At 67.7% G+C, this 57523-nt stretch carries 50 protein-coding genes and 1 pseudogene (1 of these 51 cut by a window edge); 35 read left to right on the forward strand and 16 right to left on the reverse strand.

The features are described from left to right. The 9 genes and pseudogenes from E7811_RS08875 to E7811_RS08915 form a co-directional block, all read left to right on the forward strand. Positions 1-127, forward strand: a pseudogene (locus E7811_RS08875) (erythrose-4-phosphate dehydrogenase); the annotation flags it as partial. 12 nt (positions 128-139) lie between these two features. Continuing rightward, positions 140-1219, forward strand: a complete 1080-nt coding sequence (fba, locus tag E7811_RS08880) for a class II fructose-bisphosphate aldolase (RefSeq protein WP_136394296.1) — start codon at positions 140-142, stop codon at positions 1217-1219. A 19-nt stretch (positions 1220-1238) separates the two neighbouring features. Beyond that, the gene (locus E7811_RS08885) at positions 1239-2702 is read left to right on the forward strand and encodes a form I ribulose bisphosphate carboxylase large subunit (protein WP_136394297.1); all 1464 of its coding nucleotides are present in this window, start codon (positions 1239-1241) and stop codon (positions 2700-2702) included. Positions 2703-2781: 79 nt separating this feature from the next. Further along, positions 2782-3171 (forward strand): ribulose bisphosphate carboxylase small subunit, encoded by a 390-nt coding sequence (locus E7811_RS08890; protein WP_136394298.1) that lies wholly within the window; start codon positions 2782-2784, stop codon positions 3169-3171. 62 nt (positions 3172-3233) lie between these two features. Continuing rightward, positions 3234-4169 (forward strand): CbbX protein, encoded by a 936-nt coding sequence (gene cbbX / locus E7811_RS08895; protein ID WP_136394299.1) that lies wholly within the window; start codon positions 3234-3236, stop codon positions 4167-4169. 42 nt (positions 4170-4211) lie between these two features. After that, on the forward strand, positions 4212-4898 hold the full coding sequence (gene rpe, locus E7811_RS08900) for a ribulose-phosphate 3-epimerase (protein WP_136394300.1): 687 nt from the start codon (positions 4212-4214) through the stop codon (positions 4896-4898). Then, on the forward strand, positions 4898-5452 hold the full coding sequence (locus E7811_RS08905) for a thioredoxin family protein (RefSeq protein WP_136394301.1): 555 nt from the start codon (positions 4898-4900) through the stop codon (positions 5450-5452). Before rpe ends, E7811_RS08905 begins: the two co-directional genes overlap by 1 nt. Further along, positions 5452-6123 carry a phosphoglycolate phosphatase gene (gph, locus tag E7811_RS08910; protein ID WP_136394710.1) on the forward strand — a complete coding sequence of 224 codons (672 nt, stop codon included), beginning with the start codon at positions 5452-5454 and terminating at the stop codon, positions 6121-6123. Before E7811_RS08905 ends, gph begins: the two co-directional genes overlap by 1 nt. Next, positions 6123-6827 (forward strand): HAD-IA family hydrolase, encoded by a 705-nt coding sequence (locus tag E7811_RS08915; protein WP_136394302.1) that lies wholly within the window; start codon positions 6123-6125, stop codon positions 6825-6827. The genes gph and E7811_RS08915 overlap by 1 nt, the downstream gene beginning before the upstream one ends. A gap of 25 nt (positions 6828-6852) precedes the next feature. Here the strand turns inward: E7811_RS08915 and E7811_RS08920 are convergent, their stop codons facing one another. Further along, positions 6853-7767, reverse strand: a complete 915-nt coding sequence (locus tag E7811_RS08920) for a LysR substrate-binding domain-containing protein (RefSeq protein ID WP_136394303.1) — start codon at positions 7765-7767, stop codon at positions 6853-6855. Positions 7768-7914: 147 nt separating this feature from the next. Here E7811_RS08920 and E7811_RS08925 point away from each other — a divergent pair, with 147 nt between their 5' ends. Beyond that, positions 7915-8988, forward strand: coding sequence for a tartrate dehydrogenase (locus tag E7811_RS08925; protein ID WP_136394304.1), 1074 nt, complete (start codon positions 7915-7917; stop codon positions 8986-8988). 30 nt (positions 8989-9018) lie between these two features. Here the strand turns inward: E7811_RS08925 and E7811_RS08930 are convergent, their stop codons facing one another. After that, a complete protein-coding gene (locus E7811_RS08930; RefSeq protein WP_136394305.1) occupies positions 9019-11292 on the reverse strand; it encodes an adenosylcobalamin-dependent ribonucleoside-diphosphate reductase in 2274 nt (757 codons plus the stop codon). 336 nt (positions 11293-11628) lie between these two features. On the opposite strand from E7811_RS08930, the gene E7811_RS08935 reads away from it, so the two are divergent. Beyond that, positions 11629-12060: a DUF1489 family protein gene (locus tag E7811_RS08935; protein ID WP_136394711.1), complete on the forward strand. Its 432-nt coding sequence runs from the start codon at positions 11629-11631 to the stop codon at positions 12058-12060. Between the two features lie 63 nt (positions 12061-12123). Here the strand turns inward: E7811_RS08935 and E7811_RS08940 are convergent, their stop codons facing one another. Further along, on the reverse strand, positions 12124-13056 hold the full coding sequence (locus tag E7811_RS08940; protein WP_136394306.1) for a DUF429 domain-containing protein: 933 nt from the start codon (positions 13054-13056) through the stop codon (positions 12124-12126). A gap of 78 nt (positions 13057-13134) precedes the next feature. Here E7811_RS08940 and E7811_RS08945 point away from each other — a divergent pair, with 78 nt between their 5' ends. Next, positions 13135-14040, forward strand: coding sequence for a DMT family transporter (locus E7811_RS08945; RefSeq protein ID WP_136394307.1), 906 nt, complete (start codon positions 13135-13137; stop codon positions 14038-14040). On the opposite strand, the gene E7811_RS08950 is transcribed toward E7811_RS08945, so the two are convergent. The 4 genes from E7811_RS08950 to hisS all read right to left on the reverse strand — a co-directional run bounded on the left by E7811_RS08950 (position 13997) and on the right by hisS (position 18352). Beyond that, positions 13997-14959 carry a dimethylarginine dimethylaminohydrolase family protein gene (locus E7811_RS08950; protein ID WP_136394308.1) on the reverse strand — a complete coding sequence of 321 codons (963 nt, stop codon included), beginning with the start codon at positions 14957-14959 and terminating at the stop codon, positions 13997-13999. The two genes, E7811_RS08945 and E7811_RS08950, sit on opposite strands and share 44 nt — an antisense overlap. Before the next feature lie 80 nt (positions 14960-15039). Next, positions 15040-15738, reverse strand: coding sequence for an ATP phosphoribosyltransferase (hisG, locus tag E7811_RS08955; protein ID WP_136394712.1), 699 nt, complete (start codon positions 15736-15738; stop codon positions 15040-15042). An 8-nt stretch (positions 15739-15746) separates the two neighbouring features. After that, positions 15747-16868 carry an ATP phosphoribosyltransferase regulatory subunit gene (locus E7811_RS08960; protein ID WP_136394309.1) on the reverse strand — a complete coding sequence of 374 codons (1122 nt, stop codon included), beginning with the start codon at positions 16866-16868 and terminating at the stop codon, positions 15747-15749. After that, entirely contained in the window at positions 16865-18352 is a 1488-nt protein-coding gene (hisS, locus tag E7811_RS08965) for a histidine--tRNA ligase (RefSeq protein WP_136394310.1), read from the reverse strand. Before hisS ends, E7811_RS08960 begins: the two co-directional genes overlap by 4 nt. 85 nt (positions 18353-18437) lie before the next feature. On the opposite strand from hisS, the gene E7811_RS08970 reads away from it, so the two are divergent. Continuing rightward, positions 18438-18662: a SlyX family protein gene (locus E7811_RS08970; RefSeq protein WP_246020337.1), complete on the forward strand. Its 225-nt coding sequence runs from the start codon at positions 18438-18440 to the stop codon at positions 18660-18662. A 131-nt stretch (positions 18663-18793) separates the two neighbouring features. Next, positions 18794-19855 carry an AbrB family transcriptional regulator gene (locus tag E7811_RS08975; RefSeq protein WP_136394311.1) on the forward strand — a complete coding sequence of 354 codons (1062 nt, stop codon included), beginning with the start codon at positions 18794-18796 and terminating at the stop codon, positions 19853-19855. A 22-nt stretch (positions 19856-19877) separates the two neighbouring features. On the opposite strand, the gene dnaE is transcribed toward E7811_RS08975, so the two are convergent. After that, positions 19878-23363, reverse strand: coding sequence for a DNA polymerase III subunit alpha (dnaE, locus tag E7811_RS08980; RefSeq protein WP_136394312.1), 3486 nt, complete (start codon positions 23361-23363; stop codon positions 19878-19880). A gap of 225 nt (positions 23364-23588) precedes the next feature. Between dnaE and xdhA the strand changes: the two genes are divergently transcribed. The 11 genes from xdhA (at position 23589) to E7811_RS09035 (ending at position 36428) form a co-directional block, all read left to right on the forward strand. After that, a complete protein-coding gene (gene xdhA, locus E7811_RS08985; protein ID WP_136394313.1) occupies positions 23589-25010 on the forward strand; it encodes a xanthine dehydrogenase small subunit in 1422 nt (473 codons plus the stop codon). Continuing rightward, positions 25007-27433 (forward strand): xanthine dehydrogenase molybdopterin binding subunit, encoded by a 2427-nt coding sequence (gene xdhB, locus E7811_RS08990; RefSeq protein WP_136394314.1) that lies wholly within the window; start codon positions 25007-25009, stop codon positions 27431-27433. Before xdhA ends, xdhB begins: the two co-directional genes overlap by 4 nt. After that, positions 27426-28394, forward strand: coding sequence for a xanthine dehydrogenase accessory protein XdhC (gene xdhC / locus E7811_RS08995; RefSeq protein WP_136394315.1), 969 nt, complete (start codon positions 27426-27428; stop codon positions 28392-28394). Before xdhB ends, xdhC begins: the two co-directional genes overlap by 8 nt. Further along, positions 28391-29926 carry an ABC transporter ATP-binding protein gene (locus E7811_RS09000; RefSeq protein ID WP_136394316.1) on the forward strand — a complete coding sequence of 512 codons (1536 nt, stop codon included), beginning with the start codon at positions 28391-28393 and terminating at the stop codon, positions 29924-29926. Before xdhC ends, E7811_RS09000 begins: the two co-directional genes overlap by 4 nt. 95 nt (positions 29927-30021) lie before the next feature. Continuing rightward, the gene (locus tag E7811_RS09005) at positions 30022-31107 is read left to right on the forward strand and encodes an ABC transporter permease (protein WP_136394317.1); all 1086 of its coding nucleotides are present in this window, start codon (positions 30022-30024) and stop codon (positions 31105-31107) included. Beyond that, positions 31107-32039, forward strand: coding sequence for an ABC transporter permease (locus tag E7811_RS09010; RefSeq protein ID WP_136394318.1), 933 nt, complete (start codon positions 31107-31109; stop codon positions 32037-32039). The genes E7811_RS09005 and E7811_RS09010 overlap by 1 nt, the downstream gene beginning before the upstream one ends. A gap of 60 nt (positions 32040-32099) precedes the next feature. Beyond that, positions 32100-33191 (forward strand): BMP family ABC transporter substrate-binding protein, encoded by a 1092-nt coding sequence (locus E7811_RS09015; RefSeq protein WP_136394319.1) that lies wholly within the window; start codon positions 32100-32102, stop codon positions 33189-33191. A gap of 171 nt (positions 33192-33362) precedes the next feature. After that, complete coding sequence (locus tag E7811_RS09020) at positions 33363-34442, forward strand: NAD(P)/FAD-dependent oxidoreductase (protein ID WP_136394320.1); 1080 nt, start codon at positions 33363-33365, stop codon at positions 34440-34442. Further along, positions 34439-35077, forward strand: a complete 639-nt coding sequence (locus tag E7811_RS09025) for a DUF938 domain-containing protein (protein ID WP_136394321.1) — start codon at positions 34439-34441, stop codon at positions 35075-35077. The genes E7811_RS09020 and E7811_RS09025 overlap by 4 nt, the downstream gene beginning before the upstream one ends. Before the next feature lie 67 nt (positions 35078-35144). Then, positions 35145-35489: a carboxymuconolactone decarboxylase family protein gene (locus E7811_RS09030; protein WP_136394322.1), complete on the forward strand. Its 345-nt coding sequence runs from the start codon at positions 35145-35147 to the stop codon at positions 35487-35489. Positions 35490-35606: 117 nt separating this feature from the next. Continuing rightward, entirely contained in the window at positions 35607-36428 is an 822-nt protein-coding gene (locus E7811_RS09035; protein ID WP_136394323.1) for a glycoside hydrolase family 25 protein, read from the forward strand. 19 nt (positions 36429-36447) lie between these two features. Here the strand turns inward: E7811_RS09035 and E7811_RS09040 are convergent, their stop codons facing one another. Beyond that, entirely contained in the window at positions 36448-38826 is a 2379-nt protein-coding gene (locus E7811_RS09040; protein ID WP_136394324.1) for a YbcC family protein, read from the reverse strand. Between the two features lie 45 nt (positions 38827-38871). Continuing rightward, positions 38872-40434, reverse strand: a complete 1563-nt coding sequence (locus tag E7811_RS09045; RefSeq protein WP_136394325.1) for a proton-conducting transporter transmembrane domain-containing protein — start codon at positions 40432-40434, stop codon at positions 38872-38874. Between the two features lie 121 nt (positions 40435-40555). Between E7811_RS09045 and E7811_RS09050 the strand changes: the two genes are divergently transcribed. Next, positions 40556-41449: a LysR family transcriptional regulator gene (locus E7811_RS09050; protein ID WP_136394326.1), complete on the forward strand. Its 894-nt coding sequence runs from the start codon at positions 40556-40558 to the stop codon at positions 41447-41449. Between the two features lie 109 nt (positions 41450-41558). On the opposite strand, the gene E7811_RS09055 is transcribed toward E7811_RS09050, so the two are convergent. The 4 genes from E7811_RS09055 to E7811_RS09070 form a co-directional block, all read right to left on the reverse strand. Continuing rightward, on the reverse strand, positions 41559-44060 hold the full coding sequence (locus E7811_RS09055; protein WP_136394327.1) for a GcvT family protein: 2502 nt from the start codon (positions 44058-44060) through the stop codon (positions 41559-41561). Between the two features lie 255 nt (positions 44061-44315). After that, positions 44316-45101, reverse strand: coding sequence for a metal ABC transporter permease (locus tag E7811_RS09060; protein ID WP_136394714.1), 786 nt, complete (start codon positions 45099-45101; stop codon positions 44316-44318). Beyond that, positions 45094-45885: a metal ABC transporter ATP-binding protein gene (locus E7811_RS09065; protein ID WP_136394328.1), complete on the reverse strand. Its 792-nt coding sequence runs from the start codon at positions 45883-45885 to the stop codon at positions 45094-45096. The genes E7811_RS09060 and E7811_RS09065 overlap by 8 nt, the downstream gene beginning before the upstream one ends. Further along, on the reverse strand, positions 45882-46403 hold the full coding sequence (locus tag E7811_RS09070; protein ID WP_394345610.1) for a Fur family transcriptional regulator: 522 nt from the start codon (positions 46401-46403) through the stop codon (positions 45882-45884). Before E7811_RS09070 ends, E7811_RS09065 begins: the two co-directional genes overlap by 4 nt. A 69-nt stretch (positions 46404-46472) precedes the next feature. Here E7811_RS09070 and E7811_RS09075 point away from each other — a divergent pair, with 69 nt between their 5' ends. Together E7811_RS09075 and E7811_RS09080 are read left to right on the forward strand one after the other, a co-directional pair. Beyond that, the gene (locus E7811_RS09075; RefSeq protein ID WP_136394329.1) at positions 46473-47498 is read left to right on the forward strand and encodes a zinc ABC transporter substrate-binding protein; all 1026 of its coding nucleotides are present in this window, start codon (positions 46473-46475) and stop codon (positions 47496-47498) included. Between the two features lie 63 nt (positions 47499-47561). Further along, complete coding sequence (locus E7811_RS09080) at positions 47562-48536, forward strand: aldose epimerase family protein (RefSeq protein ID WP_136394330.1); 975 nt, start codon at positions 47562-47564, stop codon at positions 48534-48536. A 55-nt stretch (positions 48537-48591) separates the two neighbouring features. Here the strand turns inward: E7811_RS09080 and E7811_RS09085 are convergent, their stop codons facing one another. Beyond that, entirely contained in the window at positions 48592-49830 is a 1239-nt protein-coding gene (locus E7811_RS09085) for a urate hydroxylase PuuD (RefSeq protein ID WP_136394331.1), read from the reverse strand. A gap of 126 nt (positions 49831-49956) precedes the next feature. On the opposite strand from E7811_RS09085, the gene E7811_RS09090 reads away from it, so the two are divergent. Together E7811_RS09090 and E7811_RS09095 are read left to right on the forward strand one after the other, a co-directional pair. Then, positions 49957-50895: a LysR family transcriptional regulator gene (locus E7811_RS09090; RefSeq protein WP_136394332.1), complete on the forward strand. Its 939-nt coding sequence runs from the start codon at positions 49957-49959 to the stop codon at positions 50893-50895. Between the two features lie 17 nt (positions 50896-50912). After that, positions 50913-51671, forward strand: coding sequence for a hypothetical protein (locus E7811_RS09095; RefSeq protein ID WP_136394333.1), 759 nt, complete (start codon positions 50913-50915; stop codon positions 51669-51671). A gap of 41 nt (positions 51672-51712) precedes the next feature. On the opposite strand, the gene uraH is transcribed toward E7811_RS09095, so the two are convergent. Then, the gene (uraH, locus tag E7811_RS09100; RefSeq protein WP_136394334.1) at positions 51713-52084 is read right to left on the reverse strand and encodes a hydroxyisourate hydrolase; all 372 of its coding nucleotides are present in this window, start codon (positions 52082-52084) and stop codon (positions 51713-51715) included. A gap of 158 nt (positions 52085-52242) precedes the next feature. Here uraH and puuE point away from each other — a divergent pair, with 158 nt between their 5' ends. From puuE to E7811_RS09125, 5 genes are all read left to right on the forward strand, one after another. Beyond that, positions 52243-53661 (forward strand): allantoinase PuuE, encoded by a 1419-nt coding sequence (puuE, locus tag E7811_RS09105; protein ID WP_136394335.1) that lies wholly within the window; start codon positions 52243-52245, stop codon positions 53659-53661. Further along, on the forward strand, positions 53658-54494 hold the full coding sequence (locus E7811_RS09110; protein WP_136394336.1) for a bifunctional allantoicase/(S)-ureidoglycine aminohydrolase: 837 nt from the start codon (positions 53658-53660) through the stop codon (positions 54492-54494). Before puuE ends, E7811_RS09110 begins: the two co-directional genes overlap by 4 nt. Further along, positions 54494-54988, forward strand: coding sequence for an ureidoglycolate lyase (locus tag E7811_RS09115; RefSeq protein ID WP_136394337.1), 495 nt, complete (start codon positions 54494-54496; stop codon positions 54986-54988). The genes E7811_RS09110 and E7811_RS09115 overlap by 1 nt, the downstream gene beginning before the upstream one ends. Before the next feature lie 107 nt (positions 54989-55095). Continuing rightward, entirely contained in the window at positions 55096-56511 is a 1416-nt protein-coding gene (locus E7811_RS09120; RefSeq protein ID WP_136394338.1) for a uracil-xanthine permease family protein, read from the forward strand. Positions 56512-56578: 67 nt separating this feature from the next. After that, positions 56579-57523 carry the 5' portion of a phosphotransferase gene (locus E7811_RS09125; protein WP_136394339.1) on the forward strand. Its footprint extends 102 nt past the window's final position, so 945 of the gene's 1047 nt are visible here — the first part of the coding sequence; its start codon is at positions 56579-56581; its stop codon lies beyond the right edge, outside the window.

Consider the following 57523-nt stretch of genomic DNA (forward strand, 5'->3'; position numbering starts at 1 on the left):
CTTCCACATGGACCAGACCCGCGTGATGGAAGGCACCATGTGCCGCATCCTCGCCTGGTACGACAACGAATGGGGCTTCTCGAACCGCATGGCCGACACCGCCGTCGCCATGGGCAGATTGATCTGAGAGGAAACCGCCATGGCACTCATCACACTCCGCCAGTTGCTGGATCATGCCGCCGAACACGGCTACGGCGTGCCCGCCTTCAACATCAACAACATGGAACAGGGCCTGGCGATCATGGAGGCCGCGAAGGCCACCGATGCGCCGGTGATCATCCAGGCCAGCCGCGGCGCGCGCAGCTATGCCAATGACATCATGCTGGCCAAGATGATCGAGGCGCTGGCAGCGATCTATCCCGGTATCCCGCTCTGCATGCATCAGGACCACGGCAATGACGAGGCCACCTGCATGACCGCGATCCGCCACGGGTTCACATCCGTGATGATGGACGGCAGCCTGAAGGCCGATGCCAAGACCCCCGCCGATTACGACTATAACGTCGCCATCACCGAACGGGTCGCGCGCATGGCGCATTGGGTCGGCGCCTCGGTCGAGGGCGAACTGGGCGTTCTGGGCAGCCTTGAAACCGGCGAATCCGAGGCCGAGGACGGCCACGGCGCGGAAGGCAAGCTGGACCACTCCATGCTGCTGACCGATCCCGATCAGGCGGTGGATTTCGTCACCCGCACCGGTGTCGACGCGCTGGCCATCGCCTGCGGAACCTCGCACGGGGCCTACAAGTTCTCCCGCAGGCCCGACGGCGACATCCTGGCGATGAAGGTGATCGAGGAGATCCACCGCAAGCTGCCGAACACGCATCTGGTGATGCACGGTTCGTCCTCTGTGCCGCAGGAATTGCAGGACATCATCAACGCCCATGGCGGGGAGATGCCGCAAACCTTCGGCGTGCCGGTCGAGGAAATCGTGCGCGGCATCCGCCACGGCGTGCGCAAGGTGAACATCGACACCGACTGCCGGATGGCGATGACCGGGCAGTTCCGCAGGATCGCCGCGCAGAACCCGCGCGAGTTCGACCCGCGCAAGTTCCTGAAACCGGCGATGGACGCGATGCGCGACCTCTGCCGCGACCGGTTCGAGGCCTTCGGCACCGCAGGCCATGCCTCGAAGATCAAGGTCATCCCGATGGATGACATGGCGAAACGGTATGCGTCGGGCAAGCTCGACCCCGCCGTCAGCGCTGCACAAGCCGCGTGAATTGGAGGAGGAGAACACCATGGCCGACGGCAACAAGACGGAAATCAGGGGCAAGGACCGCTATCGGGCGGGCGTTCTGAAATATGCGCAGATGGGGTATTGGGATGGCGACTATGTCCCCAAGGACACCGACGTCCTGGCGCTGTTCCGGATCACCCCGCAGGACGGCGTGGACCCGATCGAGGCCGCCGCCGCCGTGGCGGGGGAAAGCTCCACCGCGACATGGACGGTGGTCTGGACCGACCGGCTGACCGCGGCCGACCAGTACCGCGCCAAGGCCTATCGGGTGGAGGAAGTGCCCAACACCCCCGGCCAGTACTTCTGCTATGTGGCCTATGACCTGATCCTGTTCGAGGAAGGTTCGATCGCGAACCTGACCGCCTCGATCATCGGCAACGTGTTCAGCTTCAAGCCGCTGAAGGCTGCGCGCCTTGAAGACATGCGTTTCCCCGTGGCCTATGTGAAGACCTTCAAGGGCCCGCCCACCGGGCTCGTGGTGGAACGCGAACGGCTGGACAAGTTCGGCAAGCCCCTGCTGGGCGCCACCACGAAGCCCAAGCTGGGCCTGTCGGGCAAGAACTATGGCCGCGTCGTCTATGAGGGGCTGAAGGGCGGGCTCGACTTCATGAAGGACGACGAGAACATCAACTCGCAGCCCTTCATGCATTGGCGCGACCGGTTCCTCTATTGCATGGAGGCCGTGAACAAGGCCACGGCGGAAACCGGCGAGGTGAAGGGGCATTACCTGAACATCACCGCCGGCACGATGGAAGAGATGTACGCCCGCGCCGAATTCGCGAAGCAGTTGGGCAGCGTCATCGTCATGGTCGACCTGATTGTCGGCTGGACGGCGATCCAGTCGATTTCCAACTGGTGCCGCGCGAATGACATGATCCTGCACATGCACCGCGCAGGCCACGGCACCTACACGCGGCAGAAGAACCACGGCATCAGCTTCCGCGTCATCGCGAAATGGCTGCGGCTGGCGGGGGTCGATCACCTGCATTGCGGCACCGCGGTGGGCAAGCTCGAAGGCGACCCGCTGACCGTGCAGGGCTATTACAACGTCTGCCGCGAGACGCGGAACGAGGTGGACCTGCCGCGCGGGATCTTCTTCGAACAGGACTGGGGCGACATCCGCAAGGTGATGCCCGTGGCCTCGGGCGGCATCCATGCGGGCCAGATGCACCAGCTGCTGACGCTGTTCGGCGATGACGTGGTGCTGCAGTTCGGCGGCGGCACGATCGGGCATCCGATGGGCATCCAGGCCGGGGCGACCGCCAACCGTGTGGCGCTTGAGGCGATGGTGCTGGCGCGCAACGAAGGCCGCGACATCGCCACCGAGGGCCCCGAGGTTCTGCGGGAGGCCGCCAAGTGGTGCAAGCCGCTGGAAGCCGCGCTGGAGACCTGGGGCAACATCACCTTCAACTACACCTCCACCGACACATCCGATTTCGTGCCGACCGCCTCGGTCGCCATGTAACGCCACACCCGGTGCCGCGCGGGCGAAATTCCTTCGTACGAAGGAATTTCCCCCCGGCGCCACAGCAGGAGACAAGAAGATGCGTATCACCCAAGGATGCTTTTCCTTCCTGCCGGATCTGTCGGACGCACAGATCTCGGCGCAGGTCGAATACATGCTGTCACGCAACTGGGCCGTCAGCATCGAACATACCGATGACCCGCACCCCCGGAACACCTACTGGGAGATGTGGGGCAACCCGATGTTCGACCTGAAGGACGCCAAGGGCGTGATGTTGGAACTGGACGACTGCCGCAAGGCACATGGCCAATCCTACATCCGCCTGCAGGGGTTCGACAGCACGCGGGGGTTTGAAACCGTGATGATGTCCTTCATCGTCAACCGCCCCACGGTGGAACCAAAGGTCCACATGCAGCGTACCGATGTGGATGGACGCAGCCAGCGCTATGCCTGGGACGTACGTCGCTGACAGCCCGCCCGCCGTGCGCCTTCAAAGGGCGCGCGGCCCCTTCCCCGCGAAAAGGAGCCGCCATGACCGATGCCACCGCCGTTGACGAGGCCCCAGCCCGCCCCGCGACCGTCGACCTTGCCCGGGAATACGAATCCTCGGGTGTGGCGCAGGTCCTGCGCGAACTGGACGCGGAACTGATCGGCCTTGCGCCCGTCAAGCAGCGCATCCGCGAAACCGCCGCGCTTCTGCTGGTCGACCGCGCGCGGCGCGACATGGGGCTGGCGCATGAGACGCCCACGCTGCACATGTCCTTTACCGGCAACCCGGGCACGGGGAAGACGACCGTGGCGCTCAAGATGGCGGGGCTGCTGCACCGGCTGGGCTATGTCCGCAAGGGCCACCTTGTCAGCGTTACGCGTGACGATCTGGTGGGCCAGTACATCGGCCACACCGCGCCCAAGACCAAGGAAGTGCTGAAAAAGGCCATGGGGGGCGTGCTGTTCATCGACGAGGCCTATTACCTCTACAAGCCCGACAATGAACGCGACTACGGGCAGGAGGCGATCGAGATCCTGTTGCAGGTGATGGAAAACAACCGCGACGATCTCGTGGTCATCATGGCCGGTTACGCCGACCGGATGGACAGGTTCTTTTCCGCCAATCCCGGCTTCCGGTCGCGCATCGCCCATCACATCGAGTTTCCGGACTATTCCGATGACGAGCTTTTGCGGATTGCCGAGACGATGCTGGCGAACCAGCATTACGCCCTTGACCCCGCCGGGCGGCAGGCGATGGCCGACTATATCGCGCAGCGCCGCACGCAGCCGCATTTCGCCAATGCGCGGTCGATCCGCAACGCGCTGGACCGGGCGCGGCTGAGGCAGGCGAACCGGCTCTTTGAAACCGCGACCGGCCCGCTGGATGCGGCGGCCCTGTCCACCATCACCGAACCCGACATCCGCGCCAGCCGCGTGTTCCGGGGCGGGTTGGATGTGGATCGCGCCGCGCAAGGCTGATAGGGATCGGCCAACCGCCCCTGACCCGAAAGGATGTGACCGATGACCTTCTCCCGCGCGATCAAGATCGCCCCGTCGATCCTCTCTGCCGATTTCGCCGACTTCGGGCGCGAGATCCAGGCGATCGAGGCCGAGGGCGCGGACTGGGTGCATGTCGATGTGATGGATGGCCATTTCGTGCCCAACATCACCTTCGGCCCGCCCGCCGTCGCGGCCTTCCGCAAGCATGTGAAGACGGTGATGGACGTGCACATCATGATCGCCCCGGTCGATCCCTATATCGACGCCTTCGCGAAGGCCGGCGCCGATTTCCTGACCGCCCATGTCGAGGCCGGGCCCCACACCCACCGGACGCTGCAGGCGATCCGCGGCGCGGGGATGAAGGCGGGCGTGGCGCTGAACCCCGGCACCCCGGCCGAAGCGGTGGAACATCTTCTCGACCTCGCCGATCTGGTCTGCGTGATGACGGTCAACCCCGGCTTCGGCGGACAGAAGTTCATCGACATGACCGCCAAGGTGCGGAAACTGCGCGCGATGATCGGCGACCGCCCCGTGCACATCGAAATCGACGGCGGGGTGGACCCGGTGACCGCGCCGCTGGTGGCCGCCGCCGGGGCCGATGTGCTGGTCGCCGGATCGGCGGTGTTCAAGGGCGGGTCGGTCGCGAACCCCTCGGCCTATGGCGCGAACATCCGCGCGATCCGCGCCGCCGCCGAAGGGGCGCTTTGATGGCCGTCTCGCCCCCCGTCTGCGATTTCGGCTGGAAGGCGCCCGGTTTCCGCCTGCCCGCCACCGATGGCCGCATCCTGTCGCTGGCCGATGTGGCCGGGCCGAAGGGCACGCTGGTCATGTTCATCTGCAACCACTGCCCCTATGTGCTGGCCGTGCTGGACCGGATCGAGCGCGACGCGACGGAGTTGCAGGCGATGGGGATCGGCGTGGCGGCGATCTGTTCGAACGATGCCACAACCCACCCCGACGACAGTTTCGAAAACATGGCCCGCATGGCACAAGAGCGGGGGTTCACCTTCCCTTACCTGCATGACGAGGATCAATCCGTCGCCCGTGCCTATGGCGCGGCCTGCACGCCGGATTTCTTCGGCTTCAACGCGGCGGTCGAGTTGCAGTATCGCGGGCGGCTGGACGCCTCGGGGCGCAACCCGGCCCCGCCCGACGCGCGGCGCGATCTTTACGAAGCGATGCGGCAAGTCGCTGAAACCGGCCACGGCCCGCGTGACCAGGTCCCCTCGATGGGCTGTTCGATCAAATGGAAGGCGGCATGATGCGCGGCACGATCGTCTTTGACCTTGACGGAACGCTGATCGACAGCGCGCCCGACATCCATGCGGCATCCAATGCGCTCCTGGTCGAGGATGGACTGCCGGAACTGACCTTCGAACAGGTGAAAAGCTTCATCGGCAAGGGCGTTCCGCATCTGGTGACTCGGGTGCTCGAGGCGTCAGGGCTGGACCCGGCAGGCCCGAAGCACGCGGAATTCGTCCACCGGTTCGAAGCGCGTTATGAAACCGCCGTCGGACTGACCGTGACCTATCCCGGCGTCGTTCCGGCGCTTGAGGCGCTGGCAGGGGCCGGCTTTGCGCTTGGCATCTGCACCAACAAGCCGGTCGGCCCGACGCGTGCGGTCCTGGATCACCTTGACCTGACGCGCTTTTTCGGGGCGATCCTTGGCGGTGACAGCCTGACCGTCCGCAAGCCGGACCCGGCACCGCTTCACGCCACCGTGGCGGCGCTTGGCGGATCGGCGGAGCGCACGCTTTACGTCGGCGACAGCGAGGTGGATGCAGAAACCGCCCGGCGTGCCGCGCTGCCGTTCCTGATCTACACCGAAGGCTACCGCAAGACCCCGGTCGCGGACCTGCCCCACACCGCCGCCTTCAGCGATTTCGCCGACCTGCCCGCGCTGGTCGCACACCACACCCCGCCCCGGCCCTGATGGCCCCCGGCGCGCTGATCTTCGACGTCGACGGCACGCTGGCCGAAACCGAGGACCTGCACCGCGCCGCCTTCAACCAAACCTTCGCAGCCGCCGGTTTGCCCTGGCACTGGTCGGTCGAGGAATATACCCGGCTTCTGCGCACCACCGGCGGGAAGGAACGGTTGCGGGCCTGGGCCGTCGAGATTGGCACCGAGGCCGGCGATGACCTGATCGCCCGGCTTCACGCCGAAAAGACACGCCGCTATGGCGACCTGCTGGCGGGCGGCGGGCTGAACCTGCGCCCCCATGTTGCGGGGCTGGTCGCATCGGCGCGGGCCGCCGGGCTGCGACTTGCCGTGGCCACCACCACGAACCGCTCGAACGTCGATGCGCTGACAGAGGCCGCATGGGGGATACCCGCCGACCAGGTCTTTGATGTGATCGCCGCCGGGGACGAGGTTTCCGCCAAGAAGCCCGCGCCGGATGTCTATCTGCTGGCCCTGTCCCGGCTGGGCCTGCCAGCCAGGGACGCACTCGCCTTCGAGGACAGTCGCAACGGCCTTCTGTCCGCACGCGCGGCGGGGCTCCGGGTGGTGGTCACGCCGTCGATCTTCACGAAGCACGAGGATTTCACCGGGGCTGAGGTGCTGGCGCCCGATCTTGCCCCGCAGAACCTGCCCCGCGACCTGCGGACCAGGCTTTCCGCACCACACGGGGCGTGACCGGGTCAGGCGTGGTCAGGCGCGGTCAGGCGCTGGCCTCGATCTCGGGCAAATGCCGGTCCAGCGTGGACAAAAGCGCATCGCGCTGCGGATCGCGCGCGCCCCGCAGCCAGGCCGCCGCCAGCACAAGCGTCGACCGCGCCCGCCCCGGCGGGATCGCGAGCGGCACGAAGCTGACCCCCGGCACCGCGATCCGCGCGGTCCAGCGCGGAACGATCGCCAGCCCGGTCCCCGTGGCGACAAGGTTGACGATCGTGTGTTTCTCCTCGGCCACCTGTGCAATCCGCGCGGTCAGGCCGGCATCGAGGAACAGCTTGATCGTCAGGTCATGCGAATGGGGGCGCGACCGGCGGTCCGGCACGATCAGGGGCGCCTCGGCCAGATCGGCGATCGCGATTTCGGACCGGCCGGACAGCGGGTGATCCGCGGGCAGCGCGACAACAGCCGTTTCCACGAAAAGCGTGCGGAACACGATCCTTGGATCGCGGTTTTCGGGCGGGCGGCAGAAGACGAGGTCGAGGCTGCCGCTCAGAAGACGCGGCAGCAGGTGGATCGACTTCTGTTCCACCAATCGGACATCCAGATCGGGCCGTTCGACCCGCAGCACCTGCAACAACTGCGGCATCAGACCGGCCGCCGCGCTGTCGATCGCGCCCACCTTCAGGACCGGCGCCTGAGCACGGCGCAGACCGCGCAGCCGGTCTTCAAGCCGGTCCGCCCGGGCAACCAGTGCCCGCGCCTCTTCCAGGATCGCCTCGCCCGCCGCTGTCAGCGAGACGCTGCGCGTCGTCCGCAGGAACAGCCGGGTTTCCAGCCGGTCTTCCAGCAGGCGGATCTGACGGCCAAGTGACGCGGGCAGCATGTCGAGCGACTGCGCCGCGCGGCCGAAATGCAGCCTGTCGGCCACGGCCAGAAAGCAGCGAAGCTGGGCGATGTCCATGTCACACCCCAAGGATATCATTATTGCATATGTTTATATAATCTATTGATCCTTGAACGGTCCAGCCCCGCGGCCCTACCGTCCGCGCATCCCCGCCCGCCACCCGCGCGGACAAGGTGGAACCACGTGGAAAGGACAGGAAACACCATGCGACAGTACAGGATCGCCGCCATTCCTGCCGATGGCATCGGCCCCGAGGTGATCGCCGCCGGCCTTCAGGCGCTTGAAGCGCTGGAGCGGCGCGACGGCAGCTTCCGGCTGGATGTCACGACCTTCGATTGGGGTTCGGATCGCTACCGCCGCACCGGCAGCATGATGCCCGAGGACGGGCCCGAACAGCTGCGCGCCTTCGATGCGATCTTCTTCGGGGCAGTGGGCGCGCCGGACGTGCCCGATCACATCACGCTTTGGGGGTTGCGCCTGCCGATCTGTCAGGGCTTCGACCAGTATGCCAATGTCCGCCCCACGCGCATCCTGCCCGGAATCCGCTCACCCCTGGCCGGTGTCGGCCCCGGCGATCTGGACTGGGTGATCGTGCGCGAGAATTCCGAGGGCGAATATTCCGGCCATGGCGGGCGCGCCCATCGTGGCATGCCCGAAGAGGTCGGGACCGAGGTGGCGATCTTCACCCGCACCGGGGTAACGCGGATCATGCGCTATGCCTTCCGCCTGGCCCAATCACGACCGCGCAAGCTGCTGACGGTGGTCACGAAATCCAACGCCCAACGGTTCGGCATGGTGATGTGGGACGAGATCGCCGCCGAGGTGGCCCGCGAATTCCCCGATGTGACCTGGGACAAGATGCTGGTCGATGCGATGACCGTGCGCATGGTGAAGAACCCGCAGAGCCTTGACACCATCGTGGCGACGAACCTTCAGGCCGACATCCTGTCCGACCTTGCGGGCGCACTGGCCGGAAGCCTCGGCGTCGCGCCGACCGCCAACATCGACCCCGAACGGCGCTATCCCTCGATGTTCGAACCGATCCACGGTTCCGCCTTCGACATCACCGGCAAGGGCATCGCCAATCCGGTCGCCACCTTCTGGACGGCGGCGCAGATGCTGGACCACCTGGGTGAGACCGCCGCCGCCGCACGGCTGATGCGCGCGGTCGAAAAGGTCTGCGCCGATGGTATCCTGACACCGGACGTCGGCGGCACCGCCACGACCCGCGACGTCACCGACGCCGTCTGCGAGGCGATCCGGATGGAAAACATCTGACGTCCCGGGGCAGCCTCCTCCAGCCCAGCCTCACCCGCACTTGGACTGCCCGCAGGAGGCGCAGGTCATGCAGCCTTCGATCATCCGCAGGTCGTAGCTGCCGCAGCTGTCGCAGGCCTTGCGGGGGCGTTCGCCCACGGCGATCACCTCGGCCTTGGGATCGGATTTCAGGCCCATGCCCTCGCCCGCGATGAAACCGATGCTGACAAGGTGACGCTCGATCACCCCGCCGATCGCGGCGAGGATCGAGGGGATGTACTTGCCTTCCATCCAGGCCCCGCCGCGCGGGTCGAACACCGCCTTCAGTTCCTCGACCACGAAGGACACGTCGCCGCCGCGCCGGAACACCGCCGAGATCATCCGCGTCAGCGCGACGGTCCAGGCGAAATGCTCCATGTTCTTTGAGTTGATGAACACCTCGAACGGCCGGCGGTGGCCGGCGATGATGATGTCGTTGATCGTGATGTAGAGCGCGTGTTCGCTGCCCGGCCACTTGATCTTGTAGGTGTTGCCCTCAAGCGCCGCCGGCCGGTCAAGCGGTTCCGAAAGATAGACGACCTCGCCGCCCTGCACCTGTGCGGGCGCCTCGGCGGGGGTCTGCTCGCTCTGCTCCGAAACCGTCAGGACTGACCCGGTCACATCGTTCGGCCGATAGGTCGTGCAGCCCTTGCAGCCCTGATCCCAGGCCGCCATGTAGACATCCTTGAAATCCTCGAAGCTGATGTCCTCGGGGCAGTTGATCGTCTTCGAGATCGACGAGTCGATCCATTTCTGCGCCGCCGCCTGCATCCGGACATGATCGAGCGGCGGCAGGGTCTGGGCGTTCACGAAGTGATCCGGCAGAGGTGTGTCGCCCTTTTTCTCGCGCCACAGGCGCACGGCGTGATCCACGACCTCTTCCTCGGTCCGGCTGCCATCCTTCTGCAAGACCTTGCGCGTATAGGCATAGGCGAAGACGGGTTCGATCCCCGAACTCACGTTGCCCGCATAAAGGCTGATCGTGCCGGTGGGCGCGATCGAGGTCAGCAGCGCATTGCGGATGCCATGCGCCCGGATCGCGGCGCGGACATCCTCGTCCATCGTGCGCATCGTGCCCGAGGCCAGGAATTTCCCGGCATCGAACAGCGGGAACGGCCCCTTTTCCTTGGCAAGATCGACCGAGGCCAGATAGGCCGCGCGCGCGATCGCCTTCATCCAGGTCTCGGTCTGCCGGGCGGCCTCGGCGCTGCCATAGCGCAGGCCGACCATCAGAAGCGCATCGGCAAGACCGGTGACGCCAAGGCCGATCCGGCGCTTGGCCTGCGCCTCGGCCGCCTGTTCGGGCAGGGGAAAGCGGCTTGCGTCCACGACATTGTCCATCATGCGCACGGCCACGCGCACCAGATCGTCCAGCGCGCCCGCGTCGATCCGCGCCGACGGCTCGAACGCGTCGCGCACCAGCGCGGCCAGGTTGATCGACCCCAGCAGGCAGGCGCCATAGGGCGGCAGGGGCTGCTCGCCGCAGGGGTTCGTGGCGGCGATCGTCTCGCAATAGGCAAGGTTGTTCATCGCGTTGATCCGGTCGATGAAGATCACACCGGGTTCCGCATAGTCATAAGTGGACCGCATGATCCGGTTCCACAGGTCGCGCGCCTCGACCGTGCGATAGACCTTGCCGCCGAAGGTCAGTTCCCACGGGCCATCCGCCTTGACCGCCGCCATGAAGGCATCGGTGACCAGGACTGACAGGTTGAACATCCGCAGCCGCGCCGGATCGCGCTTGGCCTCGATGAAGGCCTCGATATCGGGGTGATCACAGCGCATCGTGGCCATCATCGCGCCCCGGCGACTGCCCGCCGACATGATCGTGCGGCACATCGCATCCCAGACATCCATGAACGAGAGCGGCCCCGAGGCATCGGCGGCCACGCCCTTCACTTCGGCCCCGCGTGGGCGGATGGTGGAAAAGTCGTATCCGATCCCGCCGCCCTGCTGCATGGTCAGCGCGGCCTCCTTCAGCGCGTCGAAGATGCCGCCCATGTTGTCGGGGATCGTGCCCATGACGAAGCAGTTGAACAGCGTGACGGCCCGCCCGGTGCCGGCGCCCGCCGTGATGCGGCCCGCGGGAAGATACCTGAAGTCCTCGAGCGCGTGATAGAACCGGTCCTCCCACAGCGCCGGATCGGCCTCGACCCCGGCCAGCGCGCGGGCGATGCGGCGCCAGGTATCCTCGACCGTGCCGTCAAGCGGCGTGCCGTCCGCATCCTTCAGCCGGTACTTCATGTCCCAGATCTGTTCGGCGATCGGAGCGGCAAAACGCGACATCGGGCGAGGTCCTTCGGGCTTGGGGTTTTCGGGCCGGAAGGCACAAGATACGCCGCGCCCCAGCCCCGGTCAACGCTTGCCCTTGTGGCAGGCAGGCAGAAGGGGGGCTGTCTGCCCCCCTCTTGGCCTGCGGCCAATTCACCCCCCGAGGGTATTTGGACCAGGTTGAAGACGCATGCGGGCAGATCCGTAAGCCGCCCTTTCATTCTGGCGGAAATATCCCGGAGGTGAGCCGCAGCAGGCGGCAAGGGGGCCGCGCCCACTGCCCCCTTGCCGCATTTGCCCCGGCCGGCGGGGCGGGCTATCTTGCGGGGCCGGGGCAGAAGCGGCGGGGGAATCGTGGGCCACATCAACCTGATCAAGCTGTGCGTCGGGGCCGACAGCGTGGAGGACCTGGCCGACTGGCAGATCAGCCAGCGCGCGCGCTGGCCCGAGGGCCGGGCGATCCATACCACCCGGATGTGGCCCCGGCGGGAGGCAGAGATCCTGGCGGGCGGGTCGCTCTACTGGGTGATCAAGGGTGCGGTCCTGGCGCGCCAGCGTATCCTTGCGCTGGAACGCGTCATCGGCACTGATGGAATCGAACGCTGCGCGATCCATCTGGATGCCGAGATCCACCGCACCGAAGCCGCCCCCCGGCGCCCGTTCCAGGGCTGGCGCTACCTCAATCCAGACGAAAGCCCGCGCGACCTGCCGAAGGGCCGCGAAAGGGAAGAGGCGCTTCCCCCCGATCTGGCCCGCGCGCTGGCCGATATCGGTCTGCGCTGAGGTCTGCACTGATGTCTGCGCCGGGGCCCGCGCTGACGCGCCGCCCCTGGTGGCGGAAACGGATCACCCGCGACCGAGGATCCAGCCTTCGACCGGGTCCGTGGCACGTCCGGGCGGGGCTTCGGGCACGCGGCCCTCGACGACCTCGATCATGCCGAGAAGGCCCATCAGCGCGTCGAACGGGTCTTCGCCCTCTTCCGCCGGGCCGAAACCGTTCCCGAGCGCGGCCAGCGTCTCGGGGCTGAGGCTTGTGCCCCGCTTCGCCGCCCGGGCGACGAGGCCGGCCGTGGCGCGCGCCCGGTCGGCCTGGCGGCGCTTGCTGGCACCGGGGGGAAAGGGGGCGCCGATCTGGCCATAGGCTTCGGCAGGGTAGGTTTCACACAAGGTCAGGCCGCCGGTCGAGGCCAGGCGCCCCAGGGTTCCGTCGAACGGCCACAGGGACGCGCCGCGCGTCAGCGCAGGGATCACCACCTCGCGCCAGCCGGTGATCGCGGCCTTGCCCACCTGATTGGCCCCCAGCGTCCAGAACAGCGGGCAGGCCTGCCGTTTGCCGGGCTCGCCCCGGTCGCAGGCCCGCAGAAGGTCCGCCCGCCCGTCCAGACCCAACGCCTCGACAAGGTCCGCCACCCTCCGTCCGCCGGGCGCATGGGGGTAGAACGGTCGCTGCAACGAGACTTCACCCACCTCGCGACAGACGGTCAGCGCCTGCGCCCAATGCGGCGCATCGAGACCGGCAAGCCAGTCGGGAAAGCGCGCGATGCCCGCGCGCCGGGCATAGGCCGCAGGCAGGCCGATGGGAAAATCGAACCCCGCAAGGACAGGACCCGCGCCCCGTTCCAGGTCGGTCAGAAGGGCCGCGCTGTCGGGCACGGGGACGGGCGCCGACACATGCCAGCCCGCTGCGCCCCGCCGCGCCTCGGCGCGCCAGCGCTTGCGGGGATGGATGCTCCAGTCGGCATGGACGAGGCGGGCAAAGGTCATCGGCGTTCCAATCACCCGTCGGAGGGTGGCGCGCCGGACCGGGCCGTCAAGCCCCCTTTCCTTTCCCGACCCGCAGCGTCATGACTGGCGGCCATGACCGCATCACCCCGCCCGCTCTGGCTGATCCTTGCTCCGGCGATCTTCCTGATCCTGTGGTCGGCGGGCTTTGCCATCGCGAAGATCGGCGTGGAACATGCCCAGCCGATCACCCTGCTGGCCTGGCGCTATGGCCTGGTCGTGGCGCTTCTGGCCCCCGTCGCCCTGTTCGTCCGGCCAGCCTGGCCCGCCACGCCGCGCGCCTGGGTCGATATCGCCATCACCGGGTTCCTGATCCAGGTGGTGTATTTCGTGCTGTGCTACATCGCTTTCAAATCCGGCGTGAGTGCCGGGGGCGTGGCGATCATCGTCTGCCTGCAACCCATCCTCGTGGCCCTGATCGCCCCGCGATTCGTGGGCGAACGCGTATCGCTTGCCGGCTGGATCGGGCTTGGCCTTGGCTTGTCGGGGGCGGCGCTGACGATCTGGTCGCGTTCCGCCATCGCGGCGGAAAACGCCTTCGGGCTGGTGCTGGTCGTGGGCGCGCTGTTCGGGATCACGGCCGGCACGCTGTGGGAAAAGCGGTTCGGCATCCGCCAGCATCCGGTCGCGGTGAACATGATCCAGTATGGCGTGGGCGCCGCCGTGACGATCCCGCTGGCACTTCTGACCGAGGACACCACGGTTTCCTGGGATATGGAGCTGGTCGCCGTGCTGGCCTATCTGGTGATCGGGAACTCGCTGGTCGCCATCGGCCTTCTTCTGGCGATGATCCGGCACGGCGAGGTCAGCCGCGTATCGTCGCTGTTCTATCTGGTGCCGCCGCTGTCTGCGCTGTTCGCCTGGCCCCTGCTGGGCGAGGCGATGCCGCCCCTGGGCTGGGTCGGCATGGCGCTGGCGGCGGGGGGCGTGGCGCTGGTCAGCCGGCGGGCGAAACCCGCGCCCGTTCCAGCACGCCCGTAAGGCAGCCGATGGCGCCCGCCGCCTTCGACAGTTCCGAACAGTCGGTCTCGGCACAGGCGATCCCGAGGCTTTCGTAGAAGGCCCGCGTCACCGGACAGCCCCCCACCATCAGGATGCGGCGCGGGCCAAGGGTGACGAAGTTCATCCCGCGGTTCGCCTGCGCCTCGTCCTCGTCCGGCAGGAAGGCCACCTGATAGCCCCGTTCGCGCAGGGCGGTCACTGCGGCAAAGGGGGTGCGGCGCGGCCAGCAGATCGCCAGATCGGCGTCGGCGATGCGCAGCATCCCCATCAGGTGCATCGTGCCAAAGGGCATGTCGACCGGGATCACCTGCACGCCCATGCGTTCAAGAAGCGGCGTGATCTGCGCGATTGCCTCGGAATTCGTGCGCAGCCCCCGGCCGATGATCGCCGTCTTCGGATCGAGCCACATCAGATCGGCGCCCTCGAAGGTGGCGCGGCCGGTGAGCGTGGCAAGGATCGGCACGCCCAGATCCGCTAGCCGCCGGGCGACCCAGCGTTCCTCGCCCGCGCGGGCGACAGAGGCGGGACGCGCAAGGATCGCACCTTCGGGCGTGGCGACGAACAGATCGGCGCAGAACATCTGGTTGACGCTGGCCTGGCCCGGCGGATCGACGAGGCAGACATCGACCCCTTCGGCGCGATAGGCGGCGACAATGGCATCATGCTGGGCGGCGGCACGCTGCCAGTCGAGGGCCTCAAGCAGGTTCTGTTCGGTCGGATCGGCCTGCCCCAGTTCCGGACCGGGGCGGTGCATGATCACCCGGCGGAGCGGCGCGTATTCGCTGTCGATCCCGCAGGCGGCCCAGAGGGTGCCGATTTCCCGGCCATGCGTGTCGGGCCGGCCATGCCAGCCCGCGCCGCCATAGGCCGATGCGTTGAAGGTGCCGCTTTTCGCCATGCCTCTGCCTCCGGATGCTGCGCGGGCCATTGATCCGCGCGCCGGGCGGCTTGTCAATCGGCGGCCGGTCGCGTCGCGCATCAGGCGGCGGCGAGGCCCAGCCGGTCGCAGAGCCGTGCCAGCGTCACGGCCTCGGCCCCCGTCCAGTCGGCCGCAAGCGACCGGAACAGCACCGCCTGGCTTTGATGCACCAGACCATCCGACAGGATCTTCAGGTGGTTGGCGCGCAGCGTCTCGCCCGACGAGGTGATGTCGGCGATCGCCTCGGCGGTCAGGTTCTTGACCGTGCCCTCGGTCGCGCCCTGGCTGTCGACCAGTTGATAATCGGCCACGCCGTTCTCGGTCAGGAAATCGCGCACCAGCCGGTGATACTTGGTGGCGATGCGCAGGCGGTGGCCATGCGCACGGCGGAAAGCGGCGGCGGCGGCGTCCAGGTCGTCCAGCGTGTCCACGTCGATCCAGCAGGCCGGCACCGCGATCACCAGATCGGCATGGCCGAAACCAAGCTGCGCCAGTTCCGCGACCTGCCGCGGCCAGTCGGCCAGCTTGTCGCGAACAAGATCCGATCCTGTCACCCCCAGATGGATGCGCCCCGCCGCCAGTTCGCGCGGGATCTCTCCCGCCGACAACAGCACAAGCTCCACCCCCTCGATCCCGTCGACAGCGCCGGAATATTCCCGTTCGTTCCCGGTGCGCTGCATCGTGACGCCGCGCGCCCCGAACCAGTCGAAGGTCTTTTCCATCAGCCGCCCCTTGGACGGCACCCCGATCTTCAGCATCGCACCGGTCATCCGCGGCCCCCTTTCAGCCGGGCCACAAGCCCGGGGCGGATCACCCCGCCCACGGCCGGGATCGACCGGCCCTGCCCCAAGACGGCGGTCAGCGCGTCATAGCGCCCGCCGGCGGCCACCGGCGGCAGGTCGGGATCGGCGGCATGGAAGGAAAAGACGAAGCCGTCGTAATATTCCAGGCTCGTGCGCCCATGGCTGGCCTCGAAGGGCAGATGGGTGATGTCCACCCCCCGATAGGCCAGCGCCTGAAGCCGCGCCGCGAACCTGTCCACCGCAGGGGCGATGGCGGGCAACATCGGCGTGATCCCCCGCAGGTGGCTCAGCGCCGCCTCGGCGGGCGCCTGAAGCGACAGCAGGTCATAAAGCAGCGCGGCCTCCGGCGCGGCAATCGGCGGGGTCCGGGCATCCTCGATCAGCGATGCGGCGCGGGCGGCGATATCCCCTGCCGACCGCAGGCCGATCACCGGGCCCGCCGCCCGCATCAGCGCCTCGGCGCTGTCGGCGGCCAGCCGGTCCAGCAATGCCGCGCGCGCCGGCGGCATCGGCGCGCGCCCCGAGAAGCGGTCCAACAGGGCGCGGAACCGCCGCGGCCGCCAGATGTGCCGCAACAGCGCCGCCTTGCGCCGGTCGGTCGTCGAAAGCCCGCGCACGGCGGCCATCAGGATGCCGATATCCCCCGTCGCCGGACGCAGCCGCAGTGGGGCCAGCATCTGCTGGATCAGGGCAAAGACCTCGGCATCGGCCTTTTCGGGTGCCTCGCGGTCGAACAGTTCGAACCCAACCTGCATGTATTCGCTGGCCCGCGGCCCGGCATGTTCCTGCTTGCGGAAGACCTCGCCCATGTAGCAGTAGCGCGCGGGTTCCGCGCCATGCGCCATATGCGCCTGCACGACAGGCACGGTAAAATCCGGGCGCAGCATCATCTCGCCCCGCAGCGGGTCGGCGGTGACATAGGCACGCGCCCGGATGTCCTCGCCATACAGGTCCAGAAGCGTCTCGGCCGGTTGCAGGATGTCGGCCTCGACCGGCACGGCGCCGGTCGCGCGGAAGGCCGCGAACAGCGCCTCGGCCTCGGCCCGGATCGCGGCCTTGTCCGGTGTCGTCCCGAAGGTCGTCATTGCCCCAGCATCTTTCGCACTTCCGCCACCAGATCGGCACGCGGCACCTCGACCTGGGCGGGGCGGTCCTTCCATTCCTCCAGCGTGGCGTTCTCGGCGATCTTGGCACCAAGGACCAGATCCTTGAGGATCACCGTGCCCTTCGCCGCCTCGTCGCCCCCCTGGATAACCGCCACCGGGCTTGCGCGCTTGTCGGCGTATTTCAGCTGGTTGCCGAAATTCTTGGGATTGCCCAGATACATCTCGGCCCGGATGCCCGCCTGCCGCAACTCGCCCACCATCGCCATGTATTCGGCCATCCGGTCGCGATCCATCACCGTCACCACGACCGGCCCTTCGACCGCGCCGCCGATCCGCCCCTTGGCGCGCAGCGCGGCCAGCAGGCGATCGACGCCGATGGAAACCCCGGTGGCCGGCACCGCCTGCCCGGTGAAGCGCTTGACCAGATCGTCATAGCGCCCGCCACCTGCGACCGAGCCGAACCGCCGCGGACGGCCCTTTTCGTCGAGGATCTCGAACGTCAGTTCCGCCTCGAACACGGGGCCGGTGTAATAGCCAAGCCCGCGCACGACCGAAGGGTCGATCTCGATACGGTCCGGGCCATAGCCCTGCGCGTCCAGCAACGCCGCGATGGTTTCAAGTTCGGCCACGCCTTCCTGGCCGATGGCGGAGCCGCCGACCAGTTCGCGCAAACGCGCCACCGTCTCGGCCCCGGTCGCGCGTTTGGCAGCCATGAAACTCATCACCACCTCGGCCTGCGCGTCCGACAGCCCCGCGCCCTTGGTGAAATCGCCCGACTCGTCCTTGCGACCCGCGCCCAGAAGCGCGCGCACGCCGTCCTCGCCCAGCCGGTCGATCTTGTCGATGGCGCGCAGGACGATCCCGCGTTCCTCGTGGAACCGATCGGGGTCAGCCGGGTCCAGCACGCCCGCCACCTCCATCACCCCGTTCAGGACCTTGCGGTTGTTCACCCGCACCACATAGTCGCCGCGCGGGATGCCCACGACCTCAAGCGCATCGGCCAGCATGGCGCAAATCTCGGCATCCGCCGCGACCGAAGGCGCCCCCACCGTATCTGCATCGCATTGATAGAACTGCCGGAACCGCCCCGGCCCCGGCTTTTCGTTGCGCCAGACCGGCCCCATCGCATAGCGCCGGTAGGGCGACGGCAGGTCGTTGCGATACTGCGCCGCCACCCGCGCCAGGGGCGCGGTCAGGTCATAGCGCAGCGCCAGCCAGTCCTGATCCTCTTCCTGCCAGGCAAAGACGCCCTCGTTCGGGCGGTCCACGTCGGGCAGGAACTTGCCCAGGGCCTCGACCGTCTCGACCGCGCTGGTTTCCAGTGGGTCAAAGCCATAGGCGTGATAGACCCCGGCGATCCTGTCCAGCATCGCCTTGCGCTCGGTCACTTCCGCGCCGAAATAGTCGCGAAAGCCCTTCGGCGTCTCGGCCCGCGGACGGCGGGCGGGTTTGTCCTTTGCCATGGCGGCCCCCTTCGGGCAAAAAGGTGCGTGAACTCGGGGCCTGCCTTAGCGGATGGGCGGCAGACGGGCAAGGATGGAAGGGCAGATGATGACCAACAGTCAGACCGGCGACGCAATGCAACGGGCCGAGGAACAGATCGCCCACCTGACCCGCACGGTGGAGGACCTGTCCGAGGTCGTGGCCCGGCAGGGCCGCGAGATCGAGGTGCTGACGCGGCGCGTCGCGATGCTTCTGGAACGCGAGGCCGAACGCGAGGTGATGGGCGGCGGCACGATCCCGCTGGCCGACCAGAAGCCGCCGCACTGGTAGGCAAGGCCCCTTCATTCTGGCCCAAATATCCTCCGGGGGTCCGGGGGTGGAAAACCCCCGGCGATAACCACCGGCGCCCCCGCCCGGGCCGCCCCTTGCATCGGCGGCGGGCTTGGGCGACAGATCGGGCCATGTTGCGCCGCCTGCCCTTCGATCCCGTCGCCATCGGCCTGACCCTTGCGCTTGGCGCCGCGGGCGGGGCCGTGGCACATGCGGCAGGGCTTCCGCTGGCCTACCTCTTGGGGTCCCTTCTTGTGGTGGGGATCGCTGCAGCGACGGGCCGGACACTGGCGGGGCGGCCCGTCACCCTGCCGCAGAAGTTCCGCCTGTCCTTCGTCCCGGTGATTGGCGTCGCCATCGGCGGCGCCTTCACGCCCGAGGTGCTGGCCACCGCGCCGGGCTGGTGGCAGAGCCTCTGCGCGCTGGCCGTCTTCCTGCCGCTCAGCCATGCGATCGGCTATGCCGTCTGCCGCTGGAACGGGATCGGCCGGGCCGAGGCCTTTTTCGGCGCGGTCCCCGGCGGCCTGCTGGAATCGGTGCAACTGGGCGAGGAAGCGGGCGCCGACGTGCGCACGATGACGCTTCTGCATTTCCTGCGGCTGATCCTGACGATCATCGCCGTGCCGGTGATCTTCCTGATGCTGACCGGCCATGCCGTCGGCTCTGCCTCGGGGGTGGAGATGACGGGCGCGGATGCGCCGCTCACGCTGCCTGCGATCCTGATTCTGGTCGTCTGCGGCGCGGCGGGGGCGGCGCTGGCGCGCGCCCTGCGCTTTCCCGGCTGGATCATCACCGGGCCAACGCTGCTTTCGGCGCTGGCGCACGGGTTCGGGCTTGTCGAGGGCGTGCCGCCCGGCTGGCTGATCGCGGGGACGCAGATCGTGCTGGGCACCGGCCTTGGCGCACGCTTTGCCGGGCTTGACCGGCGCACCCTGCCCCGGATCGCGCGGGCGGCGATCCTGAACACAGCGCTATCGCTTCTCCTGGCCTTCGGGTTCGCGCTGGTCCTGTCGCGCTGGCTGACCGAACCGGCGGCGGCGGTGTTTCTGGCCTTCGCCCCGGGCGGCCTTGCGGAAATGAGCCTGATCGCGCTCAGCCTGAACATGAGCGTGGCCTATGTCACGACGCATCACGTGGTGCGCATCGCGCTTTCGGTCATCCAGGCCCGCGTCGGCAAGTCGTTCCTGCGCTGACCGCCGCCGCCCGCGCGCCGTCTCAGACCTCTTCCACCATCACGACGCCCTGCGTCGCCTTGATCGCCCCCTTGATCTGGGGCGTCACCGGATAGGGGCGCGGCAGGGCAAGGTCGATCTCGCGGCCTTCGGGGTCGGCCACGCAGATCGTGATCTGCCCCTTCGCGCGCCCCTCCACCCGTTCCAGAAGCGCCGCGACCGAAGCCGCCGCCTCGGCCCGGTCCAGATGGATGCGCAGGTTCGCGCCCCCCGCCTCGGCGGCGACGCTATCGATGGGCTGTGCGGCGCGCGCCAGAAGTTTCAGCGTCTCGCCCTCGAGGTTCGCCTCGACCGTCAGCACGACATTGCGCCCCGGCTCCAGATGATCGCGCGCCGCCTCCAGCGTATCGGAAAACACCGTCACCTCGTAAAGCCCGGTCGGGTCCGAAAGCTGCACAAAGGCAAAGCGGTTGCCCTTGGCGCTTTTGCGTTCCTGCCGCGACGAGACGGACCCGGCGATCTTGGCCACCAATGGCCCGCCCTCGGCCGCGGCCGTCACTTCGGCCAGCGTCTTCACGTCGCGCCGTTTCAGCGCGCTCATGTAATCGTCCAGCGGATGGCCCGATAGGTAGAATCCGATCGCCTGATGTTCCTGCGCCAGCCGTTCGACCGGAAGCCAGTCGTCCCGGCCCGGCAGGCGGGGTTCCGGAATGTCCGACCCGGCCTCGCCGAACAGCGACACCTGGTTCGAGGATGCCGCCTCGTGGACCGCCGCCGAATAGGCGACCAGAGGGTCAAGCGCATCGAAGACCCTTGCGCGGTTGGGGTCCAGCACGTCGAAGGCGCCGGCGCGGGCCAGCATTTCCAGCGGCCGCTTGCCCACCCGCTTCAGGTCGACCCGCCGCGCCAGATCGAAAAGCGTGGCAAAGGGCCGGTCGCCCCGCGCCTCGACGATCATGCGCATCGCGTCCACGCCCACGTTCTTCAGCGCGCCAAGCGCATAGACAACCGCGCCATCCTTCACGCTGAACGTCGCCAGCGAACGGTTGACGCAGGGCGGCACGGTGCGGATGCCCAGCTTGTCGATCTCGCGCTTGTAGACGGCCAGCTTGTCGGTCAGGTGGATGTCGCAGTTCATCACCGCGGCCATGAATTCCACCGGATGGTTGGCCTTCAGCCAGCCGGTCTGATAGCTGACCACCGCATAGGCCGCGGCGTGCGATTTGTTGAAGCCGTAGTTGGCGAATTTCTCCAGCAGGTCAAAGACCTCGCCCGCCTTGCCAGTGTCGATCCCGTGGGTGGCCTTGGCGCCCTCGATGAACTTCGGGCGTTCCTTGGCCATCTCCTCGGCGATCTTCTTGCCCATGGCGCGGCGCAGCAGGTCGGCGCCGCCCAGGCTGTAGCCGGCCATGACCTGCGCGATCTGCATCACCTGTTCCTGATAGACGATGATGCCCTGGGTTTCCTTCAGGATCGGGTCGATCGTCGGGTGCAGGCTTTCCAGCGGGCGCAGACCGTGCTTGACCTCGCAATAGACGGGGATGTTTTCCATCGGGCCGGGACGATAAAGCGCCACAAGTGCCACGATATCCTCGATGCAGGTCGGCTTCATCCGGCGCAGCGCATCCATCATGCCCGAGCTTTCCACCTGGAACACCGCCACCGTGCGCGCGCTGGCATAAAGCTCGTAGGTCGCCGGATCGTCCAGCGGGATGTGCCCGATGTCGTTCTCGGCCCCCGGCGGCGGGTCGTAAAGCCGCCGGCCGTCGGCGGCGATGTGCAGGTCGCGGCCGCCGCCCCGGATCAGGTCGATCGCGTTGCGGATCACCGTCAGCGTCTTCAGGCCCAGGAAGTCGAACTTCACAAGCCCGGCCTGTTCCACCCATTTCATGTTGAACTGCGTGGCCGGCATGTCGGACCGCGGATCCTGGTACAGCGGCACCAGCTCGTCCAGCGGGCGGTCGCCGATCACCACCCCCGCCGCATGGGTCGAGGCGTTGCGCAACAGCCCCTCGATCTGCTGGCCGTAGTCCAGAAGCCGCCTGACCACCTCTTCCTTGGCCGCCTCGCGCAGGCGCGGCTCGTCGGCGATTGCCTTGGTGATCGACACCGGCTTCACACCCTCGACCGGGATCATCTTCGACAACCGGTCGACCTGGCCATAGGGCATCTGCAACACGCGGCCCACGTCGCGCACCGCGGCCTTCGACAGAAGCGCGCCGAAGGTGATGATCTGCCCCACCTTGTCGCGGCCATAGCGTTCCTGCACATAGCGGATCACCTCTTCGCGGCGGTCCATGCAGAAGTCGATGTCGAAGTCGGGCATGCTGACCCGTTCAGGGTTCAGGAAGCGTTCGAACAGAAGCTGATAGCGCAGCGGATCAAGGTCGGTGATCGTCAGCGCATAGGCCACCAGGCTGCCCGCGCCCGACCCCCGCCCCGGCCCCACCGGAATGCCGTTATCCTTGGCCCATTTGATGAAATCGGCCACGATCAGGAAGTAGCCGGGAAATCCCATCTTCTCGATGATGCCAAGCTCGAACCGCAGGCGCTCCTCGTATTCCTCGACCGGGGCCGCATGCGGGATCACTGCCAGCCGCGCACGCAGCCCCTCCCAGGACTGGCGCCGCAGTTCCTCGACCTCGTCATCGGCGAAACGCGGCAGGATCGGCTTTCGCTTGTGCGCGGCAAAGGCGCAGCGGCGCGCGATTTCCACCGTGTTCGCCAGCGCCTCCGGCAGGTCGGCAAACAGCGCGCACATCTCGGCTTCGGACTTGAAGTAATGCTGCGGCGTCAGCCGGCGGCGGGGCGCCTGCTGATCGACGTAGGCGCCTTCCGCGATGCAGATCAGCGCGTCATGCGCCTCAAACATCTCGGCCTTGGGGAAATGCACATCGTTGGTCGCCACCAGCGGCAGGTCCATCGCATAGGCCATCTCGACGAAGCCGCGTTCGGTCGCCTGTTCGGCCTCGGTCAGCCGGCCGCCCTCGCCCGGATGGCGCTGCAGTTCCACATAGAGCCGCCCGGGAAAGGCCGCCGCAAGCCTGCGCATCAGCGCCTCGGCCTTCGCCGCCTGCCCGGCCTGAAGGAAGCGCCCCACCGGCCCCTCGGCCCCGCCCGTCAGACAGATCAGCCCGCCCGCGTGGCGCTCCAGCTCCTCGACCGTGACCTGCGGAAGCTGCCCGCCCTTGTCGAGGTACAGGCAGGAATTCAGCTTCATCAGGTTCATGTAGCCGGCTTCGGACTGCGCCAGCAGGACGACCGCCGCGGGTGGCCGCGGCCGTTCGCCCGGCGCCGCCGGATCATGCGCCAGCGCCACCTGGCAACCCACGATCGGCTGCACCCCCGCACCCTGCGCCAGCACGGAAAATTCCAGCGCGCAGAACATGTTGTTGGTATCGGTCACGGCCACCGCAGGCATCGACTGCGCCGCGCAAAGCCCGACCAGCTTCTTGACCGGCACCGCCCCTTCCAGAAGCGAATGTTCGGTGTGAACCCTCAGGTGGATGAATCGCGGTTGATCGGTCATGCCGCAAACCTAGCCAAGCCCGCGCGCCGTTGAAAGCCCGATGCATCTTTCGCAGGCATTTGAAACTGTCTCGGCCTTTGCCGAAGAATTTCCGCTTGCCAGACCGCTGCGAGGCCTGCTTATCATCGAAGGATAACAGGGAAAAGGGGCGCGTGGGTCACTTTACGCCGCATCGGGTGACCCCGCAGATCGCTCCAAACGGGGAGAAGGCGGCGGACTGAATACATGACCGAGATCGCGTTTCTGCTCAACGGAACGCCGGTCCGCATGTCGGGCGAAAGTCCGACGCGGACCCTTCTCGACTGGCTGCGCGAAAGCCGCGGGCTTACCGGCACGAAGGAAGGTTGCAACGAGGGCGACTGCGGCGCCTGCACCGTCATGGTGACCGATGCCGAAGGCAGCCGGGCGCTCAATGCCTGCATCCTGTTCCTGCCACAGCTTGCCGGAAAGGCCGTGCGCACGATCGAGGGGATCGCGGGCCCCGCGGGGCAGCTTCACCCCGTGCAACAGGCGATGGTCGACCTGCACGGGTCGCAATGCGGCTTCTGCACGCCGGGCTTCGTCGTCTCGATGGCGACGGCCCATCTGAACGGCGCGACCGATCACGCCGACCACCTGGCCGGGAACCTCTGCCGCTGCACCGGCTACGCACCGATCCTGCGCGCCGCGAAGGCGGCCGAGTCCGCACCCGTGCCGGACTGGATGACCGCCGACCGTGACGCGCTGACCCGGACTGATTTCAACCTGACCGAAATACCCCCGGGGGGGTCCGGGGGGGCAGGCAGCCCCCCCGGCGCCTTCCGCCCTGCGACCTCGGACGCGCTGGCCGACTGGTATCTGGCCAACCCCGACGCGACGCTGGTCGCGGGTGCAACCGATGTGGGCCTCTGGGTGACGAAACAGCTGCGCGACCTCGGGCGGGTGGCCTTCCTGAACGGGATCGCGGACCTTCAGCGGATCGAACGGCAGGGCGACAGCATCCGCATCGGCGCGGGCGTGACCATCGCGCGACTGCGCACCGCGATCGGCGCCGACTTCCCGTCGCTTGACGAAATGCTGCGCCGCTATGCCAGCGAACAGGTGCGCAACGCCGCGACCATCGGCGGCAACATCGCCAACGGCTCGCCCATCGGCGATGGACCGCCCCCGCTGATCGCGATGGGCGCGCGGCTGCACCTGCGGCGCGGGCCGGACCGGCGCGAGATCGCGCTCGAGGATTTCTTCCTCGACTACCGCAAGCAGGACCGCCAGCCCGGCGAATTCGTCGAGGCGGTGACGATCCCGGCCCGCGCGCCCGCGCTGCGGGTCTACAAGCTGTCGAAACGTTTCGATCAGGATATCTCGGCCGTCTGCGGCGCGTTCAACGTGACGGTGGAAGGCGGCAGGGTGGCAGCGGCGCGCATCGCCTTCGGCGGCATGGCGGGCACACCGAAACGCGCCCTGACGGTCGAGGCGGCGCTGCTGGATCAGCCCTGGACCGAAGCCACCGTTCAGGCCGCCGCCGCGGCGATGGACCGGGATTTCACGCCCATGACCGACATGCGCGCCTCGGCCGCCTACCGGCTGGAAGCCGCGCGCAACATGCTGGTCCGCTACTGGCACGATCTGGCGGGCGATCCCGTCTCGGTGCTGGAGGTCGCGCCATGACCATCGGCAAACCCCTGCCCCATGACGCGGCGCCCCTGCATGTGACGGGTGCTGCGCGCTATACAGACGATCTGCCCGCCCCCGGCCATGCGGTGCATCTGGCCTTCGGCCTGTCGACCGTCGCCCATGCGCGCATCACCGGGATCGACCTTTCGGCGGTCCGGGCGGCGCCGGGCGTTCTGGCCGTGCTGACCGCGGCGGATTTCGACGAGGTGCCCGATTGCAGCCCCTCGATCGGGGACGAGCCTTTGCTGGCCACCGGAACGGTGCATTACGTGGGCCAGCCCGTCTTTCTGGTCATCGCCGAAAGCCATCTGGCCGCCCGTCGCGCGGCACGTCTGGGCCGGATCGATCATCAGGAACTGCCCGCGACCCTGACCGTCGAACAGGCGATGGCGGCGGGCAGCCGGTTCGAGGGCGGCCCGGTGATCTGGTCGCGCGGGGATGCGGCAGGTGCCATCGCCGCCGCCCCGCACCGGATCGAGGGCGAGATCGAGGTCGGCGGCCAGGAACATTTCTACCTTGAAGGCCAGGTCGCGATGGCGGTTCCGGGCGAGGGCGGCGACATGCATGTGCTGTGTTCCACCCAGCACCCGACCGAGATCCAGCACAAGGTGGCCCATGCGCTGCACCGGCCGATGAGCATGGTCCGGGTCGAGGTCCGGCGGATGGGCGGCGGCTTCGGCGGCAAGGAAAGCCAGGGCAACGCGCTGGCCATCGCCTGCGCCGTGGCCGCCGACCGCACCGGGCGCCCCGCCCGCATGCGCTATGACCGCGACGATGACATGATGATCACCGGCAAGCGGCATGACCTGAAGATCCGCTACAGGGCGGGCTTTGACGACCGGGGACGGATCGCGGGGGTGGAATTCGACCATCTGTTCCGCTGCGGCTGGTCGATGGACCTGTCGCTGCCGGTCGCCGATCGGGCAATGCTGCATGCCGACAACGCCTATCACCTGCCCGCGGTCAGAATCGAAAGCCACCGCCTGAGGACCAACACGCAAAGCGCCACCGCCTTCCGCGGCTTCGGCGGCCCGCAGGGCGTGATCGGGATCGAACGGGTGATGGACCACATCGCCCATGCCCTGAAGGCCGATCCGCTGGCCGTGCGCCGGGCGAACTACTATGCCGAGGCCGAGGGCCATGCCCCCGGCACAGGGCACCGGTTCGCTGGACCACATTCGCCGGGGGGGCCGTCCGCCCCCCCCGTCCCTCCCCCGGTCCCTCCCCTGGCCCCCCCCGAGGATATTTCGGCCAGAATGAAGGGCGGGATCGTCCTGGACAGCACCCATTACGGGATGACGGTCGAAGACTGCGTCCTGCGCGCGATGACGGACCGTCTGACGGAGAGCGCGGATTATGCCGCGCGGCGCGCGGCGGTGGATGCCTGGAATGCCGCGAACCCGATCCTCAAGAAGGGGCTGGCGCTGACGCCGGTGAAATTCGGGATCAGCTTCACCCTGACCCACCTCAATCAGGCGGGCGCCCTGGTGCATGTCTATCAGGACGGCTCCATCCACCTCAATCACGGCGGCACGGAAATGGGACAGGGGCTGTTCCAGAAGGTGGCGCAGGTGGCGGCGGATGTGTTCGGGGTGACAACCGATCAGGTCCGGATCACCGCGACCGATACGCAGAAGGTACCCAATACATCGGCCACGGCGGCCTCTTCCGGGTCGGACTTGAACGGGATGGCGACGCGGGCGGCCTGCCTGACGCTGCGCGACCGGATCGCGGACCACCTGGCGGAACGCCATCAGGCGCGGGCCGAAGACGTGCGTTTTGCCGACGGCCGGGTGATGGTGGGCGGCGCCGCGATGAGCTTTGCCGAGGCCGCCGCCAGCGCCTATCAGGCGCGGGTGTCCCTTTCGGCGACCGGGTTCTATGCCACGCCGAAGCTGGAATGGGACCGCAAGGCAGGGCGCGGGCGTCCGTTCCTTTACTTCGCCTATGGCGTGGCCGCGACCGAGGTGGTGATCGACACGCTGACGGGCGAGAACCGCATCCTGCGCGCCGACATCCTGCATGACACGGGCGCGAGCCTCAACCCGGCGCTGGACCTGGGCCAGGTCGAAGGCGCCTATGTGCAGGGTGCGGGCTGGCTGACGACCGAGGAACTGGTCTGGGACGGCAAGGGCCGCCTGGCGACCCACGCGCCCTCGACCTACAAGATCCCGACCGCCTCGGACGCGCCGCCGGTGTTCAACGTCGCGCTCTGGGGCCGGCCGAACCGCGAAGACACGATCGGCCGGTCGAAGGCGGTAGGCGAACCCCCGTTCATGCTGGGGATCTCGGCCTTCATGGCGCTGTCGGATGCGGTGGCGGCCTGCGGCGACGGAACGGTCTATCCCGACCTTCAGGCCCCCGCGACCGCAGAACGCGTGCTTGCCGCGATCAACCGGGTGCGCGGCCATGTTTGACCGGGCAGAGGCTGCGGCGGCGCTTGCCGCCCATGGCGCTGTCGCGCGCGTGGTGATCGCCGAGGTCGCCGGATCGGCCCCGCGCGAAGCGGGCGCCTCGATGCTGGTGTGGCGGGACGGCCAGTCGGGCACGATCGGCGGCGGCGCGCTGGAATGGGAGGCCGCGCGCCATGCCCGTGACCTGCTGGCGGCAGGGGGCGGGCCGATGATCGTGCGCATTCCGCTGGGCCCGGCCCTGGGGCAATGCTGCGGCGGCGCGGTGACGCTGGTGACCGAGGTCATGCAGGCGGCGTCCCTGCCCGAGGCAGAGGCACCGGCCTTTGCCCGCCCGCTGGTCGGATCGGCCATGCCGCTTATCGTCAAGCGGCTTCTGGACCGTGCACGCGGCCAGGGCATCGCCCCCGCCGTGACGCTGGTGCAGGGCTGGCTGGTGGAACCGACGGTGCGCCCGCGTGCGCCGGTCTGGATCTGGGGCGCAGGTCATGTCGGGCGGGCACTGGCGGGCGTTCTGGCCCCCCTGCCCGATCTGGCCGTGACCTGGGTCGATACCGCGCCCGAACGGTTTCCCCCTTCTGTTCCGCCGGGCGTGACCGCCCTGCCCGTGCCAGACCCGGCGCGCGCGATGGCGCTGGCCCCGGTCGGAGCGCACCATCTGATCCTGACCTATTCCCATGCGCTGGACCTTGACCTGTGCCATGCGGCGCTGGCGCGCGGCTTTGCCAGCGCGGGCCTGATCGGATCGGCGACGAAATGGGCACGCTTCCGGACGCGGCTCGGGCAATTGGGCCATCCGCAGGCAGAGATCGCCCGGATCGCCTGCCCGATGGGCGATCCGAGTCTGGGCAAGCATCCGCAGGCGATTGCCCTTGGCGTGGCCGCCGCGCTGCTGCAAAAGATCGCCGCGACGACGCCTTCCGCGGTTTCCCCGCCCGCAATACCCCGACAGGAGCAGGCAAGATGACCATCGCAGACCGCCCCGAACTGCTGTCGGTGCAGGGCATCACCAAGGCCTATCCGGGCGTGGTGGCCAATTCGGACGTCTCTTTCACCATCCGCGAGGGCGAGGTGCATGCGCTTCTGGGCGAGAACGGCGCGGGCAAGTCCACCCTGGTCAAGATGATCTTCGGCCTCGTCAAGCCCGACGCGGGGCAGATGCGCCTGCGCGGGGCGGATTACGCGCCGCAGAAGCCGGGGCAGGCACGGGCCGCAGGCGTGGCGATGGTGTTCCAGCACTTCAGCCTTTTCGAGGCTCTGAACGTGGCCGAGAACGTGGCGCTCGGCATGGAGAACCCGCCCCCGATGCGCGAGCTTGCCGCCCGCATCCGCGCGGTCAGCGAGGAATACGGCCTGCCGCTGGATCCGGGCCGCATGGTGGGCGACCTGTCGGCGGGCGAACGCCAGCGGGTCGAGATCATCCGTTGCCTGTTGCAGGACCCGAAGCTTCTGATCATGGACGAACCGACCAGCGTGCTGACGCCGCAAGAGGTGGAAATCCTTTTCAAGACGCTCAGGCAGCTGTCTGCCGAGGGCACGGCGATCCTTTATATCAGCCACAAGCTGGAAGAGATCCGAAACCTCTGCGACGCGGCGACGATCCTGCGCCGGGGCAAGGTGGTGGGCACGGCGGACCCCAAGGCCACGACGGCGCGCGAACTGGCGGAACTGATGGTCGGCACAACGCTCACACCGCCCGAACGCCGCCGGGCGGACCGGGGCGAGGTGGTGCTGGGCGTGTCCGACCTGACGCTCGCCTCGCCCATCCCCTTCGGCACGGAACTGAAGAACGTGAGCTTCACCGTGGCGAAGGGCGAGATCCTGGGCATCGCAGGGGTTGCGGGCAACGGGCAGGACGAACTGCTGCTGGCACTGTCCGGAGAGTTGCGCGCCCCGGCCGACCGGGTGCGGATCAACGGCCAGCCGGTCGGCGATCTGGGCCCCGAGGCGCGGCGACGCGCGGGTCTGGTGGCCGCGCCCGAGGAACGCCTTGGACATGCCGCCGTCCCGGACATGAGCCTTGTGGAAAACGCGCTTCTGTCGGGGGCCGTGCGCAAGGGGCTGACGCAGCGGGGGTTCATCGACTGGGCCGGGGCCGAAGCCTTTGCCGCACAGATCGTGAAGGATTTCGACGTGCGCACGCCGGGCACCCATGTCGCCGCCCGCGCGCTGTCGGGCGGCAACCTGCAAAAGTTCGTGGTGGGTCGCGAACTGTCGCAGGACCCGTCGGTCATCGTCATCAACCAGCCGACCTGGGGCGTCGATGCCGCGGCGGCGGCGGCGATCCGGCAGGCGATCCTTGACCGGGCGGCTGCGGGTGCCGCCGTCGTGGTGATCAGTCAGGACCTGGATGAACTGCTTGAGATTTCGGATAATTTCGCCGCGCTGAACGAGGGGCGGCTGTCGCGACCGCGCCCTGTCGAGGGGCTGACCATCGACCAGATCGGCCTGATGATGGGCGGCGCGCATGGCATGGAGGTGGCACATCATGGGGCATGACAGAAAAGGGGGCTGTCTGCCCCCTCGCCGCCTGCGGCGGCTCACCCCCGAGGGTATTTTCTGCCAGGTTGAAGGCGGGAAGGAAGGGACTGGCGATGCTGAGGCTTGAAAAACGCCCCTCGCCCAGCCGGGCCTGGACGATCGCGACCCCGGTCGTCGCGGTGATCCTGACGATGGTCGCGGGCGGGATCATGTTCGCCATGTTGGGCAAGGACCCGGTCGAGGCCATCCGCACCATCTTCTGGGACCCGCTGTTCAACGCGCAGTTCGCCGCCTATTCCCGGCCGCAGCTTCTGGTGAAGGCGGGGCCGCTGATCCTGATCGCGCTGGGCCTGTCGCTGGGATTCCGGGCAGGGATCTGGAACATCGGCGCGGAAGGCCAGTACATCATGGGGGCGATCTTCGGCGCGGCGGCGGGGCTGGCCGTCTATCCGGTGGAAAGCCGCCTGATCTTTCCGGTCATGATCATTGCGGGCGGCCTTGGCGGGTTCCTCTGGGCGATGATCCCGGCGATCCTGAAGACGCATTTCCGCACCAACGAAATCCTCGTCTCGCTGCTTCTGGTCTATGTGGCGCAGAACATCCTGTCGTCGATGGCACTGGGCGCGCTGCGCAACCCCGAGGGTGGCGGGTTTCCCGGCAGCCGCAACCTGAGCCAGATCCCGGCGATGGCCAACACCGAACTGGTCGCTGGCACCGGCATGCACTGGGGCGTCGTGGTGGCCTTTGTCGCGGTGATCGCGGCCTATATTCTGCTGCAACGCCACATCCTGGGCTTCCAGATCAAGCTGGCGGGGCAGGCGCCGCGCGCGGCGCGCTTCGCCGGCGTCAGTCCGAACCGGCTGGTGATCCTCTGCATGGGCATCTCGGGCGCGCTGGCGGGGCTTGCCGGGTTCTTCGAGGTGTCCGGCCCCGCAGGCCAGATCAGCATCGACTTCGCCACCGGCTACGGGTTCACGGCGATCATCGTGGCCTTCCTCGGGCGGCTCAATCCTCTGGGGATCCTGCTGGCGGGGCTTCTGATGGCGCTGACCTATATCGGGGGGGAACTGGCGCAGTTCATGCTGGGCCTGCCCTCGGCCGCGATCCAGGCCTTCCAGGGGATGCTGCTGTTCTTCCTGCTGGCCGTCGACCTTCTGTCCAACTATCGCATCCGCCTTGCCCGGAAGGAGATCGCCTGATGGATTTTTTCGGCATCACCCCGTCGGTCCTGATCGCCTCGCTGATCGTGGCCTCGGTCCCGATCCTGATGGCCGCGATCGGCGAACTTGTGGTCGAACGCGCGGGCGTTCTGAACCTGGGCGTCGAGGGGATGATGATCATGGGGGCGATCTGCGGCTTCATCACCGCGGTCGAGACCGGAAGCCCCGTGCTGGGGTTCCTCGGCGGGGCGGCAGGCGGGGCGGCGCTGTCGCTGATCTTCGGGTTCCTGACGCAGTACCTGCTGGCCAACCAGGTGGCGACGGGGCTGGCGCTGACGCTGTTCGGGCTGGGCCTGTCCAGCCTGATCGGCCAGAGCTATGTGGGCATCAAGCCGCCGCCCACCCAGCCCGTTCCGCTTGGCCCGCTGGCGGACATTCCCTTCATCGGGCGCGTGGTGTTTTCGCATGACTGGATGGTCTATGCCTCTCTGGCGGCCGTGGCCGGGGTCTGGGCCTTTCTCAGGTATTCCCGCGCGGGCCTGATCCTGCGGGCCGTCGGCGAAAGCCACGATGCCGCCCATGCGCTTGGCTACAAGGTGGTGCGGATCCGGCTGCTGGCGATCGTCTTCGGGGGGGCGCTGGCGGGTCTGGGCGGCGCCTATGTCAGCCTCGTGCGGGTGCCGCAATGGACAGACGGCATCACCGCGGGCGCGGGCTGGATCGCGCTGGCCATTGTCGTCTTCGCCAGCTGGCGGCCCTGGCGCGTTCTGCTGGGTGCCTGGCTTTTCGGCGGGATCAGTGTGTTGCAGCTGAACCTTCAGGCAGCGGGCGCGCGAATCCCGGTCGAGTACTTGTCGATGTCGCCCTATCTGATAACCATCCTTGTGCTGGTCATCATGTCCTCTGGCCGGGGACGTGCGGCGCTGAACGCGCCTGCGGCACTTGGCCAGAACTTCCATGCCTCGCGCTGACGCTGTCGCAGGGGCCAATCACCAACCGGGCCTGCGGGCCCACCCAAGGGGAGATGTGAAATGAAACGCAGAACGCTTCTGGCGACCGCCGCGCTGGGTCTGGGCCTGGCCTTCGGTGGCGCGGCCCAGGCGCAGGGGATGGACAAGGCCAAGGCCTGCTTCGTCTATGTCGGTCCGATCGGCGACCTCGGCTGGTCCTACCAGCACCATCAGGGCGCGCTGGCCGTCAAGGAAGCCTATGGCGACAAGGTCGAGATCGCCTGGCAGGAAAGCGTGCCCGAAGGCGCCGATGCCGAACGCGTGCTGACCCAGATGGCGCTGTCGGGCTGCAACATCATCTTCACCACCTCCTTTGGCTACATGGACGCCACCAACGCCGTGGCCGCCAAGTTCCCGGACGTGAAGTTCGAACACGCCACCGGCTACAAGCGCGAGCATCCGAATGTCGCGATCTACAACGCGCGCTTCTACGAAGGCCGGGCGATCCAGGGCCATATCGCGGGCAAGATGACCAAGTCGAACAAGATCGGCTACATCGGGTCCTTCCCGATCCCCGAGGTGATCATGGGCATCAACGCCTATTACCTGCACGCCAAGAAGGTGAACCCGAATGTCGAGTTGACGGTGGTCTGGGCCTATACCTGGTTCGATCCGGCGAAAGAGGCCGACGCCGCCAAGGCGATGATCGAGCAGGGCGTGGACGTGATCGCCTCGCACACCGATTCGACCGCCCCGCTGGCCGAGGCCGCCAAGACGAACGGAGCGGTGATCGGCTTCGGCCAGGCCTCGGACATGGCCGACTACAAGCCGAGCCCGCGCGTCTCGTCGATCATCGACAACTGGGCGCCCTACTATGTGAAGCGCGTGGGCCAGGTTCTGGACGGCACCTGGGAGTCGACCGACACCTGGGCCGGGATCAACGAGGGTGAGGTGGAGATCGGCGAGATCACCGAGGCCGTGCCGGCCGACGTGAAGGCCGAGGCCGAGGCGATGCGCGACGCGATCGCGGCGGGCACCTACCACCCGTTCACCGGCCCGATCAACAAGCAGGACGGTTCGGCCTGGCTGGCCGATGGCGTGACCGCACCCGACGGCGACCTTCTGGGCATGACCTTCTACGTCGAAGGAATCACCGCCGAAATCCCGCAGTGAGCGGGCGCTGACGGATCCGGAAAGGCCCGCCCCCGTGGCGGGCCTTTTCCATTGGCGGCGGCGGGGGGCTGTCTGCCCCCCGCACCCCCCGAGGGTATTTGGATCAGGTTGAACGGCAGGTTCGCCTTGGCCCCCTTTTCCTTTCGCCGCCTGCATGCCAGTTTGGCCGCCATGGAACAGGATTTTCTGATCATCGGCGGCGGGATCGCCGGGCTTTCGGCGGGGGCAGAGCTTGCCGCGCTCGGGCGGGTGCTGGTTCTGGAGGCCGAGGCGCATGTCGCCCATCATGCCTCGGGTCGGTCGGCGGCGCTTTATGAGCCGCGCTACGGCTTGCCCCCGGTGGTCGAGCTGTCGCTGGCCTCGGAGCCCGCCTTTCGCGCCGACCCCATGCTTCTGTCGGATCGCGGGCTGCTTATCCTGGCACAGGCAGGCCAGCGCGCGGCCTTCGAAAAGGACCTTGCCGGGTTCCAGTTGCAGGAAATCACGCCCGCCGAGGCAAAGGCGCGGGTGCCGATCGTGAACATGGCGACGACGGCCTATGCCGGTGTGGCCGATCATGCCTGGGACATCGACACCGATTACCTGCTGCAAGCGCATGTGAAGCGGATCAGGGCGAAGGGCGGACGGGTTGAAACCGGCGCCCGCGTCACCGCCGTCGCGCGCGAGGGCGCGGGCTGGCGCGTGACGACCGCGACGGGGCAGGCGCACAGCGCGCGGATGATCGTGAATGCGGGCGGCGCCTGGGCCGACACGGTGGCCGGAATGGCCGGGGTGAAGCCCATCGGCCTGCAACCGAACCGCCGGTCCATGGCGCGCATCCCCGCGCCGGGCGGGCTGGATGTGTCGCGCTGGCCGATGATGTTCGGATCGGGCGAATCCTGGTACGCCAAGCCCGATGCCGGGGCGTTGATCGTATCGCCCGCCGAGGAACATCCGATGGACCCGCATGACGCCTGGGCCGATGACATGGTGCTGGCCGAAGGACTGGCGCGCTATGAGGAAATGGTGACCGAACCCGTCACCCGGATGATCGCCAACTGGGCGGGCCTGCGCACCTTTTCCCCCGACCGGGTGCTGGTGATCGGCCCCGACCCGCGCGAGCCGTCCTTCTTCTGGGTCGCGGGACAGGGCGGCTATGGGTTCCAGACCTCGCCCGCCGCATCGCGGCTTGTGGCCGACAGGATCGCGGGGCGCACGCCCGACCTGCCGCCCGCACTGGTCGCGGCGCTTGATCCGGCGCGCTTCGGATGAGCCTGCGCCTGCCCGACAGCGGCGCGGGGACAACGCCCGACGGCCGCCGACACGCCCCTTCGGCCGAACGGAACGCCGCGCCGATCCTGTCTGTTCTGCGCGATGTGTTGCCGCCCGGGGGCCGTCTTCTGGAACTCGCCTCAGGGACAGGGCAGCATGCGGCGCGGTTTGCGGCGGACCTTGCGGGCTGGCACTGGCACCCCACCGATGTGAACCCGGAGAACTTCGGCTCCATCGCCGCATGGGCCGCGACGTCGCCGGGCCGGATCGCGGCCCCCGTGGCGCTCGATGCCGGGCAACCGGGCTGGGCCGCCGGCTGGCAAGGCCTGGACGCCGCGCTTGTGGTGAACCTTCTGCACCTGATCCCCGAGACAGCGGCGATCAACGTGCTTGACGGCATGGCGGCCGCCGTCCGGACGGGGGGCATCGTCCTGATCTATGGCCCCTTCCTGCGCGACGGCCGGCCGACATCCGAAGGCGACGCCGCCTTCGATGCCTCGCTGCGCGCGCAGGACCCTGCCATCGGCTACAAGGACATCGCCCGCGTCACCGCGCATCTGGCCGCGCGGGGGCTGGATGTGCAACTGCGCGAGATGCCTGCGAACAACCTGATGATCGTCGCATTCAAACTTTGACATACGTCAAGGCTCCTGCCGTTCTGGCGTGGCATCCCCGCACGGTGACCGCAAACAGGAGCGAGCGATGAGCTACAAGGGCAAGATCGACGAGATGCGCAACGAATTGCGCGTCATGTACAAGGCCATTCCCGAGGCGACGGCCGGTTTCGGCGTGCTGTCGAAGGCCGTGAAGGAAAACGGCCCGCTGGACGTGAAGCAAAAGGAATTCATCGCCCTTGGCATGGCGCTTGTGCTGCGCTGCGAGCCCTGCATCAACTTCCATGTCGAGGCCCTGATGAAGGCCGGAGGCACGCGCGAGGAACTGGGCGACGTGCTGGCGATGGCGATCCAGATGGGCGGCGGCCCCGGCGTTATGTATGCAGGCCACGCACTGGCCTGCTGGGATGAGCTGGCTGCCGCGAAGGCGTAAGGGGCAAGGTGCATCGGGGATCTGCAGCAATTCCCCGCCCACGCCGGTTTTCCCCGGTGACGCGGCGGCGGCAATTGGGCAGACTGTCCGGCACATGCCTTTGTGCCGGATTGATCCATGCCCCGTGTTTTTCGTTTCCTGACGGTTTCCGCCCTGCTTGCCGCGACAATTGCGCTTTCCGCCTGTGGCGGGGGCAAGCAGGCCCGGCATGGGCCGCGGGCCGTGGCGGCAATCCCCGCCGAACAGGTGATCGCGCCGAACTTCGGCGATACCGACCCCCACCCGGAAGTCGCCGTGGCCAAACGCCGCTATCCCGTCCACGGGATCGACCTGGCGCGGTTCCAGACCTCGGTCGACTGGGCGACGGCGCGCGCCAACGGGGTGAACTTTGCCTTCATCAAGGCGACCGAGGGCGGCGACCTGGTGGACCCGCTGTTCCATGAACACTGGCGCGGCGCGGCCCGCGCCGGAGTGCGCCGCGGGGCCTATCATTTCTATTACCACTGCCGCGCACCCGAGGAGCAGGCGCGCTGGTTCTTCCGCCATGTGCCGCGCCACAAAGGTGATCTGCCGCCCGTGCTTGACATGGAATGGACGCCCTTCTCGCCCACCTGCACGATCCGCCGCCCGGCCGAGGTGATCCGCCGCGATGCGCGCACGATCATCGAGATGATGACCCGCCACTACGGCACCGCGCCGATCCTTTACACCACCGTCGATTTCTTCGAGGAGAACGAGATGTGGCGCCTTTCGGGCGTCGATTTCTGGCTGCGGTCGGTGGCGGCCCACCCGTCGGATCGCTACCCCGGCCAGCACTGGGCGTTCTGGCAATACACTTCAACCGGCGTCGTGCCGGGGATCGCGGGGGATGTGGACATCAACGCCTTTGCCGGCTCGCGCGAGGCCTGGGCGACATGGCTGGCCGCGCGGGCGCAGTAGCGCGGGCGCGGCCAGGCGGTCAGGCCGCCATGTGCAGGTCGCGCGTGGCCTCCCAGGTCAGGCCGGGGCGATAGCGCGCGGCGATCCGGCCTTCTTCCAGCGCGAAAAGGTGTAACCAGCCGTTGTCGAACAGGGCGCGCAGGCCCTGATGGCGCGCGATGACGGCAAGGATTGCGTCGCGCGGGGCCTCGATCATCACCGAAAGCCGCAGCGGTTCATGCACCAGGTCTTCTCCGTCATGGACGGTCTGCCACGGCAGGCCGGGGCGCAGCATGCCGCCGTTGCCCTGCACCACGCCGATGCCACCCACGACATTGTGGATCAGCTTGTTCCCGCCGCCGAAGGCCACGGGCGCGACGGCGGACCCGTAGTATTGCAGGCTGATCCAGCTGGCTACGACGACCGGTGCGGTCAGGATCAGCTCTAGCGTGGCGAAACCCTCGTCGGCCCTCCAGTCATAGCTGTGCAGGAAAGCGCGCCCTTCAAGGTCGGCGGACCTGGTCACGGCACGGGGCGCTGCGATGAAGGCCGCGCATCCGGCAAGGCCCCATTCCGGGCGAACCTCGGCCCAATTCAGCGCGCGCGCGGCGATCGTCGTCTCGGTCGCGCCGGGAAGGCGGGCGGCCCGTTCGGCCCGCGCGATCCTGCCTGCACGCGCCAGCCAGTCCTTCGCCGCGCGGATGTCGGCGGCATGATCGGGGGCGGGGTCATCCTCGAACAGGGTCAGCGCATCGGTCGTGGTGTCGTGAAGGCCGGCCAGGAACCGGGTATCGGCCGGAATCGTGATACCCTGCGCGGACAGACCGGCGCGGGTTTCCGGATCATTCAGAAGCCGCGCCAGCAGGCGCGCCGAAACCTCGCCCGTCTGGCCACCGCAGGCACCGCAGTGATAGGCGCTTTCATGCGGGTTGTTGGTGACATGGCCGCCATGCCCGACCAGCAGCACAAGGCGCGCGTGGCCGGTCGTCATGCTCATCGCCTTCAGGACAGCCGCCGCCGTGGCAGCCTTGGCCTCGGGCGTCAGGCCGTGATCCGGCACGGGGGCCGGATCATGCGCGGGCGCGCCATGCTTCAGGCCCAGGCTGTCGCGCACGAGTTTGGCCGCGTAACCGGGGCCCGCCGCCTCGACAAAGGCGAAGGAGGACACCGCCGCCTGCCGGAACCGTCCCCAGGCGCGCGAGGCCCGTGCACCGATCCGCGCGGCGATTTCCGCATCGGGCGCCGCGTGGCTGTGCGTGTGAAGGGCGGGCTTCAGCAGAACCGGCAGATGCGCCGCGACCTCGTCCGTGCCATGCGCGCGATGCGCCACGGGAAGGCCGAAAAAGCCGGCAAAGCCGATCGTCGCGATGCGGGGATCGACCGTTTCAAGCGCCCGGCGGAACACTTCCGACCGCACGTCGATGCAGAACGCCGCCTGCAGCGCCGGGCGTCCGGCCTCGGGCGAAGGCCCCGTCAGCCGCGCAGCGATGCGGCGCTGATGCGCGCGTTCCGCCGCATCCTGAAGGATCGCGTCGATCACCAGATCCGGCGTTGGCGTCACCGGCGCGGCATGGGCCGCAACGGTTGCAGCCCAGTCGTCGGAAACGGCCGGAACGTGACCGGCCAGGGCCTCTTCCCAGATCAGGCGGATCGCCAGCAGGTCGGTAAGCGTCTGGTCGCTGCGCCCGTCCAGCTCGGCCTGCCACAGCAGCCAGCGGGCGTGCTGTGCCCAGCCACCCAGATCCATCAGCAGCCGGTGAAACGCCGTTTCCGCCGCGTCTTCGGTGATGCCCAGCCGTTCGCACGCCCTGAGGATTGCCCGTTCCGCCGTATCGGGCGCATCGGCCACCCAGGCACAGAACCCCGAAAGCCCCGCGATTTCCGGCGTCAGGTCGTGGATTGCCCAGTCGCGCCACGCGGCAAAGGTCCCGCGTCCCGGCGCGGGTGACCAGAGCGCCTGCCCACTGTCGAAATGCCCCGCCGCCCACAGCCCGAACGAGCGACCGATCACAGCCGGCCAGTCGGTGCCCGAGACACGGGCCGCCAGATCGGCCACGGTGGGCAGCGCCACCGGTTCCGGCCCCTCCTCGGCCATCTTCGCGCGCAACAGCACCAGATCGACCGGTTTCAGGGGCGATCTGCTGGCGACCAGGGCGGCGGCCAGATCGTCATCGGAGATCCGGCCTGCCCGCAGCTCGGCGGCATGCCGGGCGCGCGGCGGCATCAGACTGACGCCCGCAACCCGGCCCAGTCGGGCCGCGGCGGTCGCCAGATCCTCGCCGGTCTGGCCAAGGAAGGGGTTGACCGCCACCGTGGCCGACAGGGGAAATGCCGGGGGAATGGCGCGGGCGGCGGTTTCGGCGGCCTTCAGAAGGTCCGACACGCGGGCGGGTGCGATCTGCGCATGCTTGAGGAACATCGGGCGTCTCCGGGAAAGGGTGAGGTCGGGAAGCGATGGGGCTGGTCAGGAACGCGCCGTTGTCCGGAACCCGCCGATCAGGCGATCCAGCACGGCATTGAGGTAAAGACCGTTGGCAAGATGCACACGCAGGCCCGCCGCCGCCGGATGATGTGCCCAGAGCGGGAACAGCGCCTGCGCCACCGCGACCAGCGCGAAGGACAGCAGCGCCACGACGATCAGCGCCCATTCCAGCGCACCGGGGGCAGGCGGTTCGGGCAGGTGCGGACCCCAGAGCAGCGCCGCCACGACGTGGAAGCCGAAGTAGGCCAGCGCCGCGAAGGCCGAAGCCGTCATCGTCCGCCGCGTCAGGTCGCGCGGCGCGGCATCGGCCAGGCCCTGCGCCACCAGATAGGCCACGCCGAAGATCAGGATGGCCCCAAGCGCCACCGCCTGCGCCGATTTCGGCCCTGCGATCAGGCCAAAGCCCGCAGCGACCACCAGATAAAGGGCCAAAGCCAGAACGAAGGCCCGTGCCACCGCGCCAAGGCCGGGCACGGCGACCGGTCCGGGCCTGCGGATCGCGGCCACCGCCTGCACCGCCCCGCCCGATCCCAGGAAGGCATGCGCCTTGTACATGGAATGGGCGATGATGTGCAGAAGCGCCAGCGCCCAGAGGCCAAGCCCGCATTGCAGCAGCATGAACCCCATCTGCGCCACCGTCGACCAGGCCAGCGCCGTCTTGACCGCGCTTTGCGTCAGCATCACGACCGCCCCGAACAGCGCGGTGAACCCGCCAAGCATCACCAGCGCCGCCATCGCGCCCGCGCTTTCCTGCATGAGGCCCGCGAGGCGGATCATCAGGAAGCCGCCTGCGTTGATGATGCCCGCATGCAGCAGCGCCGAAACCGGGGTCGGTGCCTCCATCACCTCGGTCAGCCATCCGTGCAGAGGAAAGGCGGCTGTCTTGAGCATCGCGACCAGGACCAGAAGCGCCACCGCGATCTGCGCGGGCAAGGGCAGCCCGCCACCGGCCAGTTCGGTGATGCGGGCCACGTCGGTCGTGCTGAAGGCCAGCCACAACAGCCCCGCGGCAAGGACCAGAAGGACATCGCCCGCACCCCAGACCAGCGCGAATTTCGCGGCGGCCCGCTGCGCCTCGGCCCGGTCGGCATAGAACAGCAAGAGCCGGCGCAGCCCCGCTCCGACCGCGACAAAGCCCGCGATCAGAACCGCAAGGCTGCCCGACTGCACCAGCACCAGCACGGCGGCAAGCGTACCCAGCATCAGGCCGTGAAATGCGCCCTCGCGCGCCTCGCCGTCCAGATAGCTGCGCGAATAGCGCATGACCACCCAGCCGACGAAGGCCACCAGCAGCGCCATCGTGGCGCTGAGCGCATCCAGCCGCAGCGCAAGCCGCGCGATCCCGTCGCCAAGCGCAAGCGTCACCGGCCCCTGCATCACCAGCCGGACCAGTCCGGCCACCGCCATGAAAAGCGCCAGAAGGGCCGCGGCCTCGGCCAGGCGTGGCAACAGGCCGGGGCGGCGCCCCGGACGGATCAGCGCCAGAAGCGCCACGGCAATGGGGGCAAGCGGGGCAAGGAAACCAGGGGGAAGCAAGGCATCCATCTGTCGGATCTCCGGTTGGGCGAAGGTTGTGCGGCGAAATCCGCGCAAGTCAGCACCTAGCGCTTGCAAAAGTTTTATAAAATTACATATTTTATACCAAATCATTCTGTCTGATAGAACAATGCCGCAACTGAACCTGCACCATCTGCGGCTGTTCCGCGCCGTGGCCACCGATGGCACCCTGACCGGCGCGGCGCGGGCGCTGAACCTGTCGCAATCGGCGCTGTCCACGCAGATCCGGGCGCTTGAGGCGACGCTTGGCCATGACCTGTTCGAACGGCGCGGGCGGGGGCTTGTGCTGACCGAGGCCGGGCGGATCGCGCTGGACCATGCCGAGGCGATCTTCCGCACCGCCGAAGACCTGACCGCCACGCTGCGCGAAACCGGCGGGGCGCGGCGGATGCTGCGGGTGGGTGCGCTGGCGACGCTGTCACGCAACTTCCAGATGCAGTTCGTCCGCCCGCTGATCGGGCGCCCCGATGTCGAGGTCGTGCTGCGGTCGGGCTCGCAGGAAGAGTTGCTGAGGGCGCTGGATGCGCTGGCGCTGGACGTGGTGCTGACGAACCTTGCGCCCACACGGGATGCGACAAGCCCCTGGCTTGTGCATCGGCTGGATGAACAGCCGGTCAGCCTGATCGGCACACCTGCCCGTGCGGGCAAGGCGGCACGCGCGCCAGAGGCCGTTCTGGCAAGGGAACCGCTGGTCCTGCCCACGGTGGGCACGGCGCTGCGGTCGGCCTTCGATGCGATGGCGGCGCGCATGGGCATTGTCCCCGCGATCGCGGCCGAAGCAGATGACATGGCGATGCTGCGCCTTCTGGCGCGCGAGGGCGCGGGGCTTGCGGTCATCCCGCCGATCGTGGTGCGCGACGAACTGGCCAGCGGCGCGCTGACCGAGGCGGCGCGCCTGCCCGGCATTTCCGAGGTCTTCCTGGCCGTCACGCGGGAACGCCGCTTTCCCAACCGGCTGTTGTCGGGGCTTCTGGCCATGCCCGCGGCGCCACATCAGGTATGAAGGCGCCACCCGGCAGCCCGCCTCAGAAACCGACCCGCAACAGAAACCGGCCCGGAAATGCAGAACGGGGGCCGGTCGGGCCCCGTTCCGGCATCATCTGCGATCAGGATCAGCCGTCGATGCGGATGCGTTCGTTCTTCGGGTCAAACGGGCTGTCCTCGACCACGACGGCATCCCATTCCTTCAGCTGGATCTTGACCTTGAGCTTCGTGCCCACCTCGGCCAGGTCGGGGCGGACATAGCCCATGCCGATCTGCTTGCCGAAGGCCACCGAATACCCGCCCGAGGTCAGACGACCGACCTTGGCGCCATCCAGCAGGATCGCCTCCTTGCCCCAGGGATCGGTATCGTCCGGCCCGTCGATCAGAAGGGTCACGCATTTCGACCGGATGCCGGTATCCAGCATGGCCTGCTTGCCGCGGAACTCTTTCGACAGGTCGACGAAGCGATCCAGCGCCGCCTCCAGCGGGGTGGCATCGCGGCCCAGTTCGTTGCCGAAGGCGCGATAGGATTTTTCCTGCCGCAGCCAGTTCTGCGCGCGTGCACCCACCGGCTTCAGCCCGTGCTTTTCGCCCGCCTTCATCAACAGATCCCAAAGGTAGCGGCCGAATTCGACGGGATAGTGCAGTTCCCAGCCCAGTTCGCCCGTATAGGCCACACGCACCGCGCGCACCGGGCACATGCCCAGTTCGATGTCGCGATAGCTGAGCCAGGGGAAGCGCTTGTTCGACAGGACGGTGTCGGGGTCGCGGTCCTTGACGATCTCCTTCAGGATGGCCCGCGCATTCGGACCCGCCAGCGCGAAGACACCCCATTGCGTGGTGATGTCGTGAATGTCGATATGGCCACCACCCTGCGCCATGAAGTCTTCGGCCGACTTGATCAGGAAATCGGCGTCATAGGCCGTCCAGGCCCCGGCCGAGATCAGATAGTATTCGTCCTGCTTCAGACGCACGATGGTATATTCTGTCCGCGTGGTGCCGGCATCGGTCAGCGCATATGTCAGGTTGATCCGGCCCACATTCGGCAGCTTGTTGCAGGTGAACCAGTCAAGAAACGCCGTCGCGCCCGCGCCGCGCACCAGATGCTTGGTGAAGGCCGAGGCGTCGATGATCCCGCAGGTCGACCGGATCGCCTTTGCCTCTTCCACGGCATAGGGCCACCAGGCGCCGCGACGGAACGACCGGCTGTTGTGGTCGAAATCGGCGGGGGCATCCACGGGGCCATAGTAATTGGGCCGTTCCCAGCCGTTCACCTGCCCCATCTGCGCGCCAAGCGCGATCTGCCGGTCATAGGCGGGCGCGGTACGCAGCGGGCGGCAGGCTTCGCGCTCCTCGTCCGGGTGGTGCAGGATGAAGACGTGTTCGTAGCATTCCTCGTTCTTGCGCGCAGCATATTCGGTGGTCATCCAGTTGCCGTAACGCTTGGGGTCGAGGCTGGCCATGTCGATTTCGGCCTCTCCGGCGGTCATCATCTGCGCAAGGTAATAGCCTGTGCCGCCCGCCGCGGTGATGCCAAAGCTGAAGCCCTCGGCGATCCACATGTTGCGCAGGCCGGGAACCGGACCGACCAGCGGGTTGCCATCGGGGGTATAGCAGATCGGGCCGTTGAAATCGTCCTTCAGGCCCACCGTTTCCGAGGTCGGGATGCGGTGGATCATCGACATGTATTCCGCCTCGATCCGTTCCAGATCCAGCGGGAACAGGTCGGCCCGGAAGGATTCCGGCACGTCATAAAGGAACCGGGCCGGCGCGTTGCGTTCATAGGGGCCAAGGATCCAGCCGCCGCGTTCCTCGCGGACATACCATTTCGCATCGGCGTCGCGCAGAACCGGGTGTTCGGGGTTCCCGGCCTTGCGCCATGCGACCAGCGCGGGGTCGGGTTCGGTAACGATATACTGATGCTCCACCGGGATCGCGGGGATCTTGACGCCAAGAAGCCGCGCGGTGCGCTGTGCGTGATTGCCCGTGGCGGTCACGACATGTTCGGCGTGAATCTCGAACTTTTCCTCGCCCGCGACAAGGTTGCCGCCCTGTTCCACCATCCGCGTGACCGAGACGATCCATTCCGACCCGGTCCAGCGATAGCCGTCGACCTGGATCTTGCGTTCGATATGGGCGCCGTGCTGGCGTGCGCCCTTGGCCATCGCCTGCGTCACGTCGGCGGGGTTGATATAGCCGTCCTGCGGGTGGAAAAGCGCGCCCTTCAGATCCTCGGTGCGCACCAGCGGCCAGCGGTCCTTGATCTGCGCGGGGGTCAGGAATTCGTGATAGACCCCGGCGGTTTCCGCGACCGAGGAATAAAGCATGTATTCATCCATCCGGTCCTGGGTCTGCGCCATGCGCAGGTTGCCACAGACCGAAAAGCCCGCGTTCAGGCCGGTTTCGGCCTCGAGCCCCTTGTAGAAATCGACCGAATACTTGTGGATGTGGGTCGTGGCGTAGGACATGTTGAACAAGGGCAGAAGGCCCGCCGCGTGCCAGGTCGACCCCGATGTCAGTTCGTCCCGTTCGACAAGCATCGTGTCCCAGCCTGCCTTGGCCAGGTGATAGGCGATCCCGGTGCCGACGGCACCACCGCCGACGACAAGGGCTTTGACATGCGTTTTCATGCGGGCGACTCCTCAGGGGAAATTTTGCCCATCAATGCCAGAGGCCACGGCGAACGGGCAAGTCAGCCCGACCTGTTGCAGCAGAAAACGACATTCCTTCCCCATGCGCGACATGGTCGCGGCGCCGGGCCATAGGACGGGCCAGAGGACGGGCCAGAGGACGGGGCGGAAGACGGGGCGGAAGACGGGGGATCCGGCGGGGCATACGGCGGGGTGGGCAACGGGGCAAGGCCCGGCCCCACGGCCCTTGCCCGCCTAGCGCCCGCGCCCCAGCGAGGCCGAGGCGGCAAAGGCCAGCGCCGCCGCCGCCACGATCGAAGGGCCCGCCGGCGTATCGAGCCTGAGCGACGCCAGAAGCCCCAGTGCCACAGACGCCGCGCCGATGACCGAGGCGATCACCGCCATTCCTTCGGGGCTGCGGGCCAGCGAGCGCGCGGTTGCCGCCGGAATGATCAGCATCGCCGCGATCAGCAGGGCGCCCACGATCTTCAGCGCGACCGCGACCGCCACCGCCAGCGCCAGCGTCAGGATCAGCCGTTCGCGATCCGGGTTCAGCCCCGAAGCCGCCGCCAGATCCTCGGACAGGGTTGCCGTCAGCAGCGCCGACCAACGCCAGACAAGCAGCCCCAGCACCACGGCGGCCCCGGCCCAGATGAACAGAAGGTCCGCCCGGCTGACCGCAAGGATGTCGCCGAACAGATAGGCCGTCAGGTCCACCCGCGCGTCGGGCACGAAGCTGACCGCGACAAGCCCGAAGGCCAGCGCGGAATGGGCCAGAACCCCAAGCGTGGTGTCCAGCGCCCAGCCCCGCGCGGCCAGCGTGGCGACCGTCACCGCCATCACCAGCGCCACCGCCATCGTGCCAAGGCCGACCGGCAGGTCGCTGGCCAGCGCCAGCGCCACACCCAGAATCGCCGCATGGGCAGTCGCATCGCCGAAATAGGCCATCCGCCGCCAGACGACAAAAGACCCCAGTGGCCCCGCCGCCACCGCCAGCCCGATCCCGGCCAGCCCCGCACGGACCAGGAAATCGTCAAGCATGGTCATGCTCGTGCCGGTGGGAAGGTTCGGGGTGATGATGGGGATGGGCGTGATCGTGGCCATGCCCGTGGTCATGGTCGTGATCGTGGTCATGCACATGCTGGTAAAGGGCCAGCGCGCCCTGCGTGCCCAGACCGAACAGCGCCCGGTATTCGGGCGCGTTGGACACGACGCGCGGCGTGCCCTCGCAGCAGACATGGCCGTTCAGGCAGATCACCCGGTCGCTTGCCGACATCACCACATGCAGGTCGTGGCTGACCATCAGCACCCCCGCGCCGGTGTCGCGGCGCACCTCCTCGATCAGGCGGTAGAAGGCCGCTTCGCCCGGCTGGTCAAGGCCCTGCGTCGGCTCGTCAAGGATCAGGACCTGCGGCCGCTGCAACAGCGCACGGGCCAGAAGCACCCGCTGGAACTGGCCACCCGAAAGGCCTGCCATCGGCCTGTCGGCCACCTCGGGAACGCCGACGCGGGCCAGCGCGGCATCGGTTTCGGCCCGCCCGTGCCGGTCAGGGAGCGACAGGAACCGCCGCGCCGTCAGGGGCATCGTCCGGTCGACATGCAGTTTCTGCGGCACATAACCAAGCCGCAGGCCTTCGGCCCGCGTCACCCGCCCATGCGCCACCGGGACCATTCCCAGAAGCGCGCGCAAGAGGGTGGACTTGCCCGATCCGTTTGGCCCGAGGATGGTGACGATCTCGCCCGCGTCCAGATGGATCGACACATCGTGCAGCACCTCGGCCCCGCCCAGCCGGACGCAGATGTTTTCAGCCGCGATCAGGCTCATGCCGCGGCCTCCTTGCAGGCGGGGCAAAGGCCCAGGGCCTCGACATTCGCGCGTTCGACGGAAAACCCGATGGCGGCGGCGGCCGCGTCAAGGGCTGCGCGCACCGGGGCGGCCTGCGCCTCGGCCACGGCGTTGCAGCCGCGGCAGATCAGGAAGACGGGGGCGTGATCCTCGCCCGGATGCATGCAGGCCGCAAAGGCGTTCAGTCGCCGGATGCGGTGTGCAAGGCCTTGTTCCACAAGAAATTCCAGCGCCCTGTAGGCGACCGGCGGCTGATTGCCGAATCCGTCAGCGGCCAGGCGTTGCAGCACGTCATAGGCGCCCATCGCCCGATGCGATTCCAGCAGGATCTCCAGCGCGCGGCGGCGCACCGGGGTCAGCCGCACGCCGTTTTCCTCGGCGATCGCATCGGCCCGCGCCAGCACATCCTGCGCGCAATGGGCATGATCATGGCGCGAAAAGGCCAGATCGGGGGACGAACAGCCGGGGCAGTCGTGATCATGGGCATGGTTCGACACGGGAATCCCCTTGACCTGTTATGATATAACATACATATGACGGCACGATCCTGACGGAAGGCCCAGACCATGCGTTATATCATATCACTTTTTCTTGCCAGTACCGCCCTTCCCGCGATGGCCGATGCGCCGCGTGTCGTGACGGATATTCCCCCTGTCCAGTCGCTGGTGGCGCAGGTCATGGGGGATTTGGGCGAGCCTGCCGTCCTGCTGGAAAAGGGCGCCAACGCCCATTCCTTCCAGATGCGCCCGAGCCAGGCCGCCGAACTGGCCGAAGCCGATCTGGTGGTGTGGATCGGGCCGCAGTTGACGCCCTGGCTGGACCGTGCGCTGCAGGGTCTGGGCGAAGGCGCAGAGCGTCTGACCCTTCTGGACGCACCCGGCACCTACCGGCAGGACTTTGCCGACCATGACGCCAAGGCGGAGGACGGCGGCCACGATCATGACCACGACCACGACCATGAGGCCGAGACGGAAGCTGCCGGCCATTCCGACGGGGGCCATTTCGACGAGGGCCATGAGGACGGGGGCCACGAGGACGAGGGCCACGAGGACGGGGGCCACGAGGACCACGCCCATTCCGGGCTTGACCCGCACGCCTGGCTTGATCCCGCGAACGGGCGTGTCTGGCTGGACGTGATCGCCGCCGAACTGGGCCGGATCGACCCCGACAACGCCGCAGCCTATCAGGCCAATGCCGAAGCCGCGCGGGCGCGAATCACGGCGCTGGACGGCGAGTTGTCGGCCATTCTGGGTCCGGTGCGCGATCGTCCGTTCATGGTGGAACATGACGCCTACGGCTACTTCGCCGGGCATTACGGGCTGTCGGTGAAAGGTTCCGTCCGGCTTGGCGATGCGACAGAGCCGGGCGCGGCCCACCTGGCCGATCTGCGGAGCGGGCTTGAGGGCGTGGTCTGCGTCTTCCCCGAAGCCGGCCACGATCCGAAATCCACCGCCCTGCTGATCGAGGGCACGGATGTGCGCCTTGGCAGCGCGCTGGACCCAGAAGGCTCGATGATCGACCCCGGCCCGGACGCCTATGAAACCCTTCTGCGCGCCCTCGCCGGAACGCTGACCGATTGCCTGGCGCCCTGACGGCTTGACCTGATCCCGCCGCCGCCCCAAGGTCCGCCGGAACGGCAGGGGGGGGGGGCGGCGATGGCTTCGATCACGGCATTCGGCACGACCTTGCAGGGCGAGGCGGTACAGGCGATCCGGCTTGCCGCAGGCGGGCTTGAGGTGCGCCTCCTGACCCTGGGCTCCATCCTTCAGGCGGTGCGGATTGACGGGCACGGGCACAACCTGACGACGGGCTTCGATACGGTCGAAGCCTACCAGAAATCGACCGGCTGGCACGGCGCTCTGGTCGGGCCGGTCGCCAACCGCATCGCGGGCGCCAGCGCCCGGATTGCGGGCCGCGACTGCAGGTTTCCCGCCAACGAGGCCGGGATCACAACGCTTCATTCCGGCGCGGCGGGCATCGACCGCAAGATCTGGACCATTGTCGAGGCGGCCGCCGACAGCCTGACACTGGCCGTCACGCTGCCCGAGGGCGAGGGCGGCTTTCCCGGCCACCGCCAGATCACCGCAAGATGGTGCATTCTGCCGCCTGCCACGTTGCGGCTTGACCTGACGGCGACGACGGACGCACCGACCATCCTGAACCTCGCCAATCACAGCTACTGGAACCTTGACGGCACTGCCTCATGGGCGGGCCATTCCCTGCGCATCGCGGCGGATGCCGTGCTGCCCGTGGACGACCGGGGCATCCCCACGGGCGAGGTCTGCCCGGTGGGGGCGATGGGGCTGGATTTCCGCACGCCGCGATTCGCCCGGCCCGGCGCGCCCGCGCTCGATCACAATTTCTGCCTCTCGGAACGGCGGATGCCGCTGCGCGCGATGGCCACGCTGACGGGGGCCAAGGGGATTGCGATGGAGATCGCCACCACCGAACCGGGGCTGCAGGTCTATGACGGGCGGCACCCGCGCCCCGGCGCGGCCCCCTACGAAGCGCTGGCGCTGGAGCCGCAGTTCTGGCCCGATGCCCCGCATCATCCGGGATTTCCCTTGATCGACCTTGCCCCCGGCCAGCCCTGGCGGCAGATCACGGAATGGCGTTTTTCGACGCCCTGACAGGAAACGGGCGCAGCCGGGGAAAGGACCGCGCCCGTATCTCGGGCCTCGTCGTTCAGCCCTCGACGCCCGCCCCCTTCGCACCGCGATACCATTCCACGATCTTCAGCCGTTCCTCGGGCTCCATGTAGGACAGGTTCGCCGGCGGCATCGCATGGGCGATCCCCGACTGCACATAGATCCGCCGCGCCTCGGCGGCGACCTGTTCGGGCGTTTCCAGCACGACGCCCTTGGGCGGCCAGTGCATGCCCTCCCAGGAAGGTTCGGCCGCGTGGCACATCGAACAGCGGCCCAGCACGATGTCGGTCACGTCCTCGAAACCTGGCGCCGAGGCATAGACCAGCGCCGCACCCTTCAGGCCCGCCTGCTGCTCGGCCGGTTCCTCGTGCCGGATCGACGACAGCCAGGCGATCACGATCATCAGCATGACGGTGGCGGCCCAGGTCCAGTGCGGCGCCCCCTTGCGGGCGTGCTGGGTGTTGAACCAGTGCCGGATCGTCACCCCCATCAGGAAGACAAGGCTCGCAATCGCCCAGTTGTAGGGCGTGGCGAAGGCCAGCGGGTAATGGTTGGACAGCATCAGGAAGATGACGGGCAGCGTCAGATAGTTGTTATGCGTGCTGCGCTGCTTGGCGATCTTGCCGTATTTCGCATCCGGCTTGCGGCCCGCCTGCAGGTCGGCCACCACGATCCGCTGGTTCGGCATGATGACGAAGAACACGTTGGCCGACATGATCGTCGCAGTGAAGGCCCCCAGGTGCAAGAGCGCAGCGCGGCCGCTGAACACCTGGGTGTAAAAGATGCTCATGCCGACCAGAACCACGAACAGCGCCACCATCAGCACGGTCTGGTTGGCATCGACGAAGACCTTGCAAAGCGTGTTGTAGGCGAACCAGCCGAAGGCCAGCGACGCCATCGAGATCAGCGCACCCTGCCAGACGGGAATGTCCAGCACATTGGCGTCGATCAGGTAAAGCTCACCCCCGAGGTAATAGACAAGCACCAGCATCGCAAAGCCGGTAAGCCAGGTGGAATAGCTTTCCCATTTGAACCAGACCAGACCGTCGGGCATGTTCGCGGGCGCCACCAGATATTTCTGGATATGGTAGAAGCCGCCGCCATGCACCTGCCATTCCTCGCCATCGGCACCGGTCGCCAGGTTGCGGTCCCGGTGCAGGCCAAGGTCCAGCGCGATGAAATAGAAGGACGACCCGATCCAGGCGATCGCGGTGATCACATGCGTCCATCGCACCGCGAATTCCAGCCATTCCCACATCACGGCAAGATCGTACATGCCAAAGCCCCCGCTGATCGCCCCTGTTCGCCGCAAAGGCTATACCCAGCCCCACCTTTCTGTTAATTCTTCAAATGACCAAGGACTTTCAAACATGGCCGAAGAATTGCCGGGGCGCGACTGCCGATGTCCTATGTGAACAACATCAAGATGTTCGTCCGTGTCTACGAATTGGGCAGCATGAGTGCGGCCGCCCGCGACCAGCGCACGTCGCCTGCCGTCGCCTCGGCGCGAATCTCGGAACTGGAAAAGCATCTGGGCATCCGCCTGTTCAATCGCACCACACGCAGCCTTCAGGCCACCGAGAATGGCCGCATCTTCTATGAAGGCGCCAAGCGCGTGCTCGAAGCGATCGACGAGGCCGAGGCCGCCGTCGTCGATGTCACCAAGAACCCGCGCGGCACGATCTATGTCGCGGCCCCCCTGGGGATCGGGCGACGCTTCATCGCCCCGCAGGTCCCTGCCTTCAAGGACCTCTACCCCCAGATCGAGGTGCGCCTGCGCCTGTCCGACCGCATCATCGACGTGACCGCCGAAGGGCTGGACATGGCCTTTCATCTGGGCCGGCTGGAGGATTCCACGCTCAAGGTGCGGCTGATTGCCGATTGCCCGCGCGTGCTCTGCGCTGCCCCCGACTATATCGAACGGCGAGGCATGCCGCTCGATGGCGCGGCGCTGGTGTCGGACCGTCATGACTGCCTGAACCTGCGGTTTCCCGGCGCCAAGGAATTCCAGTGGACGCTGCAGACCGCTGACGGGCCGCGGCGGTTCGAGATCACCGGCCCCTTCGAATCCGACGACGGTGACGTGCTGACGGGATGGGCGCTGGACGGGCGCGGCATCATCATGAAACCCTGGTTCGACGTGGCCGATCACCTGCGCGCCGGGCATCTCGTGCCGGTGGCCACCGCCACGCCGCCCCTTCCCGTGCAATTGTCACTGGTCAGCCAGCACCGCCGCCTGAAGGACCCCAAGGTGCGGCTGTTCTCGGATTTCATGGCCCAGCACATCCGCGAGACGATGCGCCGTGCGACCGAGGGCCTGTCGCTTCCGGGCGCGGCCTGACGGCGGATGCCCCGCCGATGTCCCCGCCGATGTCCCCGGCCGTCTCTCCACCAGTCCCTTCTGCCCTGATCCGCCTCTGGGATCGCCCGCCGCTTGCCATCGACCACAGGCCGGGCACCGGCGACGGGATGGTCCTGTCCTTCGCGTCGGTCGGGCACGATCCGGCCCGCCCGCCCGCGCCCGAATTCCTGCGCAGCGCCACGGCGGGCGGGCGCGCGGCCCTCTTCATCAGCGACGCCAGCCGCAGCTGGGCCAATGCCCCCGACTGGCCCGAGGCGCTGGCAACAGCCCGCGACCGGACGGGCCGGGGACCCGGCACCCGGCTTCTGGCCCTCGGCGTGTCGATGGGCGGCTTCTCGGCGCTGGCCGCCGGAACGGTCCTGCCGCTGGCCGCCATCCTCGCCATCGGCCCGCAATACAGCGTCAATCCCGCCCTGATGCCTGATGAGACAAGGTGGCGCGACTGGACCGCACGGATCACGGACTGGCGCTTTCCCGTGGCGCCCCTGCCGGAAGGCCCTTGGATCGTCCTGATGCACGGCCTCGCCGATGATGCCCGTCAGGCGCGCGCCTTCCCCGAACGACCGGGCGTGGATCATATCCTTTTTCCGGGCATCCCGCATTCCGACCTTGCCGCGCATCTGAAGGCGCGGGGCGTCCTTGCCGGCCTGATCGAGGCGGCGCTCCAGGACGACCGCCGCCGCCTCCTGCGCATCACGTCCGGCGCGGGCGGCGTCTTGCGCCGCAGGACTCCCGCCCTGCTTCAACCTGACTGAAATACCCCGGGGGTCCGGGGGCGGCGCCCCCGGCCACGGCCTTACGACCCGCGATAGGTGGAGTAGGCGAAGGGCGAGATCAGCAAGGGCACATGGTAGTGCTGCGCCGGATCGGGAATCCCGAAGCGGATCGGAATCTCGTCCAGAAACAGGGGGCCCGCGCCAGCCTGAACGTCGGCCTGCCCGCTCGCGCGCAGGTAATCACCCGCGGCAAAGACCAGTTCATAGACGCCCGCCGCCATCCCGTCGCCCGACAGCATGGGCTGGTCGGTGCGCCCGTCATGGTTGGTCACGGTGCGCGCGATTTCGGTCCGCGCCGTCCCGTCGATCCGGTAAAGCGTGATCACCACGCCCTCCGCCGGCTTCCCCCGCGCCGTGTCCAGCACATGAGTCGACAACCGTCCGCCCGCCATCCGCGCCTTCCTTTCATGCATCCCTGCGGCGACTATGCCCGTTTTTCCGGCCTCTGGCGACTGCTCCGCCCCGAGAAAGGTCTTTCTTGGATTATTTGAAAAACGTTCCGGCATTCTGCGCATATCGTTGAAAGAGGGACAGGACAGGGAACACTCCGGTGACAGCACGCTATCCGCGCGACTTCCGCGGGCATGGGCCCGACGCACCCGATGCCGCATGGCCGGGCGGTGCGCGGATCGCCATCAGCCTTGTGCTGAACTACGAGGAGGGCGGCGAGAACTGCCTTCTGCACGGCGACGCGCAGTCCGAGGCCTTCCTGTCCGACATCGCCGGGGCTGCGCCCTGGGCCGGGCAGCGCCACTGGAACATGGAATCGATCTACGACTACGGCGCGCGCGCCGGGTTCTGGCGGCTGCACCGGCTGTTCACGGGGATGGACATCCCGGTGACGGTCTACGGGGTGGCCACGGCGCTGGCGCGCAACCCCGAACAGGTGGCTGCGATGATATCCGCGGGATGGGAGATCGCGAGCCACGGGCTGAAATGGGTGGAACACCGCGACATGCCCGAAGAGGTGGAGCGCGCGCAGATCGCCGAGGCGATCCGGCTCCACACCGAGGTGGTGGGAGAGCCGCCGCGCGGCTGGTACACCGGACGCTGTTCGATGAACACCGTGCGCCTGACCGCCGAGACCGGGCAGTTCGACTGGATATCGGACACCTATGACGACGACCTGCCCTACTGGATGGACGTCGGCGACCGCGATCAGTTGGTCATTCCCTACACGCTGGAAGCCAATGACATGCGCTTTGCCACGGCGCCGGGTTACATCACGGGCGAACAGTTCTTTCAGTATCTGAAGGACGCCTTCGACACGCTCTATGCCGAAGGCTGCGAGGGCCAGGCCAAGATGATGTCGGTCGGCCTGCACTGCCGCCTGATCGGACGACCGGGCAAGATCGCGGGGTTGAAGCGGTTTCTTGACTATGCCCGCGGGCATCAGGGCGTCTGGTTCCCGCGCCGGATCGACATCGCGCGGCACTGGGCCGAAACCCACCCGCCGCGCCGCTTCGAAAGGCCCAGCCGGATGGACCGCGCGCGGTTTGTCGAACGCTTTGGCGGGATCTTCGAACACAGCCCCTGGATCGCCGACCGCGCCTTCGATCTTGAACTGGGCCCCGCGCATGACAGCGCCACGGGGCTGCACAATGCGCTGGCGCGGATCTTCCGGTCGGCCAGCCGCGCCGAACGGATGGGCGTGCTGACCGCACATCCTGATCTGGCCGGAAAGCTGGCGCAGGCAAAGCGGCTGACCGCAGAATCCACCGCCGAACAGGCCTCGGCCGCGCTTGACGCGCTGACCGACGAGGAACGCGCGACGTTCGGGCGGCTGAACGCCGATTACGTGGCCAAGCACGGCTTTCCCTTCATCATCGCCGTACGCGACAACACCAAGGCCACGATCCTCGATGCGTTTCTCGCGCGGATCAACAACGACACCGAAACCGAGTTCGCCACCGCCTGCCGCCAGGTCGAACGGATCGCCGAACTGCGGCTGAAGGACATCCTGCCATGACCGGTTACTATGCCCCGAAAGGCGGGCTTCCGCCGCAATCCGCCCTGATGACGCAGCGGGCGGTCTTCACCGAGGCCTATGCCTTCATCCCGAAGGGCTGCTTTTCGGACATCGTGACAAGCTATCTGCCGGGTTGGGACAACACCCGCCTGTGGATGATCGCACGCCCGATGTCGGGCTTTTCGGAAACCTTCAGCCAGTATGTGATGGAGGTCGGCCCCGGTGGCGGCTCGGACCGCCCCGAAAACGATCCCGAGGCGCAATCGGTGATCTTCATGACCGAGGGCGAGGTCTGGCTGTCGATCGACGGTCAGGAACATGACCTGGGTCCCGGCGGCTATGCCTATATTCCGGCGGGCAGCGACTGGATGGTGCGCAACGCCCATTCCGCCCCGGCCCGCTTCCACTGGTTGCGCAAGATCTGGGAACCGGCCGAAGGGATCGACAGGCCCGAGGCCTTCGTGACCTCTGACCAGGAGATCGCGCCGATCGCGATGCCCGACACCGATGGTCGTTGGGCCACCACCCGTTTCGCCGACCCGACCGACCTGCGCCACGACATGCATGTGAACATCGTCACCTTCCAGCCGGGCGGGCTGATCCCGTTCGAGGAAACCCATGTGATGGAACACGGGCTTTACGTGCTTGAAGGCAAGGCCGTCTACAAGCTGAACCAGGACTGGGTCGAGGTCGAGGCGGGCGATTTCATGTGGCTCAGGGCCTATTGCCCGCAGGCCTGCTATGCGGCCGGTCCCGGCCCGTTCCGCTATCTGCTATACAAGGACGTCAACCGCCACGCCCGGCTGCGCGGCCCCTGGAGCCGGTCCGGCTGATGGCCGCGCCGCGCCAGATCAACGCCGCCCCGCTGACGGCCCCGGCCTTCGCCCCCTTCGGCGACGTGCTTGAGGTGGCGGGCGATTTCCGCGTGATCAACGAAGGGCTGTGCCACCGCCACCACGATCTGGCGCGGCTGGATTTCGGCCCCGGCGGCCGGGCAGGGATTTCGGTCTTCGACGCGCAGGCGCGCGCCCTGCCCTATGATTTCACGCTGGTCGAACGCCATCCCGACGGCAGCCAGGCTTTCGTGCCGATGACCGCCGCGCCCTTCCTGATCATCGTGGCGCCCGATCTGGGGCAAAGGCCGGGCAATCCTGTCGCCTTTCTCAGCAACGGCGCGCAAGCGATCAACTTTCACCGTGGCACATGGCACGGGGTGCTGACGCCCCTGTCGGAACCGGGTCTGTTTGCGGTGATCGACCGTATCGGCCCGACGCCGAACCTTGAGGAATTCCGCTATGACGCGCCCTGGCGCGTGGTGGCGGCGTAATCGAACCCGGTCGAAGACCGGGCAGACTAACCGGACCGCGACCCAGGGGGGCGGCGCGGAGACGGCGCGAATAATCAGACACCCCCCAGGGAAAGGAAACGTGTACAATGGTTGATACCTCACTTGGGACGCCGGCGCAGCTGCGCGACCCCGATTACATGCCACCGATGGCCAAGGCCGTGCCTTTGGGCATCCAGCATGTGCTTGCGATGTTCGTTTCGAACGTGACGCCGGCGATCATCGTCTGCGGGGCGGCCGGAATCGGTTTCGGTTCGGATCAGGGGGCGCTCGGCTTCCCGGACATGACCTACATGATCCAGATGTCGATGCTGTTTGCCGGCATCGCGACGCTGTTCCAGACGATCGGCGCAGGCCCGGTGGGCGCCCGCCTGCCGATCGTCCAGGGCACCTCGTTTGCCTTCGTGCCGATCATGATCCCTGCGGTTGCGGGGCTTGGCACCGGTGGCCTTGCGGGGCTGATGACCGGGGTGTTCCTCGGGGGCATCTTCCACTTCATGCTGGGCTTCATCGTCGGCAAGATCCGCTACGCCCTGCCGCCGCTGGTCACCGGCCTGATCGTGCTGATGATCGGTCTGGCGCTGGTCAAGGTCGGCATCCAGTATGCCGCCGGCGGCGTCCCCGCGATGGAAGCGGGAATGCGCGCCATCGCCGAAGCAAAGGCCGCGGGCACGCCCGTTGACTGGTCCACCATCAAGTTCGGCAGCTTCTCGCAATGGCTGCCCGCGCTTGTGGTGATCGTGGTCACGCTGGCGATCAAGTTCTTCATGCGCGGGTTCATGGCCGTGGCGGCGGTGCTGGTCGGCATCATCGCGGGCTATCTGGTCGCGCTGATGATGGGGCAGGTCAGCTTTGCCTCGGTCGGGCGTGCGGGCTTCTTTGCCCTTCCGAACCCGTTCAAATGGGGCTTCCACATCGACATCGCCATCATCGTCGGCATGTGCTTCATGGCCGTCGTCTCGGCCATCGAGACCGTGGGCGACGTTTCGGGGATCACCAAGGGCGGTGCCGGACGCGAAGCGACCGACAAGGAAATCTCGGGCGCGACCTTTGCCGACGGTGCGGGAACCGCTGTGGCCGGGATCTTCGGCGGACTGCCGAACACCTCGTTCAGCCAGAACGTGGGCCTGATCGCCATGACCGGCGTGATGAGCCGCCATGTGGTGACCATCGGCGCGATCTTCCTGATCGTCTGCGGCCTGATCCCCAAGGTGGGCGCCGCGATCAACACCGTGCCTATCAACGTGCTGGGCGGCGGTGTGGTGGTGATGTTCGGCATGGTCTGCGCCGCGGGCGTGAACATGCTGTCCGAGGTGAAATGGAACCGCCGGAACATGGTGATCTTCGCCACTGCCCTGTCGGTCAGCCTTGGCCTGCAACTGGTGCCCGAAGCGCTGCAGCACATGGGCCGCACGGCGCAGATCCTGCTGACCTCCGGCCTGCTTCCGGCCGCCGCGATCGCGATCACGCTGAACCTTGTCCTGCCGGAAGAGCTGAACGACTGACCGCGACCTGAAGCCAACCCACGGCCCCCGCCTTGCGCGGGGGCCTTTTTCGTGGCCATCTGCGCCCATGACGCATCCGATCACCCCCGATCTGGCAGGCCCCCTGCTGACATCGCCGCCGCCCGCCCATCCGGTGGACGAGGTTCTGGCGCTGGCGCGCGCCCATTTCGGCCTGACCGGGCAGGCGCGCCGCCTGACCTCGGAACGCGACCTGAACCTGTTCCTCGACGGGCCGGAAGGCCGCTTTGTCGTCAAGGTGACGAACGCGGCCGAACCGGCCGAGGCGACCGATTTCCAGACCCGTGCGTTGCGCCACATCGCCAGCCGCGACCCCGCGCTGCCTGTGCCCCGCGTGGTGCCCGCACTGGACGGGTGCGCTGCCGTGCCCTTGCCGGGCGGCCATCTGCTGCGGGTGCTGAGCTGGGTCGAGGGCCTGCCGATGCATCAGGCCACGCCCTCGGACGGCCTGCGCGCCAGCCTTGGCGGAATGGCCGCGCGGCTGACCCGCGCGCTTGAAGGTTTCGCCCATCCCGCCGCCGCCCATGTCCTGCAATGGGACATCAAGCAGGCCGCGGGCCTGCGGCCGATGCTTCCCGCGATCGCCGACCCCGACCTGCGCGCGCTGGCCACGGACTGGATCGACCGCTTCGACAGCGCGATCGCCCCGCGGCTGCCGGACCTACCCTGGCAGGTCGTCCACGCCGACCTGAACCCGCACAATGTGCTGATGGACCCGGACGACCCCGCGTCGGTGGCCGGCGTGCTGGATTTCGGCGACATGGTGGAAACCCCGCGCATCTGCGACCTGGCGGTCGCGGCAAGCTATCACTGCGACCCGGCCGCGCCCGTCCTGTCGCTGGCCGGGGTGATCCGCGCCTGGCACCGCATCCTGCCGATGACACCGGGCGAACAGGCGCTGATTCTCGATCTTGCGGCGATCCGGATGGTGACGACCATCACGCTGGCCAGCTGGCGCGCGGCGCGCTATCCGGACAATGCCGCCTATATCTTG

Source organism: Aliigemmobacter aestuarii, assembly GCF_004799285.1.
Lineage (GTDB): Bacteria > Pseudomonadota > Alphaproteobacteria > Rhodobacterales > Rhodobacteraceae > Aliigemmobacter > Aliigemmobacter aestuarii.

Excerpts from the sequence above, each read along its gene's own strand:
- E7811_RS08890 (WP_136394298.1), top strand. The coding sequence starts at position 2,782 with ATGCGTATCACCCAAGGATGCTTTTCCTTCCTGCCGGATCTGTCGGAC.
- E7811_RS08945 (WP_136394307.1), top strand. The coding sequence starts at position 13,135 with ATGACCGCATCACCCCGCCCGCTCTGGCTGATCCTTGCTCCGGCGATC.
- xdhC (WP_136394315.1), top strand. The coding sequence starts at position 27,426 with ATGTTTGACCGGGCAGAGGCTGCGGCGGCGCTTGCCGCCCATGGCGCT.
- E7811_RS09055 (WP_136394327.1), bottom strand. The coding sequence starts at position 44,060 with ATGAAAACGCATGTCAAAGCCCTTGTCGTCGGCGGTGGTGCCGTCGGC.
- cbbX (WP_136394299.1), top strand. The coding sequence starts at position 3,234 with ATGACCGATGCCACCGCCGTTGACGAGGCCCCAGCCCGCCCCGCGACC.
- E7811_RS09075 (WP_136394329.1), top strand. The coding sequence starts at position 46,473 with ATGCGTTATATCATATCACTTTTTCTTGCCAGTACCGCCCTTCCCGCG.
- E7811_RS08975 (WP_136394311.1), top strand. The coding sequence starts at position 18,794 with ATGTTGCGCCGCCTGCCCTTCGATCCCGTCGCCATCGGCCTGACCCTT.
- E7811_RS09045 (WP_136394325.1), bottom strand. The coding sequence starts at position 40,434 with ATGGATGCCTTGCTTCCCCCTGGTTTCCTTGCCCCGCTTGCCCCCATT.
- E7811_RS09110 (WP_136394336.1), top strand. The coding sequence starts at position 53,658 with ATGACCGGTTACTATGCCCCGAAAGGCGGGCTTCCGCCGCAATCCGCC.
- E7811_RS09020 (WP_136394320.1), top strand. The coding sequence starts at position 33,363 with ATGGAACAGGATTTTCTGATCATCGGCGGCGGGATCGCCGGGCTTTCG.
- E7811_RS09115 (WP_136394337.1), top strand. The coding sequence starts at position 54,494 with ATGGCCGCGCCGCGCCAGATCAACGCCGCCCCGCTGACGGCCCCGGCC.
- gph (WP_136394710.1), top strand. The coding sequence starts at position 5,452 with ATGCGCGGCACGATCGTCTTTGACCTTGACGGAACGCTGATCGACAGC.
- E7811_RS08920 (WP_136394303.1), bottom strand. The coding sequence starts at position 7,767 with ATGGACATCGCCCAGCTTCGCTGCTTTCTGGCCGTGGCCGACAGGCTG.
- E7811_RS08930 (WP_136394305.1), bottom strand. The coding sequence starts at position 11,292 with ATGTCGCGTTTTGCCGCTCCGATCGCCGAACAGATCTGGGACATGAAG.
- E7811_RS09095 (WP_136394333.1), top strand. The coding sequence starts at position 50,913 with ATGTCCCCGCCGATGTCCCCGGCCGTCTCTCCACCAGTCCCTTCTGCC.
- rpe (WP_136394300.1), top strand. The coding sequence starts at position 4,212 with ATGACCTTCTCCCGCGCGATCAAGATCGCCCCGTCGATCCTCTCTGCC.
- E7811_RS09060 (WP_136394714.1), bottom strand. The coding sequence starts at position 45,101 with ATGCTTGACGATTTCCTGGTCCGTGCGGGGCTGGCCGGGATCGGGCTG.
- E7811_RS09000 (WP_136394316.1), top strand. The coding sequence starts at position 28,391 with ATGACCATCGCAGACCGCCCCGAACTGCTGTCGGTGCAGGGCATCACC.
- E7811_RS09030 (WP_136394322.1), top strand. The coding sequence starts at position 35,145 with ATGAGCTACAAGGGCAAGATCGACGAGATGCGCAACGAATTGCGCGTC.
- E7811_RS09050 (WP_136394326.1), top strand. The coding sequence starts at position 40,556 with ATGCCGCAACTGAACCTGCACCATCTGCGGCTGTTCCGCGCCGTGGCC.
- hisG (WP_136394712.1), bottom strand. The coding sequence starts at position 15,738 with ATGCTGAAGATCGGGGTGCCGTCCAAGGGGCGGCTGATGGAAAAGACC.
- dnaE (WP_136394312.1), bottom strand. The coding sequence starts at position 23,363 with ATGACCGATCAACCGCGATTCATCCACCTGAGGGTTCACACCGAACAT.
- E7811_RS08970 (WP_246020337.1), top strand. The coding sequence starts at position 18,438 with ATGATGACCAACAGTCAGACCGGCGACGCAATGCAACGGGCCGAGGAA.
- E7811_RS09120 (WP_136394338.1), top strand. The coding sequence starts at position 55,096 with ATGGTTGATACCTCACTTGGGACGCCGGCGCAGCTGCGCGACCCCGAT.
- E7811_RS09035 (WP_136394323.1), top strand. The coding sequence starts at position 35,607 with ATGCCCCGTGTTTTTCGTTTCCTGACGGTTTCCGCCCTGCTTGCCGCG.
- E7811_RS08915 (WP_136394302.1), top strand. The coding sequence starts at position 6,123 with ATGGCCCCCGGCGCGCTGATCTTCGACGTCGACGGCACGCTGGCCGAA.
- E7811_RS09090 (WP_136394332.1), top strand. The coding sequence starts at position 49,957 with ATGTCCTATGTGAACAACATCAAGATGTTCGTCCGTGTCTACGAATTG.
- E7811_RS09085 (WP_136394331.1), bottom strand. The coding sequence starts at position 49,830 with ATGTACGATCTTGCCGTGATGTGGGAATGGCTGGAATTCGCGGTGCGA.
- E7811_RS08905 (WP_136394301.1), top strand. The coding sequence starts at position 4,898 with ATGGCCGTCTCGCCCCCCGTCTGCGATTTCGGCTGGAAGGCGCCCGGT.
- E7811_RS09080 (WP_136394330.1), top strand. The coding sequence starts at position 47,562 with ATGGCTTCGATCACGGCATTCGGCACGACCTTGCAGGGCGAGGCGGTA.
- hisS (WP_136394310.1), bottom strand. The coding sequence starts at position 18,352 with ATGGCAAAGGACAAACCCGCCCGCCGTCCGCGGGCCGAGACGCCGAAG.
- E7811_RS09065 (WP_136394328.1), bottom strand. The coding sequence starts at position 45,885 with ATGAGCCTGATCGCGGCTGAAAACATCTGCGTCCGGCTGGGCGGGGCC.
- xdhB (WP_136394314.1), top strand. The coding sequence starts at position 25,007 with ATGACCATCGGCAAACCCCTGCCCCATGACGCGGCGCCCCTGCATGTG.
- E7811_RS09015 (WP_136394319.1), top strand. The coding sequence starts at position 32,100 with ATGAAACGCAGAACGCTTCTGGCGACCGCCGCGCTGGGTCTGGGCCTG.
- E7811_RS09005 (WP_136394317.1), top strand. The coding sequence starts at position 30,022 with ATGCTGAGGCTTGAAAAACGCCCCTCGCCCAGCCGGGCCTGGACGATC.
- E7811_RS08950 (WP_136394308.1), bottom strand. The coding sequence starts at position 14,959 with ATGGCGAAAAGCGGCACCTTCAACGCATCGGCCTATGGCGGCGCGGGC.
- E7811_RS09040 (WP_136394324.1), bottom strand. The coding sequence starts at position 38,826 with ATGTTCCTCAAGCATGCGCAGATCGCACCCGCCCGCGTGTCGGACCTT.
- xdhA (WP_136394313.1), top strand. The coding sequence starts at position 23,589 with ATGACCGAGATCGCGTTTCTGCTCAACGGAACGCCGGTCCGCATGTCG.
- uraH (WP_136394334.1), bottom strand. The coding sequence starts at position 52,084 with ATGGCGGGCGGACGGTTGTCGACTCATGTGCTGGACACGGCGCGGGGG.
- fba (WP_136394296.1), top strand. The coding sequence starts at position 140 with ATGGCACTCATCACACTCCGCCAGTTGCTGGATCATGCCGCCGAACAC.
- E7811_RS09025 (WP_136394321.1), top strand. The coding sequence starts at position 34,439 with ATGAGCCTGCGCCTGCCCGACAGCGGCGCGGGGACAACGCCCGACGGC.
- E7811_RS08960 (WP_136394309.1), bottom strand. The coding sequence starts at position 16,868 with ATGACGACCTTCGGGACGACACCGGACAAGGCCGCGATCCGGGCCGAG.
- E7811_RS08885 (WP_136394297.1), top strand. The coding sequence starts at position 1,239 with ATGGCCGACGGCAACAAGACGGAAATCAGGGGCAAGGACCGCTATCGG.
- E7811_RS09010 (WP_136394318.1), top strand. The coding sequence starts at position 31,107 with ATGGATTTTTTCGGCATCACCCCGTCGGTCCTGATCGCCTCGCTGATC.
- E7811_RS08925 (WP_136394304.1), top strand. The coding sequence starts at position 7,915 with ATGCGACAGTACAGGATCGCCGCCATTCCTGCCGATGGCATCGGCCCC.